The organism is Thauera sp. WB-2 (assembly GCF_027594845.1).
Lineage (GTDB): Bacteria > Pseudomonadota > Gammaproteobacteria > Burkholderiales > Rhodocyclaceae > Thauera > Thauera mechernichensis.
The window spans coordinates 1,423,543-1,480,269 of the sequence record NZ_CP088935.1 but is presented as its reverse complement, the minus strand read 5'-3'; the positions used below and the strand labels follow the sequence as shown (position 1 = coordinate 1,480,269).

Annotated in this window: 53 protein-coding genes (2 of these 53 cut by a window edge); 24 read left to right on the top strand and 29 right to left on the bottom strand. The window is 67.2% G+C overall.

The genetic code is table 11. The features are described from left to right. The 5 genes from mch to LQF09_RS06740 all read right to left on the bottom strand — a co-directional run. A protein-coding gene (mch, locus tag LQF09_RS06760; RefSeq protein WP_270069519.1) for a methenyltetrahydromethanopterin cyclohydrolase crosses the window boundary here: on the bottom strand, positions 1–311 show its start. The gene continues 694 nt to the left of window position 1, outside the view; the window shows 311 of its 1,005 coding nt (coding positions 1–311); the start codon lies at positions 309–311; its stop codon lies beyond the left edge, outside the window. A 13-nt stretch (positions 312–324) separates the two neighbouring features. Next, the gene (locus tag LQF09_RS06755) at positions 325–1,230 is read right to left on the bottom strand and encodes an NAD(P)-dependent methylenetetrahydromethanopterin dehydrogenase (RefSeq protein WP_270069518.1); all 906 of its coding nucleotides are present in this window, start codon (positions 1,228–1,230) and stop codon (positions 325–327) included. An 80-nt stretch (positions 1,231–1,310) separates the two neighbouring features. Beyond that, complete coding sequence (locus LQF09_RS06750; RefSeq protein ID WP_270069517.1) at positions 1,311–2,360, bottom strand: beta-ribofuranosylaminobenzene 5'-phosphate synthase family protein; 1,050 nt, start codon at positions 2,358–2,360, stop codon at positions 1,311–1,313. A gap of 73 nt (positions 2,361–2,433) precedes the next feature. Further along, a complete protein-coding gene (locus tag LQF09_RS06745) occupies positions 2,434–3,345 on the bottom strand; it encodes a triphosphoribosyl-dephospho-CoA synthase (RefSeq protein WP_270069516.1) in 912 nt (303 codons plus the stop codon). Next, positions 3,342–4,535 (bottom strand): ATP-grasp domain-containing protein, encoded by a 1,194-nt coding sequence (locus LQF09_RS06740; RefSeq protein WP_270069515.1) that lies wholly within the window; start codon positions 4,533–4,535, stop codon positions 3,342–3,344. Before LQF09_RS06740 ends, LQF09_RS06745 begins: the two co-directional genes overlap by 4 nt. Before the next feature lie 427 nt (positions 4,536–4,962). Here LQF09_RS06740 and LQF09_RS06735 point away from each other — a divergent pair, with 427 nt between their 5' ends. The 7 genes from LQF09_RS06735 (at position 4,963) to LQF09_RS06705 (ending at position 11,380) form a co-directional block, all read left to right on the top strand. Further along, complete coding sequence (locus LQF09_RS06735) at positions 4,963–6,801, top strand: methanol/ethanol family PQQ-dependent dehydrogenase (protein ID WP_002923413.1); 1,839 nt, start codon at positions 4,963–4,965, stop codon at positions 6,799–6,801. A 191-nt stretch (positions 6,802–6,992) separates the two neighbouring features. Beyond that, positions 6,993–7,415 (top strand): c-type cytochrome, encoded by a 423-nt coding sequence (locus tag LQF09_RS06730; protein WP_002923410.1) that lies wholly within the window; start codon positions 6,993–6,995, stop codon positions 7,413–7,415. 16 nt (positions 7,416–7,431) lie between these two features. After that, positions 7,432–8,328 (top strand): quinoprotein dehydrogenase-associated putative ABC transporter substrate-binding protein, encoded by an 897-nt coding sequence (locus LQF09_RS06725; RefSeq protein ID WP_270069514.1) that lies wholly within the window; start codon positions 7,432–7,434, stop codon positions 8,326–8,328. A 53-nt stretch (positions 8,329–8,381) separates the two neighbouring features. Further along, on the top strand, positions 8,382–9,119 hold the full coding sequence (locus tag LQF09_RS06720; protein WP_002944311.1) for a hypothetical protein: 738 nt from the start codon (positions 8,382–8,384) through the stop codon (positions 9,117–9,119). Between the two features lie 25 nt (positions 9,120–9,144). After that, positions 9,145–9,516, top strand: a complete 372-nt coding sequence (locus tag LQF09_RS06715) for a hypothetical protein (protein ID WP_002923406.1) — start codon at positions 9,145–9,147, stop codon at positions 9,514–9,516. 37 nt (positions 9,517–9,553) lie between these two features. After that, on the top strand, positions 9,554–10,522 hold the full coding sequence (locus tag LQF09_RS06710; protein ID WP_270069513.1) for a quinoprotein relay system zinc metallohydrolase 2: 969 nt from the start codon (positions 9,554–9,556) through the stop codon (positions 10,520–10,522). A gap of 21 nt (positions 10,523–10,543) precedes the next feature. Continuing rightward, positions 10,544–11,380 (top strand): quinoprotein dehydrogenase-associated SoxYZ-like carrier, encoded by an 837-nt coding sequence (locus tag LQF09_RS06705; RefSeq protein WP_270069512.1) that lies wholly within the window; start codon positions 10,544–10,546, stop codon positions 11,378–11,380. 21 nt (positions 11,381–11,401) lie between these two features. On the opposite strand, the gene LQF09_RS06700 is transcribed toward LQF09_RS06705, so the two are convergent. After that, positions 11,402–11,941 (bottom strand): DUF3280 domain-containing protein, encoded by a 540-nt coding sequence (locus LQF09_RS06700; protein WP_002923403.1) that lies wholly within the window; start codon positions 11,939–11,941, stop codon positions 11,402–11,404. 26 nt (positions 11,942–11,967) lie between these two features. Here LQF09_RS06700 and LQF09_RS06695 point away from each other — a divergent pair, with 26 nt between their 5' ends. Continuing rightward, positions 11,968–12,963, top strand: a complete 996-nt coding sequence (locus LQF09_RS06695) for an MBL fold metallo-hydrolase (RefSeq protein ID WP_270069511.1) — start codon at positions 11,968–11,970, stop codon at positions 12,961–12,963. 28 nt (positions 12,964–12,991) lie between these two features. On the opposite strand, the gene LQF09_RS06690 is transcribed toward LQF09_RS06695, so the two are convergent. The 8 genes from LQF09_RS06690 to LQF09_RS06655 form a co-directional block, all read right to left on the bottom strand. After that, the gene (locus LQF09_RS06690) at positions 12,992–13,534 is read right to left on the bottom strand and encodes an SRPBCC family protein (protein WP_037983184.1); all 543 of its coding nucleotides are present in this window, start codon (positions 13,532–13,534) and stop codon (positions 12,992–12,994) included. 44 nt (positions 13,535–13,578) lie between these two features. Beyond that, on the bottom strand, positions 13,579–14,388 hold the full coding sequence (locus LQF09_RS06685) for an ABC transporter permease (protein WP_002923400.1): 810 nt from the start codon (positions 14,386–14,388) through the stop codon (positions 13,579–13,581). A gap of 92 nt (positions 14,389–14,480) precedes the next feature. Then, complete coding sequence (locus tag LQF09_RS06680; protein ID WP_270069510.1) at positions 14,481–15,716, bottom strand: amino acid ABC transporter substrate-binding protein; 1,236 nt, start codon at positions 15,714–15,716, stop codon at positions 14,481–14,483. A 305-nt stretch (positions 15,717–16,021) separates the two neighbouring features. Next, positions 16,022–17,011, bottom strand: coding sequence for a PQQ-dependent catabolism-associated beta-propeller protein (locus tag LQF09_RS06675; RefSeq protein WP_002923388.1), 990 nt, complete (start codon positions 17,009–17,011; stop codon positions 16,022–16,024). Positions 17,012–17,100: 89 nt separating this feature from the next. Continuing rightward, positions 17,101–17,856, bottom strand: a complete 756-nt coding sequence (locus tag LQF09_RS06670; protein WP_270069509.1) for an ABC transporter ATP-binding protein — start codon at positions 17,854–17,856, stop codon at positions 17,101–17,103. Next, positions 17,849–18,643 carry an ABC transporter ATP-binding protein gene (locus LQF09_RS06665; RefSeq protein ID WP_002944301.1) on the bottom strand — a complete coding sequence of 265 codons (795 nt, stop codon included), beginning with the start codon at positions 18,641–18,643 and terminating at the stop codon, positions 17,849–17,851. Before LQF09_RS06665 ends, LQF09_RS06670 begins: the two co-directional genes overlap by 8 nt. Before the next feature lie 3 nt (positions 18,644–18,646). Then, on the bottom strand, positions 18,647–19,507 hold the full coding sequence (locus LQF09_RS06660) for an ABC transporter permease (RefSeq protein ID WP_002944299.1): 861 nt from the start codon (positions 19,505–19,507) through the stop codon (positions 18,647–18,649). Then, positions 19,504–20,505, bottom strand: coding sequence for an ABC transporter substrate-binding protein (locus LQF09_RS06655; RefSeq protein ID WP_002944298.1), 1,002 nt, complete (start codon positions 20,503–20,505; stop codon positions 19,504–19,506). Before LQF09_RS06655 ends, LQF09_RS06660 begins: the two co-directional genes overlap by 4 nt. 332 nt (positions 20,506–20,837) lie before the next feature. On the opposite strand from LQF09_RS06655, the gene LQF09_RS06650 reads away from it, so the two are divergent. The 4 genes from LQF09_RS06650 (at position 20,838) to LQF09_RS06635 (ending at position 24,666) form a co-directional block, all read left to right on the top strand. Further along, a complete protein-coding gene (locus LQF09_RS06650; RefSeq protein WP_002923376.1) occupies positions 20,838–21,530 on the top strand; it encodes a hypothetical protein in 693 nt (230 codons plus the stop codon). Next, positions 21,527–22,894: a sensor histidine kinase gene (locus LQF09_RS06645; protein WP_270069508.1), complete on the top strand. Its 1,368-nt coding sequence runs from the start codon at positions 21,527–21,529 to the stop codon at positions 22,892–22,894. The genes LQF09_RS06650 and LQF09_RS06645 overlap by 4 nt, the downstream gene beginning before the upstream one ends. Further along, entirely contained in the window at positions 22,891–23,541 is a 651-nt protein-coding gene (locus LQF09_RS06640; protein ID WP_002923373.1) for a response regulator, read from the top strand. The genes LQF09_RS06645 and LQF09_RS06640 overlap by 4 nt, the downstream gene beginning before the upstream one ends. Positions 23,542–24,246: 705 nt before the next feature. Continuing rightward, the gene (locus LQF09_RS06635) at positions 24,247–24,666 is read left to right on the top strand and encodes a DUF4395 family protein (RefSeq protein ID WP_002927484.1); all 420 of its coding nucleotides are present in this window, start codon (positions 24,247–24,249) and stop codon (positions 24,664–24,666) included. Between the two features lie 133 nt (positions 24,667–24,799). Here LQF09_RS06635 and pqqE read toward each other — a convergent pair whose 3' ends face one another. From pqqE to nhaR, 6 genes are all read right to left on the bottom strand, one after another. After that, positions 24,800–25,954, bottom strand: coding sequence for a pyrroloquinoline quinone biosynthesis protein PqqE (gene pqqE / locus LQF09_RS06630; RefSeq protein ID WP_270069507.1), 1,155 nt, complete (start codon positions 25,952–25,954; stop codon positions 24,800–24,802). 9 nt (positions 25,955–25,963) lie between these two features. Further along, a complete protein-coding gene (gene pqqD / locus LQF09_RS06625) occupies positions 25,964–26,245 on the bottom strand; it encodes a pyrroloquinoline quinone biosynthesis peptide chaperone PqqD (protein ID WP_002927490.1) in 282 nt (93 codons plus the stop codon). After that, positions 26,238–27,041 carry a pyrroloquinoline-quinone synthase PqqC gene (gene pqqC / locus LQF09_RS06620; protein WP_270069506.1) on the bottom strand — a complete coding sequence of 268 codons (804 nt, stop codon included), beginning with the start codon at positions 27,039–27,041 and terminating at the stop codon, positions 26,238–26,240. The genes pqqD and pqqC overlap by 8 nt, the downstream gene beginning before the upstream one ends. Then, entirely contained in the window at positions 27,038–27,952 is a 915-nt protein-coding gene (gene pqqB, locus LQF09_RS06615; RefSeq protein ID WP_270069505.1) for a pyrroloquinoline quinone biosynthesis protein PqqB, read from the bottom strand. Before pqqB ends, pqqC begins: the two co-directional genes overlap by 4 nt. Before the next feature lie 121 nt (positions 27,953–28,073). Next, on the bottom strand, positions 28,074–28,148 hold the full coding sequence (gene pqqA / locus LQF09_RS06610) for a pyrroloquinoline quinone precursor peptide PqqA (protein ID WP_002927495.1): 75 nt from the start codon (positions 28,146–28,148) through the stop codon (positions 28,074–28,076). 215 nt (positions 28,149–28,363) lie between these two features. After that, positions 28,364–29,263, bottom strand: coding sequence for a transcriptional activator NhaR (gene nhaR / locus LQF09_RS06605; RefSeq protein WP_002927498.1), 900 nt, complete (start codon positions 29,261–29,263; stop codon positions 28,364–28,366). A 151-nt stretch (positions 29,264–29,414) separates the two neighbouring features. On the opposite strand from nhaR, the gene LQF09_RS06600 reads away from it, so the two are divergent. From LQF09_RS06600 to LQF09_RS06575, 6 genes are all read left to right on the top strand, one after another. Further along, a complete protein-coding gene (locus LQF09_RS06600) occupies positions 29,415–29,972 on the top strand; it encodes a hypothetical protein (protein WP_270069504.1) in 558 nt (185 codons plus the stop codon). A 126-nt stretch (positions 29,973–30,098) separates the two neighbouring features. Beyond that, positions 30,099–30,401, top strand: coding sequence for a P-II family nitrogen regulator (locus LQF09_RS06595; RefSeq protein WP_002927502.1), 303 nt, complete (start codon positions 30,099–30,101; stop codon positions 30,399–30,401). A gap of 82 nt (positions 30,402–30,483) precedes the next feature. Beyond that, a complete protein-coding gene (pip, locus tag LQF09_RS06590) occupies positions 30,484–31,473 on the top strand; it encodes a prolyl aminopeptidase (RefSeq protein ID WP_270069503.1) in 990 nt (329 codons plus the stop codon). A 154-nt stretch (positions 31,474–31,627) separates the two neighbouring features. Beyond that, on the top strand, positions 31,628–33,814 hold the full coding sequence (locus LQF09_RS06585) for a TonB-dependent receptor family protein (RefSeq protein WP_270069502.1): 2,187 nt from the start codon (positions 31,628–31,630) through the stop codon (positions 33,812–33,814). Positions 33,815–34,136: 322 nt separating this feature from the next. Beyond that, complete coding sequence (locus LQF09_RS06580) at positions 34,137–34,745, top strand: LemA family protein (RefSeq protein ID WP_004248585.1); 609 nt, start codon at positions 34,137–34,139, stop codon at positions 34,743–34,745. Positions 34,746–34,758: 13 nt separating this feature from the next. Continuing rightward, the gene (locus LQF09_RS06575; RefSeq protein WP_270069501.1) at positions 34,759–37,497 is read left to right on the top strand and encodes a DUF6498-containing protein; all 2,739 of its coding nucleotides are present in this window, start codon (positions 34,759–34,761) and stop codon (positions 37,495–37,497) included. Between the two features lie 33 nt (positions 37,498–37,530). Here the strand turns inward: LQF09_RS06575 and LQF09_RS06570 are convergent, their stop codons facing one another. The 4 genes from LQF09_RS06570 to LQF09_RS06555 all read right to left on the bottom strand — a co-directional run bounded on the left by LQF09_RS06570 (position 37,531) and on the right by LQF09_RS06555 (position 43,106). Continuing rightward, complete coding sequence (locus LQF09_RS06570; RefSeq protein ID WP_270069500.1) at positions 37,531–39,531, bottom strand: sigma-54-dependent Fis family transcriptional regulator; 2,001 nt, start codon at positions 39,529–39,531, stop codon at positions 37,531–37,533. 174 nt (positions 39,532–39,705) lie between these two features. Continuing rightward, complete coding sequence (locus tag LQF09_RS06565; RefSeq protein WP_002927521.1) at positions 39,706–40,086, bottom strand: DUF779 domain-containing protein; 381 nt, start codon at positions 40,084–40,086, stop codon at positions 39,706–39,708. 95 nt (positions 40,087–40,181) lie between these two features. Beyond that, positions 40,182–41,702 carry an aldehyde dehydrogenase gene (gene adh, locus LQF09_RS06560; RefSeq protein ID WP_270069499.1) on the bottom strand — a complete coding sequence of 507 codons (1,521 nt, stop codon included), beginning with the start codon at positions 41,700–41,702 and terminating at the stop codon, positions 40,182–40,184. 210 nt (positions 41,703–41,912) lie between these two features. Continuing rightward, on the bottom strand, positions 41,913–43,106 hold the full coding sequence (locus LQF09_RS06555) for a porin (RefSeq protein ID WP_002927529.1): 1,194 nt from the start codon (positions 43,104–43,106) through the stop codon (positions 41,913–41,915). A 303-nt stretch (positions 43,107–43,409) separates the two neighbouring features. Here LQF09_RS06555 and LQF09_RS06550 point away from each other — a divergent pair, with 303 nt between their 5' ends. Further along, the gene (locus LQF09_RS06550) at positions 43,410–44,342 is read left to right on the top strand and encodes a ketopantoate reductase family protein (protein ID WP_270069498.1); all 933 of its coding nucleotides are present in this window, start codon (positions 43,410–43,412) and stop codon (positions 44,340–44,342) included. Positions 44,343–44,354: 12 nt separating this feature from the next. Here LQF09_RS06550 and gabD read toward each other — a convergent pair whose 3' ends face one another. The 5 genes from gabD to LQF09_RS06525 are packed head-to-tail and all read right to left on the bottom strand — an operon-like array spanning position 44,355 to position 52,616. Then, positions 44,355–45,812, bottom strand: a complete 1,458-nt coding sequence (gene gabD / locus LQF09_RS06545; RefSeq protein WP_002927539.1) for an NADP-dependent succinate-semialdehyde dehydrogenase — start codon at positions 45,810–45,812, stop codon at positions 44,355–44,357. A 35-nt stretch (positions 45,813–45,847) separates the two neighbouring features. After that, positions 45,848–46,798: a diguanylate cyclase gene (locus LQF09_RS06540; RefSeq protein WP_002945144.1), complete on the bottom strand. Its 951-nt coding sequence runs from the start codon at positions 46,796–46,798 to the stop codon at positions 45,848–45,850. Further along, on the bottom strand, positions 46,795–49,842 hold the full coding sequence (locus LQF09_RS06535) for a hybrid sensor histidine kinase/response regulator (RefSeq protein ID WP_270069497.1): 3,048 nt from the start codon (positions 49,840–49,842) through the stop codon (positions 46,795–46,797). The genes LQF09_RS06540 and LQF09_RS06535 overlap by 4 nt, the downstream gene beginning before the upstream one ends. Beyond that, positions 49,835–50,380: a YfiR family protein gene (locus LQF09_RS06530; RefSeq protein ID WP_270069496.1), complete on the bottom strand. Its 546-nt coding sequence runs from the start codon at positions 50,378–50,380 to the stop codon at positions 49,835–49,837. Before LQF09_RS06530 ends, LQF09_RS06535 begins: the two co-directional genes overlap by 8 nt. Before the next feature lie 13 nt (positions 50,381–50,393). After that, positions 50,394–52,616, bottom strand: a complete 2,223-nt coding sequence (locus LQF09_RS06525; protein WP_270069495.1) for a TonB-dependent receptor plug domain-containing protein — start codon at positions 52,614–52,616, stop codon at positions 50,394–50,396. A gap of 424 nt (positions 52,617–53,040) precedes the next feature. On the opposite strand from LQF09_RS06525, the gene LQF09_RS06520 reads away from it, so the two are divergent. The 5 genes from LQF09_RS06520 to LQF09_RS06500 form a co-directional block, all read left to right on the top strand. After that, complete coding sequence (locus LQF09_RS06520; RefSeq protein ID WP_270069494.1) at positions 53,041–54,171, top strand: tyrosine-type recombinase/integrase; 1,131 nt, start codon at positions 53,041–53,043, stop codon at positions 54,169–54,171. Between the two features lie 112 nt (positions 54,172–54,283). After that, the gene (locus LQF09_RS06515) at positions 54,284–54,913 is read left to right on the top strand and encodes a hypothetical protein (protein ID WP_270069493.1); all 630 of its coding nucleotides are present in this window, start codon (positions 54,284–54,286) and stop codon (positions 54,911–54,913) included. Between the two features lie 9 nt (positions 54,914–54,922). Further along, on the top strand, positions 54,923–55,246 hold the full coding sequence (locus LQF09_RS06510; RefSeq protein WP_270069492.1) for a hypothetical protein: 324 nt from the start codon (positions 54,923–54,925) through the stop codon (positions 55,244–55,246). Further along, positions 55,247–56,392 (top strand): DNA-primase RepB domain-containing protein, encoded by a 1,146-nt coding sequence (locus LQF09_RS06505; protein ID WP_270069491.1) that lies wholly within the window; start codon positions 55,247–55,249, stop codon positions 56,390–56,392. Positions 56,393–56,551: 159 nt separating this feature from the next. Continuing rightward, positions 56,552–56,727 carry the 5' portion of a phage major capsid protein gene (locus LQF09_RS06500; protein ID WP_270069490.1) on the top strand. The gene runs 1,060 nt beyond the window's last position, so the window shows 176 of its 1,236 coding nt (coding positions 1–176); its start codon is at positions 56,552–56,554; its stop codon lies beyond the right edge, outside the window.

The window sequence follows — 56,727 nt, the reverse complement described above, 5'->3', positions numbered from 1 at the left end:
TGGCTTGCCAGGCAGGCCAGCACCGGCTGCGCGCTCGACACCTCCAGCCAGCCCGACCACTGCGCCTCCGTGCGTGCACACAGCCGGACCTCGCCAAGGCCGCCCATGCAGATCTCGCCGATGAGCAGGCCGGCGGCCACGCTGCCGCGCGTCGCGATACCGCCATCGACCAGGGTGACGCCATTGTCCAGGCGCGCCACGCCGACACCGAGCGCGTCCGCATCCTCCAGCAGGCGGGCCAGCACGGGGGCGGCGAGCCGGTTGACGCTCAGGCTGGGGGCACCGCCCGCGTGTGCATGTCCTTCGCTCATCCTGCCTCCCGTATCAGCCCTTGGCGGCGAGGATCTCGCGCGCCTTGTCGAAGGCCTCGGCAAAGCCGAGGTAGAGCGGCTTGTCGGCGTTGCGCATGGCCACCAGCAGGCCGTTCTCGACCTGGTACTTGACGTTGCCCACGGCCAGCGCGCCGATGCCGACCGCGCGCATACCCGCGATCGGCTTGCCGTTGTCCATCACGCCCACGCCTGCGATGCCCTCGGGCGGTACGGCGTTGACGTCGGCCGCCACCAGCAGCCCGGCGGCACTGGCACGGTCGTCCGCGCTCATCACCTGCACCCCGGCAGCAGCCGTTGCCAGCACCACGTCGGCCTCGGCGAGCGCTGCGCGCCGGCTGGCCTCGTCCCCCGTACCCGCGCCGCGCAGGCTGCAGCCAAAGCGCTGCGCGGTCTCGGCCGCAGCACGCTCGGCATTGGCTTGGTCGCGATGGCTGGCGAGCGTGACCTGCGCACCGAGCCCGGCGGCGAGCACGCCGGCAATACGCCCGACCGTGCCCGTGCCGCCCAGGATCAGCACCCGCTTGCCGGTGAGGTCGGTGCCGTGCGCCACGCCCAACTGCCGCTCCACGCAGGCCACCAGCGCCGCCGCGGTGGTGTAGGCGCCGCTCGGATCGGCGATCACCGACACCTCGAAGGGCGGCACCATGGCCTTGCGCGCCCGCGCCAGCATGTCGGCGGCGAGCATGACGTCGCGCCCGCCGATGAAGATGCCCGTGGCCTTCACGCCCTTGGGGCCGCGCGAGAAGATCGCATCCTGGGTGAGGCCGGTGATCTCGTCGAGACTGACCCCGCAGTAGGGCACGACCACCTGGTAGCCGGCATCGACCGCCATGTTGATGTCGAACGGGCTCATCTGCTTGCCTGGGGTGAACATGTGAAGGATGTAGCTGCGCTCCATGAGAGCCCTCCTCGCCTGGGGTGGGGATGAATGATCGTCTGCGCCGGCACGCCGGCGACCCGGAAGCCCGCGCGGCACCCTCAGGCGCGTTGCAGCGCAGGCGCACCAAGTCCGACGCGCGCACCTCGATTGTTCGCCGTGGTAAGCACCACGCGCAGCGCGGGGTCGAGCGCACCGGCCGCGCGCGCCGCCGCCAGCACACGCTCGGCCACCGCCCGCGAGCGCAGGATTGCGAAGCCGGTGGGCCCCCACGAACTCTGGCCGATCGCGGCCGCCTCGATGCCGCGCAACCATTCCAGCATGTGCCCGACGGCCGCGCTGGTGTACATCGATCCGCCCTGGGCTGGGGCAAAGTAGTCGCCGATGAGGCGCTGGACGTGGCTGACGCCCGCGGCGAAGGGCTCGAAATCGCGCTCGATCACTGCCGGCAGCACCCGCATCAGCACCTGGTGACTGAGATCGGCGGCGAGCGCGCGCGGGAAAGGCGCCAGCGCATCCATTGCGACCCGTTCGGCAGCGCCGCACAAGCCGTCCATGCGCTCGTCCAGCACCAGCATGACCGTCCACTCGGCCGGGAACGTGGCATGCGCGAGCAAGGGTGCGGCGCTGCCGTCCGCCCCCGGGCCGCCATCGAGCAGCAGCCCGCCGCGATCGAAACCGGCAATGCCGACGCCCGAGCGCTTGCCGCGCCCGAGGATCGCGGCCAGCCGGCGGGTCGGCACCTCGAGGCCATGCCAGGTGCAGAAGGCCCGGCCCACCGCGAGCGCAAGCTGGGTGCCGGAGCCGAAGCCCGAGTGCGGCGGCGGTGCGGCATTCAGGCGCAGGCTCAAGGGCGTGTCCAGTCCGGTCTCGCGCTGCAGCAGGTCGAGGTAGCGGGCGATGCGTTCGCGGTTCTCGTCCTGCCCCGGCACCGTGCCCAGGCCCGCTCCGATCTCGACTGCGTTGCGCGCCGCCGCGCTGACCGCAAGCCGGGCTTCGAAGCCCTCGATGACCAGCCCCAGGCTGGCGAAGCGGCGCCCGAGACTGCCGTTGGGGTCGAGAAAACCCAGGTGGAGACGCGCCGGCGCATCGACAGTCACGCTGCGCGCGTGGTGGCGCGTGGACGCTGCTGCGGAACGAAGGAAGCTCATGGTCTTTGAAGGGCCCGGTGACGATGAACGATGACGGTGAACGACAGCGGCGGACGGTGCCGACCCGTGCTGTTTAGCAAGCATCGTTCCATACGTCATCGCCACGGCCATCGCCACAACCATCGGCCCGGCAGTCGACCCCGCAATCGACCCACGACGGTTGCAGCAGCGCAGCCACGAACAGGGTGCACACCGTCAGGTCGGCACTCGTGCCGGGGTTGAGGCCGCGCGCCTTTAGCGAAGCATCCCAGCGCGCAAAGTCCGCCGCCTCGGCCGCGGTGGGATCGCGCGCCAGGCGCGCCTGCCAGGGCACGGCCTCGCAACGCACCTGCTCGGCTACGGCGTCGCCGAACTTGCGCCGCAGGTGGGAGTCCGGGTGCGTGGCCAGCCAGGCCAGGTAGACCGCCTGCACGCGCTGCGCCAGGGTCGCGGCCACGGGCGCCTGAAAGGCATCCAGGCCGAACTCGAACACCAGCCGGTAGTCGTCGGCGTACTGTCGTGCGATGAGGTCGCGGTCGGCGGCCAGGGCCATGGCGGCGCGCAAGCCGACCGTCGGCGGCCGCGACACGTCCTCCTCGTCTGCCGCCCCCAGCCCGCCCGGATTGGCGAGCGCGATCGCACGGTACGCGGCTGCCGCGTCGGCGAGGTCGAGCGCCCGCAGGCAGCCCTGCAGCGCGCTGCGCAGACTGCGGCAGCTGCGCTCGCCGGCACGCTCGGCCGCACACACCAGCGGCATGGCCAGCAGGAGGATCCCGAGGTTGGTGTTGCAGCCCACTGCCGCGCGCGTGGCCGCCACCGCCGCCTCGAGCCTGGCGCCGGGCGCAGCCCCGGGCTCGCACAAGGCCGGCGCGGAAACCCTGGCGCTGGTGAGGAACTGCTGCGCCACCATGTCATGCCCGCCGGAGGCAAAGCTGACGTTGCCAGGCTTGCGCACCGCAACATCGAGCCCGCACGCCCACAGGAAGGCCCCCTGCATCGCGTTCATTGCGCGTCTCCCTCCAATGTGTCGGCACCGATGGTGCACAGCACGCCAGTGTCCAGGGCCTCGAGCAGCGCGCAGCGGCGGCTGTCCAGCGCGCGCAGGACGGCCTCGGCGGACGGCCCCTGTGCAAGCACGGTGCATACCGGATCACCGCGCGCATGCCTGCGACCGGCGGGCGGCACGTCGCACACCCAGGCTCGGTCGAGCAGGGCGCGCCCCAGCGCGGCCCCCACCCGCCCCGGCTGGCGTGCAAAAACGGTCTCGAAACCCCGTACGGGCGACCCGCACGCGCCGGGCCGGACCAAGCGGCCGGCGCTGGCCTCGACATGGGCGCGCAGGAGCCCGCCCTCGACGGCGTCGTGGAACAGACTGACCGCCGCGGTCGGGCGCGGGTTGAGCTCCAGCACCTGCATGCCGCCCTCGCCATCGACGATGAAATCGATACCGTTGAGCCCACGCAGCGCGAACGCCCCGGCCAGCAGTGACACCGCCCGCTGCACGGCCTGCTCGACGGACAGCGGCAGGGCGACCGGGCCGACACCGCCCCGGTACACGAAAGGCCGCCGCCCCAGCGCCCGGACGATCTGGCGGGCGATGCCGAGGACGCAAGCCTCGCGCCCATCGGCGAGAAAGAGCGCGGAGTACGCCTCGCCGCGCAGCTCGCGCTGGTAATGGAGGCCCGGCCCAGGGCGCACGGGTGCCCCCACCCGCTGCGCCAGGCGTTCGATGTGCCAGCCGCCGCAGGCGTGCGCATCCTTCAGCAGCCAGCCGCTGAGCCGTGCGGGCGGCGCGGTCTGCGAAGGCGGGTGGGCGATTCCCAGCTCGGCCAGCACCGCGAAGAACGTCGCCGGCGTGCGCACGCGCCGCACAAGCTCGGCGCCGTTGCCGATCAGCGGCAGCACTGCCGAGGCCGCCTGCAGGAGTTCGCCGTGCGCCTCGAAGCCGCTGCCCGCCACCCAGCCCAGCACACCGCGCGCGCGCAGCAGGTGCAGCGCAGCCAGCAGGCGGTCGGCATCGATCGCCAGCCCGTCGCCACCGATGGCGTACCAGGCGTCGGCGAGCGCAAGCGTGTCCTGGTCGCCGAACAGGTCGAGGGCGATCGCTCGGAAGCCGCTCGCACGCGCACAGGCGGCGAGGCTGCGGGCGGAATACGCCGCAAGGGCGATCGTGGGGGCATCGGTGCGCGGAATCATCGCGGCATTCTGTGCCAGTTCGCCACCGGCACGCCACAGCCCTGCCGTCGGGTCTGCGCAGCCCGCCACGCGCCCTGGCAACGGCTGCCGGATGTCCCAAAAAGTAGCACCTGCCCCATATTTAAGCAGGCGCCCTCAGCAGCGCCACGCCCTCTCCTGCGCGCACGCCGCCCACCCACTGCCCTGGTTGCCGGAGATCTGCCGACGGACCCCATGCTTGCCGGCGAATGGCGCGCTGCAGGGCCCTCCCGGCCCGTGCAGGCGGTGCTTCGGCGTGGATGGCACAGCCTTTGCATTGGCAGAACCAGTTTCACGGCCACGACCACCAGCGATGGAGGCAGGCCACGGTAGTCCTCGTGAGCCGCGGCGAGGTGCAGTGCGTTTCGTGTGGCAATACAACTCAGCGTTGAATAGTGAGGAGACAAAAATGAAACAGACCGGGAATCCCGCCCGTCGCAACATGCAGCTTCTGGCCGCCGTATTGCTCGCACTTCCGGGGCTCGCATCAGCGAATGCCGACCTCAAGGCCAAGATCGACAATCCGGGCAACTGGGCGGCCCAGGCCGGCGACTTCTACAACCAGCGCTACAGCAAGCTGGACCAGATCAACAAGGACAACGTGGGCGACATGCAGGTCGCGTGGACCTTCTCCACCGGCGTGCTGCGCGGTCACGAAGGCTCGCCGCTCGTCATCGACGGCATGATGTACATCCACACGCCCTTCCCCAACAAGGTGTTTGCGATCGATCTCGACACCCAGAAGATCGTCTGGCGCCACGAGCCGCGCCAGGATCCGTCGGTGATCGCGCAGATGTGCTGTGACACCGTGTATCGCGGCCTGGCCTACGCCGAAGGCAAGATCTTCCTGCAGCAGGCCGACAGCACCCTGGTCGCGCTCGACGCCAAGGACGGCAAGGTGCTGTGGAGCGTGGTCAACGGCGATCCGAAGCTCGGCGCAGTCAACACCAACGCCCCGCACGTATTCGGCGACAAGGTGATCACCGGCATCTCGGGTGGCGAATGGGGTGTGCGCGGCTTCCTCGCCGCCTACGACATCAACACCGGCAAGCAGGTGTGGAAGGGCTACAGCGTAGGCCCCGATGCCGAGATGCTGATCGACCCCGACAAGACCATGACCTGGACAGACGGCGAGCTCAAGCCGGTTGGCAAGGACTCCTCGCTCAAGACCTGGCAGGGCGACCAGTGGAAGATCGGCGGTGGCACCACCTGGGGCTGGTTCAGCTACGACCCCGCACTCAACCTGGTCTACTACGGTACCGGCAACCCCTCGACCTGGAACCCCTCGCAGCGCCCGGGTGACAACAAGTGGACGATGACCATCTTCGCCCGCGACCTCGACACCGGTGTCGCCAAGTGGGTCTACCAGATGACGCCGCATGACGAGTGGGACTACGACGGCGTCAATGAGATGATCCTCGCCGACATCAAGGTCAAGGGCAAGGACACCAAGGCGCTGGTGCACTTCGACCGCAACGGCTTCGCCTACACCATGGACCGTACCAATGGCGCACTGCTGGTGGCCGAGAAGTACGATCCGACGGTGAACTGGGCCTCGCATGTCGATATGAAGACCGGCCGGCCGCAAGTCGTCGCCCAGTACTCCACCTCGAAGTTCACCAACCCGAACCACGGCCCCGACGTGAACGTGAAGGGCATCTGCCCGGCCGCGCTCGGCACCAAGGACCAGCAACCGGCCTCCTTCGACCCCAATACCGGCCTGTTCTACGTGCCGACCAACCATGTGTGCATGGACTACGAGCCCTTCGAGGTCGAGTACGTCGCCGGCCAGCCCTATGTCGGCGCCACGCTGTCGATGTTCCCGACACCCAACAGCCATGGCGGCATGGGCAACTTCATCGCCTGGGATGCGGGCGAAGGCAAGATCGTGCAGTCCAAGCCCGAGAAGTTCTCGGTATGGAGCGGTTCGCTCAACACGGCTGGCGGCATCTCCTGCTTCGGCACGCTGGAAGGCCACCTGAAGTGTGTTGATGCCAAGGACATCAACAAGGAGCTGTACAGCTTCAAGACGCCCTCGGGCATCATCGGCAACGTGTTCACCTACCTGCACAAGGGCAAGCAATACCTGGGCGTGTTCTCGGGTATCGGCGGCTGGGCCGGCATCGGCATGGCGGCAGGGCTGGAGCAGGACACCGATGGCCTGGGCGCGGTGGGCGGCTACCGCGACCTGCAGAACTACACCCAGCTCGGCGGCTCGCTGACGATCTTCGCACTGCCCAATCGTTGATGGCGCGGGCACCGGTGGCCGCAGCACGGGCCACCGGCCAGCCCTCCCTGCAACAGGCCGTTTCGATCTCCGCCCCCGGCCCATGAACCCCGGGCGGCACAAGGGATCAGACAACACAAAGACAAGGCGGCGTGATCGAGCCCGCCGATCGAGACCGACGGGCCGCATCGAGCCCGGATGGAGGAGGAGTCATGAGACACAGGCAGTTCGCCATTGCATTCGCCCTGCTCTGCTTCGGTTCCGCGACCCAGGCGGAAGACGCCCGGGCCGCGGCCAAGAGCAGCGCGTCCGACAAGCCCCTGTACACCGTGGTAGACGGCTACAAGGTGGATGCCGACACCTTGCAGGGTTTCCGTACCTGGCGAGCTGCCGCCTGCGACCGCTGCCACGGCGCCAACCAGGAAGGCATGGTTGGCCCCTCGCTGATCGAAAGCCTGAAGACGCTGAGCAGGGACGAGTTCGTCACCGTCGTGCGCGACGGTCGCCTGGACAAGGGCATGCAGAGCTTTGGCAGCGACCAGCGCGTGATGGACAACATCGACCACCTCTATGCCTACCTCAAGGGGCGGTCGGACGGTGCCATAACCCGCGCGCGAGTGAGCGCGATCGAATGAGCCGACGGGACTTCCGATGACTGAGAGCCAAGCCCGACGCCCACGCGTCCCGCACCTCGCCGCCGGCACCGTCGGCGCACTGTCCGCAATCCTGCTGCTGCTCGCGCCCATCGAGGCACACGCCGAGCAAGGCAAGGCCAACGGCCGCGACGCGCTGCGCGTGTGCCAGGACCCGAACAACATGCCCTTCTCCAATGCCGGTGAGGAGGGTTTCGAGAACCGCATCGCCGAGCTGTTCGGCAAGCATCTCGGCGTCCCGGTCACCTACTTCAACTATCCGCAGCGCTTCGTGTTCATCCGCAACACCTTGCGCTACAAGTTACCGGGCGAGGACTACCCCTGCGACGTGATCATCGGGCTGCCGGTGGGCTTCGACCAGGTCGCCGTCACCAAGCCCTACTACCGCTCGACCTATGCCATGGTGATCCCGCCCGGCAAGGGCCTGGACGACGTCGCCACGGTGGACGACTTCCTCGCGCTTGGCCAGGAGCGCCTCGGCAAGCTCAAGATCGGCCTCTATGACAAGTCGCCGGTGTCGAAGTGGATGGATCGCCACAACCTCGTCGACCAGGGCGTGCCCTACCAGACGATCAACGTCGCCATGGATCATTACGTGGGCGACATCATCGACAAGGACCTCGTGTCGGGCAAGATTGACGTCGCCATCGTCTGGGGTCCGGTCGCCGGCTACTACGCACGCCAGGTCGACCCGCCGCTCAAGGTGGTGCCGCTGAAGTCGGAGCCCGGCATCCAGTTCGACTTCGCATTCGGCATGGGGATTCGCCGCGGCGAGCCTGAGTGGCAGAAACAGATCGAGGGCTTCCTGGACAGTCATCAGGGCGAGATCCAGGACATTCTCAAGGCCTATCACGTCCCGCTGGTCGAGCTCGATCAACGCACGGCGGCGAACTGATGCACCTTGCGCCATCCTCACCCCATCCGCAGCAGACACCGACAGAGGGCAGCATGCACCGTCACACTCCGATCCGCCTTGCGCAGTGGGCCACCGTGCTAGCCCTGGGCTGCCTCGCACTTGCGGGCAGGCCAGCCCTGGCGGCGGCGCAGGCGCAGGACTATTCGGCGGCCGAACGCATCATCTTCATGTCCGAGCACCTGTCTGCAGTCAAGCCGCCGCAATTGCTCGAGTACAGCTTCCGCAAGCACGGCACGCTCGAGGCCGGCTTCGAGGACCGCGTGGCGCTGCGGCTGTCGCCGACCGATGCCGGTGTCTGCTGCGACGCCGAAGCCGACTTCCTCAGCGCAGAGCGGCGCACCCGGCTCCCCGAGGTCGAGGACGCGCGCGCCAACCCCGTCATCCTGTACTTCCTCGAGCATGACGTGCGCGACATGAACCGCCTGACCAAGGGCCAGCCCAACCACTTCCGCAAGCGCATCCGCATGGCCATCTACGACGGCGCCCGGGTCGAGCATCGCGATGCCCACTACCAGGGCCGCAGCGTCGCGGTGCAGGAGGTGTCGATCTCCCCGTACGACGACGACCCCAACCGCGAGCGCTTCGCCCAGTACGCGGACAAGCAGTATGTGTTCTGGCTGTCGGAAGCCGTCCCTGGCGGCGTGCTCGGCATGGCGACACGCATGAACAACCCCGAGGCGGGCGCAGAACCGCTGGTGGTCGAGGAGCTGGTTCTCGATGGCGCCACCCTGCCCGCCCTCCCACCCAGACAGGCGGCACTCGGAAGATGAACCGCCTCTTTGTGGAGCACGCCCGATGAACAAGTCCTTCAAACCCCTCGCGACCGTCATCATCGCCCTTGCCGCGTCGGCGAGCCTGCCGGCAGTGGCCAACGACTTTCCCACCATCGAGCGCGTGAACTACGTGCTCGAGTGCATGCGCGACCACCCTGGCCCGCAGTTCGAGATGTCGAGCAAGTGCTCATGTGCGCTCGATGCGCTCGCACGCGAGGTCAGCTTCGAGGATTACCGCAGCATGCACACTGCCTCCCTGGCCAACACCATCGGCGGCGAGCGTGGCGGCTATTACCGCGGCAAGCACTGGCGCGGCGAAGTGCGCAAGTACCAGGAACTGCAGGCCAAGGCCAAGAAGGGCTGCTTCATCGACACCTCGGCCGCCAGCCGCTGAGCGCCCCGGTCGCCGACACACCGAGCCCCTGCGGCCCATGGCCGTGCGCACCCTCCGAGCCTCCCGCGCAGGCATCCTCGTAACAGTGCTTGCCGTGCTGGCAGGCGCCGCGGGCGAGTTGCTGGCAACCCAGCCCCTGCCGGTCGATGAGCTGGCCCCGGGCGTGTTCGTGCATCAGGGCCGGCACCAGCCCTGGGCCGCCACCGACGCGGACGATGTGGCGAACCTGGGCTTCGTGGTCGGCTCCGACTGTGTCGCCGTGATCGACACCGGGGGCAGCCCGGCAACCGGCGCAGCCCTGCTCGCCAGCATCCGCGCGGCAACGCCGCGACCGGTGTGCTATGTGATCAACACCCATGTGCACCCCGACCACATCCTCGGCAACCCGGCTTTCGCCGCGCTCGAGCCGCGGCCCCGCTTCGTTGCGCACGCACGCCTGCCCGCCTCACTCGCCGCGCGCGCGCCGTTTTATCTCCACGCGCTCGGGCGCGACACCGGCGCCACTGCGGGAGCGCCAGCGTTCCCGGCTTACGAGATCCTTGTGGACGACAGCCTCACGCTCGAACTCGGCGACGTCCGCCTGCACTTGCGCGCCTGGCAGACCGCCCACACCGACAACGACCTGAGCGTGCATGTCCCCGAGCGCGGCGTCGTCTTCCTGGGTGACCTGCTGTTCTCGACGCACCTGCCGGTGATCGACGGCCGCCTGCTTGGCTGGCTGGCCGTCATGGACGCACTCTCCGGCCCGAATGGCGGGCTGGCAGGACATCTCGTCGTACCCGGCCACGGCCACCCCACGAGCGAATGGGCGCACGCCTTCGCCCGCCAGCACGAATACCTCGCGCTGGTCCGCGATCGCACACGCCAGGCCATCGCCGAGGGGCGCGGCATTGCCGAGACGGTCGAGGCGCTGGCCGGCACCGGCATCAAAGGCTGGCTGCTGGCAGACGACTTTCATCGCCGCAACCTGACTGCGGCGTTTGCCGAGCTGGAATGGGAAGACTAGGACCACCCCACAGGAGAAGCCATGAACACGCTCAGATCACTGCTGCTGTGGTGCACGCTCCTGCTCGGCCTGCCGGGCACGGGCCTGGCGCAGCAGGCCGCGGCAGACGACGCGGAGGCCAACGCGACCTGGCAACAGGTGCGCAAGGCCATGTTCCAGGGCCGCGACATCACCAGCCCTGCCCCCGACGTCATCAGCATCGAGGCCCCGGACCGCGCCCAGGATGCAGCCATCGTCCCGCTGTCGATCCGCACCCACATCGACCAGCGCGCCGAGCGCTACATCGAGAAGCTCTACCTCGTCATCGACAACAACCCTTCGCCGGTCGGTGCGGTGTTCCACTTCACGCCCGCCAGCGGCCGCGCCGACATCGAGACGCGGGTCCGGATCGAGGCCTATACCCACGTGCGTGCGATCGCGCAGATGAATGACGGCGAGCTGTTCATGACGACCCGCTTCGTCAAGGCCTCGGGCGGCTGCTCCGCACCGCCGGGCAAGGACATGACGGCAGCGCTGGCCAATCTGGGCAAGATGCGCTTTCGCGTCGAGGCTGCCGCCGACGGCAAGGTCGAGGCCGGCAAGCCGGCACTCGCGCAGTTGATGATCAGCCATCCGAACAACTCCGGCCTGGCCATGGATCAGCTCACCCGGCTCTATACGCCGGCCTATTTCGTGCGCCACATCCAGGTCAGCTATGCGGGCGAGCCGGTGCTGCGCGCGGAGGTGGACTTCTCGATCAGCGAGAATCCCAATTTCCGCTTCTACTTCCTGCCGCACGCCGAGGGCGAACTGAAGGCCGAGGTCATCGACACCAACGATCTGCGCTTCGAGAGCGCGCTGAAGATCTCGCCGCGCTAGTGCCATGCGCCCGAGCAGCGCCTACAAGCCGTAGCCCGGGTTGAGCGCACGCTTCTCGGCCATGTCGCGCACCATGAAACGCACACCGCGCAGCCAGCTTTCGTCGTTGTTGCCGCGCAGATCGACCGACTTGACCAGGGCGACACGACCGCTGGCCGCCTCGATGATCTCGATATTGACGTTGAGGATCAGGTTGCTGACCTTCTGCACCCAACCCACAGCCACATAGTCGCTGCCAAGCCCTGCGGCGAGATCGGATTTGCAATGCACGCAGCGGAACACGAATTCTGCGCTGTTGCGCACCTTGTCCACCAACGCCTGCTGGGGAGCAAGATCCACCGGCCGGTAGAGCCCGCGCTCGGCGATGAGCGCGCGGAACTCGGCGTCGATCATCTTCAGCCGCGCCTGCTGTTCGGCATCCCGGCTGCCATCCGGATGGTCCTCGAGCAGTTCGAAACCGATCATCGCCAGCGATGGCGGTGCGGCAAGGGCAACACCGCCCGCAGCGCACAGCAGCGCCGCCACGAGCAAGCGGCGAAGACGGCGTATCGTTGCATTCATGGCGTTCGTCTCCAGCAGGAGGTGGGATGAGACATTCGGACAGGCGGTGGACGTGCGGCCCTGCGGCCCTGCGGCTTGCTGCGGCATTGCTGTGCCTGATCGCGTTCTCCCCCGCAGCCGTCCTCGCGCAGCTGGACGCCGCGGCGGCCGGGCGCATGCCGCAAGGCCTGGCCGAAGGCGTCCACGTGCTCGTCGGCGATGTCGACGCACCGACGCCGGCCAACCGCGGCGAGATCGGCAACATCGGCTTCGTGGTCGGTGAGCAGGGCACGGTGGTGATCAACTGCGGGGCTTCGTATCGCCACGGTCGCGCCGTGATCGAGACGGCCGAACGCATCGGTGGCAAGCCGGTGGTGCTGGCGATCATCACCCAGCCGCTGCAGGAGTTCGTGATGGGCGCAAGCGCGTTCGCCGAACGCGGCATCCCCGTACTGAGCCATCGCGCCAGTGCCGAGCTCATCGAGGCGCGCTGCGAAACCTGTCTGCGCACGCTGCGCACGCAGCTCGGCGAGGACGAAATGGCCGGCACGCGCGTCGTGGTGCCCACACAGCGGATCGACGGCGACACCGTCGTCACCGTCGGCGGACGCGAACTGCAGCTGATCCACCCGGGCTGGGGCAGTTCGCCGGGCGACCTGATCGTACGCGACACGCGCAGCGGGATCGTCTTTGCCGGTGCGCTGGCGGGCTTCGGGCGAGTCCCGGAACTGCGCGACGGCGACATGGCGGGCTGGCTGGCCGCACTGGACAGGCTGGAAGCCCTCGCTGGGCAGGACCGCGACCTCATCGTGCCGGGCTATGGCGCACCTGCCGGCACGCACGCACTGGCCGCCCTGCGCCACTACCTGCGCGACATCGACACCCGGGTGCACGCCCTGCTCGCCGCCGGAACGCCGCTGCTGGAGGCAATCAAGGCCGCGGACCTGCCGGCCTACAGCCACTGGGCGCGCTACCCCTTGCAGCATGAGCGCAACGTGCAGCGGCGCTACCTTGCGCTCGAAAACGAATTGTTCGAGGACTGACAGGGGCGGCGCCCGCCGGCCACGGCGCTCAGCGCCCTTCCAGTTCGCGCTTGAGCGCATCGAGCCCGGCCTGGTAGACGCCGGTCACGGCAGCGATCGCAGCCGCGTCGTTCAACTCGGGCGGCGGATCATTGTTGGGAAAGCCCCGGTAGAAGGCACCGCGCCACTCGACCTTCGAGCCCTTGTCGCCGTCGGCCGTCACCGTAAGGTGGGACACGTAGTTGCTTACCGGCAGCACCGCGACGTCGCCCTTGCTGATCTTGTACGAGTAGCTCATGCGCTCGGCACTGTAGCGGGTGAGCTGCTCGCCGATGCTCGGCTCGCCCTCGCCCTTGAGGACCAGCACACGCTCCGCACCCACTTCGTTCGCCGCGGCGCCGTCGGTGCGGGCCACCGCAGGATGCCAGGACATGTCGTGGAAATTGGCGATCCGCGCCCACACCTTGTCGGCCGGCGCCGCAATGTCGATGCTGAGCTCCACCTTCTGCCGGCTCGGCCCATGCGCCCAGGCGCTGCCGACCAGCAGGCCGCACAGGGCCAGGCTCAATACGCTTCTGCGAGTGGTTGTCATGTCGTCTCCAGGAGTGGGTCTTGATGACTTGCGGGGGATGGCGTTCAGCCCGGCTTGCCGGTGCGCTTGAGCATGCCGCGCTGCGGGTCGTAGCCCCAGGCTGCAAGCAGGAAGAAGACGACCAGGCAAGCACCGACGATGGCGAGCGACTGCACCGACACCTGGCCATGGAGTGCGAAACGGATCGCCTCGACGGCGTGGGTGAAGGGGTTCCAGGTGGCGAGGAAGTGGATCACCCGCGCGCCGGACTCCTCCAGCTTCCACAACGGATAAAGCGCAGGCGAGATGAAGAACATCGGGAAGATGACGAAGTTCATCGTGCCAGCGAAGTTCTCGAGCTGACGCACATGCACCGACAACAGGAGGCCCAGCGCGCCCAGCATCATGCCGGCCAGCACCAGCACCGGCAGCGCGTAGAGCCAGCCGCCAAACGGCACGTCGACATCGAACAGCGCCGCGATGGCGAGAAAGACGTAGGCCTGCAGCACCGACAGCAGGGTGCCGGCGAGCAGCTTGCAGAACAACAGGTACCAGCGCGGCAGCGGCGCCGTGAGCAGCAGGCGCATCACCCCCATCTCGCGGTCATAGACCATCGCCAGCGAGGACTGCATGCCGTTGAACAGCAGCACCATGCCCAGCAGCCCGGGCACGATGTAGGTCTGGTAGGGGATGTAAGTGTCGTAGGGCGGGATGATGGAGACGCCGAACACGTTCTGGAAACCGGCGGCGAACACCACCAGCCACAGCAGCGGGCGCACAAGGGCGGACGCCAGCCGCCCGCCCTGGCGGACGAACTTGGCGACCTCGCGACTGGTGACCGCCTGCAGCGCAAGCAGGGCGTGGGCGAGCCTCATGCACGGCCCTCCCGGCAGCGCCAGCGTTCAATCGATCCGGGCCTGGCCTTCATGCGTCCATTCATGCATCCACTCCGTTCGGCTCTGGCGGTTCAGGGCTTGCACTGGCTGTCGCGGCGGTCGAAACCGAGCGTATCCATGTTGTTGCTCTGGTGCAGGAAGCCCTGGATGGGCGCGCGCTCGATCACCGCGTTGTGGGTGGCGATCAGCATCGGCTGGCGCAACTGGCGATCCCAGTCGCGGAAGTTGAGGCGGTTGCCCTTGAAACCGTCGATGGTGATCTCCTCGCTGCCGAGGTAGGCAACGAGCTTGTCGAAGGGCGCGTTCTCGGTGCGTACCACGGCCTCGACCACCGCCTTGACCGCGATCCACGCCGCCCAGTCGGCGCTGCCCATGTGACGCTTGGCCTGCTTGTCGAAGCGGCCAGTGAGCTGGGGTGCGCCATGGCGCGGCCAGGCCCAGTGCCAGGCCTCGGCCACCAGGCCCTCGGCGCCGATCACCGGACGCGGGCGCACGGTGTCGTAGGGCACGCTGCGCGCAAACTCGCCGTCGCTATCCGCGACGAAGACGACATCGTGATCGGCGCCGGCGGTCAACAGGCCGACATTGCCCTGCTCGCGCTGGCGCGGGTCATTGCTGAGCACGAACTCCTTCCTGGCGACGATCTTCAGGCCGAGCCGGCGCGCGGAGTTTTCGAAAGCGGCGCCGATGAGCTTGTCCTCGTCGCGTGGCCCCTGCAGCAACAGCACGTTGCGCCACTTCTTGAACACCAGGAACTGGGCCAGCGCGTCGGTCTGCATGCCGTGGTTGGGCAGGGTGTGATAGAGGTGGGCCTGGCACTGCGCCTGGCGCAGCGCGTCGTCGGCCGCAGACACATTGAACAGCAGCAGTTCGCGGCCGCGCGTCTTCGCCGCCAGCTCGGCCACCACCGGACCCGGCGCGTCGATCAGGAAGAAGCGCACGCCCTCGCCGTTGAGCCTGTCGAGTTCGGCGAGCAAGGCTGCGGCATCGGCACCCTTTGCGCGCGCGAGCTCGAAGCCCACGCCCAGGGCCTGGCCAACGAAGCGCACCTCGCGGATCGCCACCTCGGCACCGGCAAGCGGCGACCCCAGCGGACGCGACAGGGTGCGAAAAAAGGCCTTCTTGTCGTCGTAGCGCGGATCCTTGTCCAGCTCCAGGTAACCGAAGCGGATCACCTCGGCTGCCGTGGCAGCCAGGGTGAAGAGCAGCAAGCCCATCGCCAGCGCCAGATGGATGAGGCCAGCCATCGGCGGCGGACGCAGAGCGCCCGCCGCGCAAGCGAGATGCGGGGGGAAACGCAGTTTCATCTTATCGTTCTCCATCCATATTCCAGGTCAGCACCGCGGGCCTCGCAAACCAAGGTCCGACATAGGCGCGACGGTTTCCCGTGGGAGCGGCGCAAGCCGCGAGCCTTGTGTCGCGTCCACCGCCCGCATCGCCTTCAAACCCTCGCGGCTGGCGCCGCTCCTACAGCGGGAACAGGCACCGCGGCGCTCTCCCGTAGGAGCGGCGCAAGCCGCGAGCTTTTCATCGCACCCGCCGACGCCCGTCGCCTTCAAACCCTCGCGGCTGGCGCCGCTCCTACAGGGCGATGCGCGCCGCGAGCCTTACATCAGTCGTCGATCACCGCTGTGTGCGGCACGCGGCCGACCGGCACGGAACGGAGCACCTTGTTGGTCTTGGTGTCGACGATGGAGATGTCGTCGGACAGGCCATTGACGATCACCAGCATCGACTCGTCTCGGCTCAGCGTAGCGCCCCAGGCGCGGCTGCCGACGAGCACGTAGTCCTTGATCTGGCGGCTGGCGACATCGACCACGGCGAAGTGGTTGGCGCGGCCGAGGGTGACGTAGGCGGTCTTGCCATCGCGTGTCATGGTGATGCCGACCGGGGTCACCTCCTCGCTGCGGAAGCCCTTGGGCGCGAAGCTGACCGTCTCCTTGATGGTGTTGGCCTTGGCGTCGAGAATCGTCACCGAGGCGCCAAGCTCGTTGGTCACCCACACCTCGCTGCCGTCCGGGGTGTCGGCGAAGCGGCGCGGGCGGTTACCGACCACCACGTTGGCAAGGATCTCGTTGGTCGCGGTGTCGATCACGTGCACCATGTTGGCGACCTCGGAGGTCACGTACAGGCGGCTGCCATCCTTGCTGACCAGGACGCCCTCGGGCTCCTCGCCAACCTCGATGGTGGCGAGGATTTCATTCTTGGCGACGTCAACCACCGAGACCTCGGCGTCATCCTCGTTGGAAACGTAGATCTTGCTGCCGTCCTTGCTGAAATCGAACATCTCCGGGTCCTCGCCCACGTCGATGCTGCGCACCACCTCGAGTTTGGCGATGTCGATCACATCCACCCGCTCGCTGTTGCTGGCGATGACGAAGATCTGCTCGCGGTCGGCGGTCAGCTTCATGTCGCGCGGGCGTTCGCCGGTGGGGATGGTCTTGACCACCTGGAAGGTCTTGCCGTCGAGCACCGTGACCGCGTTGTCGTTCTCACTGCTGACGAAAATGTAGCCGGTGTCCTTGGCCAGGGCGGCGCCGGCGGGCAAGGCAAGCATGAGCGAGGTGGCCACTGCGCAGCCCAGGGTCTTCAGTCGGTTCATTATTGTCGTCTCCTCATTGGTCGATGGTGACCGGACCGTTCCTGGCCCGGCTGCTGCAAAAAAACGGGGCTGATCCCCGCACGAAAACATCAAGCCGGCTCTGCGGCTCCCGCGCCGGTCATGTCCAGGAAGGCTTCGGCCAGGCTGGCTCTGCCAGAGGCCTGTACCAGCGCAGCCGGCGCGCCCTCGGCGAGCAGCTCGCCACGGTGCAGTACAAGCACGCGATCGGCGGCCTCGGCCTCATCCACCAGGTGCGAAGCCCACAGCACGCCCACGCCGGTGGCCCGCAAACCCAGCACCTCGTCGAGCAGGTGGCGGCGCGAGGCCGGATCCAGACCCACCGTGGCCTCGTCCATGAGCAGCACCGAGGGGCGGTGGACCAGCGCGCGCGCCAGTTCCACCTTGCGCCGGTTGCCGCCCGAGAGCTCGCGCACACGGTCGCCGCGGCGATCGCCCAGGCCCAGGCGGGCCAGCGCGTCGTCGATGCGCGCCGCCGCCAGCCGCGGGCCGAGCCCGTGCAGGCGGGCATGGAAGACGAGGTTGGCCTCGACACTCAGATCCATGTCCAGCGTCATCTGCTGGAACACCACGCCGATGCGCCCGAGCGCGCTCACCGGCGCGACCCGCATGTCGTGGCCGCACACCTGTACCTGGCCGGCGTCGGCATTGAACAGGCCGGTGAGCAGCTGGAACAGCGTGCTCTTGCCGGCGCCGTTGGGGCCGAGCAAGGCCACGAACTCACCGGCGCACACCTGCAGGTCGACGCCCTTCAGCGCCGGCCGCGCGCCGTAGGACTTGCGCACGCCACGTACGGACAGCAACACTTCACGCGCCGAATCAGGCATGTGCATCCCCCTCGCAGTTTGCCCGTGCATGCCCGGCCAGCGGCAAGCCGCCGAGCAGGTCGGGGTGACGGGCCAGCAGCGCTTCCTGCAGCCGCCCGACCTCTGCGCAGCCCGGCTGGCGCGGGCGCGGCAATTCGACCTCATGCTCGAGCACGACGCGGGCTGGCGCAGACGACAGGAAACACACGCGATCGGCCAACGCCAGCGCCTCGCGCAAGTCGTGGGTCACGAACAGCACGCTGGCACCGCAGCGTTGCCACTGCTCGACCAGCATCTCCCGCAGTCGATTGGCGGTCGGGGTGTCGAGCGACACAAAGGGCTCGTCCATCAGCAGCAGTTGCGGTTCATTGACGAACGCCCGCGCCAGCGCGACGCGCCGCATCATGCCGCCGGAGAGCCTGCCGGGATAGGCGTCGAGCACGTCACCCAGTTCCATCGCCCGCAGCAAGGCAACGGCACGCTCGCGTACCGCAGCAGCCGCACGCGGGTCTGCCGCGCGGGCGACGAGCAGCACGTTGTCGAGCACGCTCAGCCAGGGCATCAGCCGTGGCTCCTGGAACATGAAGCCGATGTCCTCGGGAAACGCGCCGTCGAGATCGACTCGCCCGCTCATGTCGCGATCGAGCCCGCCGACGATGTTGAGCAGGGTGCTCTTGCCGCAACCCGACGGCCCCACCACGCAGACGAACTCGCCCTGGCGCACGGACAGCCGCAACCCGGACAGGGCAAGGTGCGGACGCCCGCCACGGTCCGGGTAGCGCTTGTGGTCGATCTGGATCTCAAGCATCGCTCAGCCCCTCCAACGGGTCAGCCTGCGCTCGAGCGGGCGCAGCATCCAGGCTTCGACCGTCAGCACCACCGCGGCGAAGGCCAGGGTGTAGGCAAGGATGCCGGTGATGTCGAAGAACTGGAAGAAGACATTGAGCTGGAAGCCCACGCCGTCGCTGCGGCCGAGCAACTCCACCACGAGCACGATCTTCCAGATCAGCGACAGCCCGGAGCGCGCCGCCGCCATCAGGTAGGGCACGAGCTGGGGCAGGTACACACGCAGGAAGGTCGTCCGGCGCGACAGACGGTAGGCGCGCGCGACGTCGAGCAGCTTGGGGTCCACCGCCCGCGCGCCCTCGCGCACGGTGACGATGACGGTCGGGATCTTGTTGATCGCCACGGCCAGGATGGCGGCCCAGTCGTTGAGGCCAAACCACACGTAGCACAGGATGATGGTGACCAGCGCCGGGATGTTGAGGCCGAGCACCAGCCAGGCGTCGAAGAAGGCGTCACACTGCCGCCACCGCCCCATTGCCATGCCCACCAGGGCGCCGATGAGCATCGCCGCCGTGAAGGCGACCACCACCCGGCCAAGGGTGACGGCAAGATGACCAGGGAGCGCCATCGACGCGACTTCGTCCCAGATGCGCGCCAACACTGCAGCCGGCGTGGGCAGCGTGTGGTTGTCGGCGATCAGCGCGCCGAGCTGCCAGACCAGCACGAATACGAGCAGGGAGGCAAGGCGGAGCCAGCGGTCGCGGCGGCTGGCCGGCGACACGCTCGTGGTCTGGGCCTGGTTGCGTGCGTTGGACGGCATGAAGCGTGGCGGATCGATGCTTGCCTGAGTGCCAGCCTGAGCGCGTACCTGAGGCCGCCCCGTCACTGCGCCCCTCCCCGTCGCCAGAAGGTGCCCGGCGCAAGCGCGTCGGACCTGCCGACCAGTGCCGGACCGCCTTCTGCGGCGAGGATGGCGAATACGCGGGCTGCGACACGCTCGGCCTCGCGTTCGCCATCCTCGCCATCGGCACGCGGGATCCCGGCCCGGAAGCCTTCGCGCAGGGCGATGAAGGTGTCCTCGTTCTCGGCTCGCATCAGCGGCCGCAGCGCCTCCCAGGCCGCATCCGAGGCAAGCATCAGGTCCTTGGCCGCAGCCGAGGCACGCAGGAAGCCCTCGATGGCGCCCGGATTGGCACGTGCCCAGCGCTCGCTGAACACCCAGCCCACCAGCGGCAACGCGTCCTCGATGCCCAGCCCTGCAAGGATCTGCGGCATGGTGATGAGCTCGGCCATGCCGGCCGCAGACAGGCGAGCACTGAAGTGCCAGAAGTTCATCGCCGCGGGCAGTTCGCCGCGCATGACGAGTTCATTGAGCAGGGGTGGCGCGGCAAACTGCGGGCGCACGAAGGTGGCTGCGTCCTCGCCAACCGTCCTGCGCGCATAGGCGCGCAGCAGCAGCCAGCTCTTGTCGAGCGCCCCGCCGGCAATGCCCAGGCGCTTGCCCTTGAGGTCGGCAAAGCTCGCGATACCCGCATCCGGGCGTACGCTGACGCCACCCACGGCCTGCGAGTAGGGCGAGAACACATAGTCGCGCCCCTCGCTGCGCATGCGCGAAACCCAGATCCAGTCGTTGGCGATGACATCGACCTCACCGCCCTGGATCGCTACGTTGGCCGCATCCTTGAGCGCCAGCGGAACGATGCGGATCTCGACCCCCTCGCGCTCGGCAAAGCCTTCGCGCTGCATGACGTCGAGCTCCCAGCTCACGGTACCGAACTGCAGGATGCCGACGCGCACCACCTGGCGCTCGGCTGCCACGGCCCCCGCCACCATCGCACCGCCCAGCATCAGCGCACACGCCAGCTTGCTCCAGAACCCTCGCATGAACCCGTGTCTCCATGTCCGCGCCTTTGCCTTGGGGCACAGACGCATTGTTTTTCCGACACCTGCAGATTCCGTGCCACGAAGCCGAAACGCATCACATGCGGGACACCGTCCGGCGATCTGCCCGACGCTGCGCAGTGTCGCGCGGGCGAACCTGTTCCAAATGGGAACATCAATTGTTCAATCCCGCAGCAGCACCCCACGAACGCCAGGCACCCCGACTGCGGCTATTGCGCCGCACAAGGCGCCGCGACCGGACATGCATCCAGCCGGCATGGATCCTGCATGTCCGCCCGGACACCCGAATCGCAGGACTGCCGGCCACGCGCAACATGAAGCAACAGCACGACTCGCGCCCCTCACCCGACGCGCTCACGCCGTCCGCACATCCGCCCAGCACGCTGCAGCCGGAGCGCCATGCACGCCTGGTGACACTGTCGGCCCCCGCCATGGAAGACCTCCACCGCCAGCTCGACAGCCCCTCGGTCACCGTCATCCTGACCGACAGCGCAGGCACCGTGCTGCGCGCCATCGGCACACGCCCGCGCGCGGCGGACACCATCGCGCCCCAGGGCATCGGCATCGCCGCCCCCATCCTGCCGCCCGCCGGCGGTCTGCTCGGCTTCATCGATGTCGATATTTCGCAACTCGGTTGGCTCACGCATGCCAACGCCCTGGTGCAGACGGCGGCTCGCATCATCGAGCACCGCCTGATCGAGTCCGAACCAGAAGGCTTTCTGTTGCTGCGCTTTCATCGCTACCCCGCGGTGCTCGGCACGCCGCTCGAGGCGCTGACGCTGTTCGACGCCGAAGGCTGCGTGCTCGCCGCCAATCGGGTCGCTCTTGAACTGCTGGCCTCATGCACCGAAGACGGCGCCACCGATGCGCCCGCCTGCTTCACCACCCACTGGCGAGGCATCGTCGGCTACGCCGCACTCGGCCTGCGCCAGCCCTTCACGCTGCGCGACCGCCGCGGCATGCAGTATTCCGCCCGTGCAAGCCTGCGCCGGGGAGCCCACCCATGACCGACCGCCTCCACCACGCGCCCAGCCTCAAGGCGCATATCAGCCTCGTGCTCACCGCCCTCATCGCGGTAATGATGGCGGTCACCGCCGTGGTCTGGATGCGCGAGACGCGCAATGCCATCCACGAGGAGGTGGAGGCCGCCACCCGCGTCGCCGAGCAATGGCTCAACGTGCTGATTCCCGAAACCCTGGCCGACGGCCCGCAAGCCCGCGAGCGCCTGATGCACCACCTCGAAGCGGTCGGCCGTATCCGCGCCAACCGCCTCGAAGTCTTCGACAGCCTTGGCGGGCGCCTCTACCTGTCCCCCGACTCACCGTACAAGGCCGGTCGCTTCGCCCCCGACGGCTTCGCACGCTGGGTCGAACCCACCGTGGCGCCGCGCAACCTGCCTGCGGGCGAGCTCACCATCGTGCTCACGCCGGACACCTCGCGCGCCGTGCTCGACGCCTGGGACAAGCTCACGGCCGCGCTCGGCTGGGCCGTCGCCCTGCTGATGCTGATCTGGCTCGCCACCCGGTTCGCGATCAATCGCGCGCTCGCACCGGTCGCCGAGATCCACTCGGCACTCGAACGCAGCGCACAGGGCCGCTTCGACCTGCGCCTGCCCGAATACCCTACGCGTGAGCTCGCCCTGCTCGCGCGCAGCTACAACAGGCTCGCCGACAGCCTCGACCAGAGCCTGGCCGAGAACGCCCGCCTCGAGCACGACCAGGCCCTCGCCCATGCGGTGCAACTGCGACTTGAGCAGGAACGGCGCCTGATCGCGCGCGAACTGCATGACGAGCTCGGCCAGGGCATCACCGCAGTGCGCGCCATCGCCGGCGCCATCATCCAGCGCAGCACCGACCAGCCCGGGCTCAACGGCAGCGCACAGGCCATCCTCGCCATGACCGGACAGATGCAGGAAGGCGTGCGTACCATCCTGCAGCGCCTGCGCACCAGCACCGGCGACGATGGCCTGCACGTGGAGGAAGCGATCCGCAGCTACTGCGAACTGTGGGCCAGGCATCATGGCGACATCGAGATCCAATGCACCATCGAACCCCTGGCACAGGCGGTGTCCGACGCCGTCGGCCTCACCATCCTGCGCATGGTGCAGGAGAGCCTGACCAACGTGGTGCGCCACGCCCGCGCCAGCCGCGTCGAGGTGCGGCTGGGACTGCGCGACGGCGACATCGAGATCGAGGTCATCGACAACGGGTGCGGCCTCGGCGAGAATCCGGGCCCGGGCCGCTACGGGCTGATGGGCATGCGCGAACGCGTTGCCGAGCTGCACGGCAGGCTCGAGCTCTGCCGCCCGCCGCAAGGCGGCCTGTGCGTGCGGGCCCGCCTGCCGCACCCCCTCCACACCGAACAAGGATGACCGTGCACACCCTCCAGGGCCTCCGCATCCTGCTGGCCGACGACCACGCCGCCGTGCGCATGGGTTTTCGCCTGCTGCTCGAAGGCGCGGGCGCCGAGGTGGTCGGCGAAGCCGACAGCGGCGAGAAGGCGGTGACCGCCTTCTCCGAACTGAAGCCTTCAATGCTGATGATGGACGTCTCGATGCCCGGCATCGGCGGTCTGGGCGCGCTCGAGCGCCTGCTCGCCCACCACCCCGATGCACGCGTGCTGATCCTGTCCGCACACGACGACGCCCAGATTCCCGCGCGCGCCCTGCGTGCAGGTGCCACCGGCTACCTGTCCAAGCGTGCCCAGCCCCAGGAATTGCTGCGCGCAGTCGCCACCGTGGCCCGCGGCCAACGCTACATCGACCCCGACATCGCCCCTGCGCTCGCGCTCGCGCAGTTCTCCGGTGGTCAGGATCCGGTCACCGCGCTCACCGAAAAGGAGTTCGCCGTCTTCCTGCAGCTCGCCCAAGGCCGCACGGTGGCCGAGATCGCAGACAGCCACAATCTCAGCCCCAGCACGGTGGGGACGCACCTGTATCACATCAAGCAGAAGCTCAACGTCTCCAACGCCGCCGAGCTTGCCCTGGTGGCAATCCGCAGCGGCCTTATCGAAGTCTGACCGGTCTCGAACCAGGCAAAGCTCGCGGCTGGCGCCGCTCCTACAGGAGAGCGCCGCAGCGTTTGTTCCCGCCGTAGGAGCGGCGCCAGCCGCGAGGGGTTGAAGGCGATGGGCGTGGGGCGGGTGCGATGAAAAGCTCGCGGCTGGCGCCGCTCCTACAGGAGGGCGCCGCAGCGTTTGCTCCCGCCGTAGGAGCGGCGCGAGCCGCGAGGGGTTGAAGGCGACGGGCGTGGGGCGGGTGCGATGAAAAGCTCGCGGCTGGCGCCGCTCCTACGGGAGAGTGCCGCGGTGTCCGTTCCCGCCGTAGGAGCGGCGCGAGCCGCGAGGGGTTGAAGGCGACGGGCGTGGGGCGGGTGCGATGAAAAGCTCGCGGCTGGCGCCGCTCCTACGGGAGAGCGCCGCGGTGTCTGTTCCCGCCGTAGGAGCGACGCCAGCCGCGAGGGGTTGAAGGCGATGGGCGTGGGGCGGGTGCGATGAAAAGCTCGCGGCTCGCGCCGCTCCTACGGGAGGGCGCCGCGGTGTCCCTTCCCGCCGTAGGAGCGGCGCGAGCCGCGAGGGGTTGAAGGCGACGGGCGTCGGGCGGGTGCGACGAAGGGCTCGCGGCTGGCGTCGCTCCTACGGCAGAGCCCACCGCGGCGATGCCTTGATAAATCAGAATTCGCTGATATACTTCATGACAACCCAACTTCCACTCGAGGACCTGTCATGCTGCGCTTCGACATCGCCCCCGTCTGCTCCAACGCCTATCGCTTCCAGGCCGCTGTCACCCTGGCGGTGAGCGCCATCTACTTCTTTACGCCCTACCAGTGGGTAGCGATCATCCTCGCGCTGGGCGGTGCACTGCGCGGCTTCGTGTCACCCCACAAGTGCCCGTCCTATCTCGCTTTCTCCGCCCTCACCCGCAAGCTGGGCATGGCCAAGCCGATCAACGCCGGGGCCAAGATGTTCGCCGACAAGCTGGTGGCGATCGCCGGCACGATCATGTTCGTCACCTGGCTGATGGGCTCTGAGATCGGCCTGATCCCGGCCGCCGTACTGATGGTGTTCGCCTTCATCGACCTCGTCAGCGGCTTCTGCGCGGCGTGCTGGGCCTACGCCATGTGGTACAAGGTGCGCGGCACCTGATCCGCTCCGGCGGCATCTCACACTGCATGAAGCAAAGCCCGGCCAACGTGCCGGGCTTTCTGCTTCTGCCGGCCAACACCGCAAGACAGGGCGCTAGGCCGGCATCCGCGCCCGGAGCCGGGCTGGACGGCGCTCACTTCATCCCGGCCAGCCCGGCAAGGCGCCGCCGCGACTCCTCTGGCCCGCGGAACACCAGCGGCTTCGCCACCACTGCAACCTCGCCGCGCTCGGCGCGCACCACGGCCTCCACCACCTTGTGGTGCGCGGGCGACTTGTCGCACACCGGGTCGGCTGCGGCGGGGTCGCCGGTGAGCATGAAGGCCTGGCAGCGGCAGCCGCCGAGATCCTTTTCCTGCTCCGGGCAGCTGCGACAGGGCGCCTTCATCCAGCCCTTGCCCCGATAGCGGTTGAAGCCCTCGGAGTCGAACCAGATGCTGCGCACGTCCAGGTCGCGCACATTGGGGAAGGCGAGACCGGGCAGCATGCGCGCCGTGTGGCAAGGCAAGGCGGTGCCGTCGGGGGTGACGGTGAGGAAGACGTTGCCCCAGCCGTTCATGCACTTCTTGGGCCGCGTCTCGTGATAGTCGGGCACGACGAAGAAGATGCGGATGCGCTCGCCGTAGTGCTGGCGGCGCTCGTTGGTGACGCGCTCGGCGCGCTCGATCTGTTCGCGCGAGGGCAGCAGCTGGTCGCGGTTGAGCATCGCCCACGAGTAGTACTGGCTGTTGGCGAGCTCCAGGTACTCGGCGCCGAGCTCGACCGCCATGTCGATGATGCGGTCGATGTAGTCGATGTTGAGGCGGTGGATCACGCAGTTCATCACCATCGGCCAGCCGTGGTCATTGATGGTGGCGGCCACCTTCTGCTTGAGCTCGAAGGTGCGGGTGTGCGACAGGAAGTCGTTGAGCTCCCTTGTCGAGTCCTGGAACGAGAGCTGGATGTGGTCGAGGCCGGCGTCCTTGAGCGCCCGCGCGCGCGCATCCGTGAGGCCGACGCCCGAAGTGAGCAGGTTGGTATAGAAGCCGAGCTTGTGCGCCTCCGCGACCAGCACCTCGAGGTCGTCGCGCAGCAGCGGCTCGCCGCCGGAGAAGCCGCACTGCACACTGCCCGCTGCGCGTGCCTCGCGCAGTACGCGCAGCCAGTCGTCGGTGCACAGTTCGTCCGGCGCATGGGCGAAATCGACCGGGTTGTAGCAGAACACGCAGTGCAGCGGACAGCGGTAGGTCAGCTCGGCCAGCAGCCACAGCGGCGGGCCGGGCTGGTGTTTAACGACTTCGGGCGCATTCATGGCCTCACCTCACATATCGATCCACTGCTGCTTGCGCGCCAGCTCGAGAAAGGCAACGACGTCGGCTTCGAGCCCGGCGGTGGCGAAAGCCTGCTCCAGGTCGGCGACCACCTCGGCGACGCTGCTCACACCGTCGCAACGGCGCAGGATCTCGCCCGCGCTCTGGTTGAGTTTGACCATGCCTTCCGGGTAGAGCAGCACCCAGGCCTGCTGCGCCTCTTCCCACTGCAGGCGGAAGCGCTTGGAGACGCGCGGCGTGGCGGTCGCGCCGATCGCCGAGGTGTCACTCATCGTGCGCCCCCTTGCGCGGGCCCACGATCGCCACCTTGCATTGACTCAGCATGATGGCGTCGGCCATCGCCCACAGCACGTCGAGCTTGAACTGCAGGATGTCGAGCGCGCGCTGCTGCATCGCCCGGCTCTGGCTGAAGTAGTCGAGCGTGAAGCGCAGGCCGTGCTCGACGTCGCGCCGCGCCTGGGTGAGGCGGTTGCGGAAGTACTGCAGGCCGGCGGTGTCCACCCAGGGGTAGTGCGTGGGCCAGGTGTCCAGGCGCTGCTGGTGGATGTGCGGCGCGAAGAGCTCGGTGAGGCTGGAGGCCACCGCTTCCTGCCATGGGCGCTGGCGGGCGAAGTTGATGTAGGCGTCGACCGCGAAGCGGGTTGCCGGCGCGACGAAGCGCAGCGAGGTGACGTCGTCGCGGCTGAGGCCGGTGGCTTCGCCGAGCCGGATCCAGGCCTCGATGCCACCGGGGTCCTTGACGTCGCCGATCTCGAAGCCGTCGTGATCGAGGATGCGCTGGATCCATTCACGGCGGATCGCGCGGTCGGGGCAGTTGGACAGGATGGCAGCGTCCTTCACCGGGATCGAGATCTGGTAGTAGAAGCGATTCGCCACCCAGCCCTGGAGCTGTTCGCGGGTGAGCTTGCCCTCGGCCATCATGACGTGGAAGGGATGGTAGATGTGGTAGCTCGTGCCCTTCTCGCGCAGCAGGGCCTCGAACTCTTCGGGAGACCATGGCGGCTGATCGCCGGCACTGGTGATCAGCGCCGCGGTATGTTCGATGCTCGATTGTTCGATGTAGCTCACAGCGCGATCTCCATGCCGTCGAAGGCGACCTCGATGCCGTGCGCAGCCAGTTCGGCGCGCTCGCGGCTGTCCTCGTCGAGGATCGGGTTGGTGTTGTTGATGTGGATCAGCACCTTGCGCGTAGTCGCCGGCAGCCTGTCCAGCCACTCGAGCATGCCGCCGGGGCCGGATTGCGGCAGGTGGCCCATGGCGCGCGAGGTCTTCTGCGAGGCGCCAAGGCGGATCATCTCGTCGTCGGTCCACAGCGTGCCGTCGACCAGCACGCAATCCGCAGCCTGCATGGCGGCCCACACGTGGGGCTCCATCTCGCCCAGGCCGGGGGCGTAGAACAGCCGCTTGCCGCTCGCCGCATCGACCAGGGTTACGCCGATGTTGTCGCCCGCCTGCGGGCAGTCGCGGTGCGGCGAGTACGGTGGCGCGTTGCTGGTCAGCGCCAGGGCCTCGAAGCCGAGCCCGGGCGCGCCGTCGATGGCGAAGCGCGTCTGCAGCGGCAACTCGCGCCAGGCGATGCCGCTGTAATGGCCGAGCACGCCGAACACCGGGTTGCCCACCGACAGGTCCTCGCGTACGCAGGCGGTGCACCACACCGGCCATGGCTGGCGGTGCTCGCGCAGCATGTAGAGGCCGGTGGTGTGGTCGATCTGGGCGTCGATCAACACGATCGCGGCGATGCCGGTGTCGCGCAGCGCACGCGCGGGTTGCAGCGCGGGAAAGCTGCGGATCTGCTGCAGCACGTCGGGGGATGCGTTGAACAGCACCCAGTTCTCGTCGTCGCCGCTGACGGCAATCGACGACTGGGTGCGGGCCTGGGCGCGGATGCGGCCCTTGCGCAGGCCGTCGCAATTGGGACAGTTGCAATTCCACTGCGGGAAGCCGCCACCGGCGGCGGAACCGAGCACGCGGATCTTCATCGGTTCTCCTCGGGCCACGCGCTGGCCGGGTCGACCCTTGCGGGCCATGCACGCACAGGGCGCGCACGCAAAAAGGGCGACACGGCGCGGGGACACGCACCGTGTCGCCCCGGATCACGCCTTAGCGGTTGGCGATGTACATGGTGATTTCAAAGCCGAAGCGCATGTCGCTGGCTGCGGGGGTTTCCCATTTCATGGTCGTCTCCTGTCTCGTCTCTGGGTGGGATCGGCACCGCTTGTCGGCACCGCCGACCGGTGAGCCGGCCGTGTGAGTAAGATTGGCTGGACGAGGAATAATTCGCATCACGAAAGTGCGGAAGCTGGCCTCATGAAAATCTTGAGCCCCCCTCGCCTCGAGTCCCTCGCGCTGCGGGCGGTTCAGGCCCGGGGGCATTCCGTTGCTCCGTTTGCCTACGCAGCGTATGGCACGAACAGTGCCGTGCGTGCAGCCTCGAGGACGGCACGTACTGCGGGTTGCTTGACGTGGCGTTCGGTGCTGATCAGCCAGAACGCTTCGCGCACCTGCTCCACCCGCCCCACCTCCCTGACGCCATAGCGGGCACCGATCTCTTCCGAGAGGATCGCAGGTGCCGGGAAGAAGCCTTCTCCCGCCTGGGCAAAGGCCTTCATCAGCGCACTGTCGTCAAACTCCCCGACCACCTGCGGCGACAGGCGTGCTTCGCCCAGCCAGCGCTCGATCTCGCTGCGCACCGCCGCATTCGGCCCCGGGAGCAGGAGCGGAGCCCCATGCAGGCAACCCGGGAAGGCTCCGCAGCGATCCGCCAGGGCCGGAGCGGCCAGGAAGGACACGGCGCTCTCGCCCAGTTTGTGGCTATGGCAGCGGACCGAAAGCCCCGCCGGCATGGGACGGTCAGCCAGCACCATATCAAGGCGATGCAGCGCCAGCTCGCCAAGCAGCCAGTCGATCTGCCCTTCGCGACAGATCAGCCGGACCGGCTCGGAGAGCGCCTTCAGCGAGGCCAGCAGCTGACGGGTGAGCGACTTGGGCACGACCACAGAGACGCCGACCCTGAAGGCGGGCAGCGCGCGGCAAGAGTGCGCGCGCAGCGACGAGAGCATTTCGTCGCCCAGGGCGAACATTTCGTCGGCAAACGAGAGGGCGATCCGCCCCGCTTCGGTCAGTTCGAGCCCGCGGCCCGCCGGGCGCAGCAGAGGCACCCCCACCTCCTCTTCGAACAGGTTGATCTGGGCGCTGACCGTCTGCGGCGTCAGATGCAGGCGCTTCGCTGCGCTAGCGACGCTGCCGGTATGGGCGACGGTCCAGAAATAGCGGAGGTGTTTGAGGTTCATGAGCGTAAATAATTCGTAAAAATCTGCGCGTTCATAAATATTAATCGACTTTATCTGATTGATTGAGCTTGTCAGAATTCTCCGGCAGGAAGGCGACGACCCATCCCAGGGTCATCCAGGGCCGAGAGCAACGACAGGAGGGCGTACGTCAATGGACTGTGCTGTACACGAAAGCGCCGTAGCAGCTTCGACTCATCGAAGAAGTGACGCCGCGCTGCTGAGCGCACCGGAGGAGCTGGAATGCCTGCGCCACGAGCTGACCGGCTTGCTGTCGGTCCTCGGCAGCCGCAAGCCCTCGGTCCGCATGCACGATGCCCTGCTCGGCCTGTGGATCGACTCGCAGGGGCACACAGGCATGCCTGACATGCGGATGTGCAAGGTGCAGCCCGCTGGCGGTCACGACCTGCGCATGGTCGAGGCGATCAGCGTCGATGGCGTCTGGATGCTTTTCCATCTGGACCAGAAGACAGACGGGCCATCGCGCGCTGATCTGCTTGCATGCGTGCTGGAAGCATTCGGGCACGATGAGCATCGCGGCACGAGCGGGCGCTTCGTCCCGATATTCGGCGCCGATGCTCAGCCCACCGAGGTGCAGCAGGAAATGGAGCACCTGAGGCGCCTGCATGGCGATCTGACGCTGGCACCTCGACGCCCCGACCTCTCACCCTGGCACGGACGAACCGACATCCGGGCACGCCACGCGGCCTGACGCGCTGGCGTCCGCACCGATCCCACCCTGTTCCCGCCGCTGGCCTCGCGGTAGTATCCCACCCAGGGTTGCGGGCCTTGCCCCTGCCCTGACCGCGGAGCCCTTTCCAGACTCGAGACCGAACCGATGAACCGCCATGTGCGCAAGCTGCTGACCATCGTCACCGAGGCCGCCCTCGAAAACCTGCTCGTCAAGGACCTGGAGCGTCTCGGCGCCCATGGCTATACGGTCAGCGATGCCCGCGGCAAGGGCGCCAGAGGGGCACGCACCTCGGCCTGGGACACGAGCAGCAACATCCGCATCGAAGTGGTGTGCGACGAAGCGACCGCCGATGCCATTGCTGCTCACCTGCAGGCCCACTACTACGACAACTACGCCATGATCCTCTTCATGGCAGACGTGACGGTAATGCGGCCGGAGAAGTTCTGACCGGCTCCGGCAAGGCGATCGCAGCGGCCGCTGTGATGTCCTGCGCCCGCGCGCCCAGCCATACCGATCACACCGAGCAGCCTTGCCGCCAGACGCCCCGCTCTTCCCGCCCTTGCCACCCCTCGCCCACGGCGTGCTAGACGTCGGCGACGGTCATCGCCTGTACTTCGAACGCTGCGGCCATGCCGAAGGCCTCCCCGTACTGTTCCTGCACGGCGGACCGGGGAGCGGCTGCAGCCCTCGCCAGCGCCAGCTCTTCGACCCTGCGCGCTTCCATGTCGTGCTCTTCGACCAGCGCGGCTGCGGGCGCAGCACACCGCGCGGCGACTGCCATGCCAACACGACCCGCGAGCTGGTCGAGGACATCGAGCGCCTGCGCTTGCACCTTGGGATCGAGCGCTGGCTGGTCTTTGGCGGCTCGTGGGGAGCCGCACTCGCCCTGGCCTACTGCAGCGCGCATCCGCAAGCCTGCCTGGGCGCCATCCTGCGCGGCAGCTTTCTCTGCGGGCAGGCCGACCTCGACTGGTTCTTCGGCGCGGAAGGCGTGGGTGCAATCTGCGCCGAGGCCTGGTCAGCGCTGTGCGCAGCCCTGCCCGAGGCGGCCGAAGGGCGCGCCCTCGCCGCTCTGTGTGCCGCGCTGGGCGGCCCCGACGCGCAGGCCGCTGCCCGTGCGGCGCTGGCCTGGGCGGCATGGGAGAACGCCGTGATCGCGCCGGGACAAGCGGCCCCCGCGCCACCCGCGCGCGACGATGCCGCCATCAGGGCACTGATCGACAAATACCGCGTGCAGGCACACTACCTCGCCCACCGCTGCTTCCTCGACGAGGACGGCGTGCTCGAGGCCGCTCGCCGCATCACCGCCATGCCCACTGCGCTGATCCATGGCCGGCTCGATCTGGTGTGCCGCGCGCGCAATGCGCTGCGCCTGCACCGTGCCCTGCCGGGCAGCCGCCTGCGCCTGGTCGACGGCGCTGGCCACAGCCCGTTCGAGCCGGCAATGGCGGCGGCACTGATCGGGGCCCTCGAGCACTTCGCCGTCCATGGCGACTTCAGCCACTGGCGCGCGGACTGAGGCGATGCCGCCACTTTTACGCTGCACACCGGGCACGTGTGGAGCGGGCGGCTAATGATTTTCTGTAGGTGGCGCTCGGGCTTGCCATGAGGCGGGCACTGCCGGCCATCGGCGAGAATCGGGGTCAAGCCAAGACCCGCAAAGGATTCCGACCGTGACCGCCACACCCCGCGCCGTGAGCACCCCTGCCCCCCGACCCATCGCCCGCCTGCTTCGACTCGGCATTCCTGGCGCCTTGGCGGGCTTCGCCTGTGTAGCCGGCGCGCAAGACGCAGCAACGGCCGATCAGAGCGCCGTCACGCTCAATCCGGTCGTGGTCACCGGTAGCCGGGTCGAGACCAACAGTTTCGATCTACCCTTCTCGGTCGATGCGGTCGACATGCGCGCCAACCAGGCGGGCAACCTCGGCGTGAATGCCTCGGAGGCACTGGCCGGCGTCCCCGGCCTGGTCATCCAGAATCGCCAGAACTACGCCCAGGACCTGCAGATATCGGTGCGCGGCTTCGGTGCCCGCGCCGCTTTCGGCGTGCGCGGCGTCAAGCTGATCGCCGACGGCATCCCCGCCAGCAACCCGGACGGCCAGGGCCAGGCCGCCACCTTCAACCTCGACACCGCCGAACGCATCGAAGTGATGCGCGGCCCCTTCTCCACCGTGTACGGTAACCACGCGGGCGGTGTCATCCAGCTCTTCTCGCGCACCGGCGAAGGCGCACCGCGCATGCGCGCCAGCGTGCTCGGCGGCAGCTGGGGCACGACCAAGATCGGCGTCGGCCTGGAGGGCGAGCAGTCCGGCGTCGGCTTCATCGTCGATGCCTCGCGCTTCGACACCGATGGCTACCGCGACCACAGCAAGACCCGGCGCGACCAGGGCTTTGCCAAGCTCAGCTTCCGCCCGGACGAGGACAGCACGCTGACGCTGGTGGCGAACGGCCTGCGCCAGCCCGACACCCAGGACCCGCTGGGGGTGACGTGGGCAAGCTACCAGAACGACCCCCGGTCCTTGACGATCGACCCTGCTGACACGGAAACGCCGAAACGCCCCTTTGCCGTGCGCTATAACACGCGCAAGAGCATCCACCACCTGCAGGGTGGCGCAACCTACGAACGCCGCTTCGGCGAGGACAGGCTGCAGCTTTCGGCCTACACAGGGCGGCGCAGCGTCACGCAGTACCAGTCGATTCCCACCGGGCCGCAGGGCAACGCCCGCCACGCCGGCGGCGTGGTCGATTTCGACCGCGACTTCTACGGTCTCGGCGCACGCTGGATCGCCCAGCGCAGCCTCGGCGACGGCGAACTGACCCTCACCGTCGGCCTCGACTACGACCGCTCGGAGGACGACCGCCGCGGTTACGAGAACTTCATCGGCACCACGCTCGGCGTCAAGGGCAATCTGCGCCGCAAGGAAATCGACACCATCACCAGCACGGACCCCTATATCCAGGCCCTGTGGAAGCAAGGCCCCTGGCAGTGGTCGGCGGGCGTCCGCCACTCGCGGGTGGCGTTCAAGGTCGACGACCGCTACATCGTGGGCATCAACGGCGACGACAGCGGCAGCGCGCGCTACAGCGAGACCACGCCCGCGCTCGGCGTCGTCTACGCCTTCAGTCCGGTGCTCAATGCCTATGCGAGCTACGGCGAAGGTTTCGAGACGCCGACGCTGAACGAACTCTCCTACGCCACGCCATCGACCGGCTTCAACTTCGGCCTGCAGCCCTCCACCAGCAAACAGGCCGAACTGGGCCTGAAGGCCTTCGTCGGCGACACGACCCGCGTCAATGCGGCCGTATTCCGCATCGAAACGAAGGACGAGATCGTCGTCGCCGAATCGAGCGGTGGGCGTACCAGCTACCAGAACGCGGGCCGCACGCTGCGCGAAGGCATCGAACTAGCTGCGGAGTCCGAATTCACGGACAAACTAACCGGTCGCCTGTCACTAACCTGGCTAAATGCCCAGTACGACGAGGCCTTCAGCAGCCGCGGCGCAACCGTGCCTGCCGGCAATCGCATCCCGGGGGTGCCGAGGTTCGCAGCGTATGCAGAGCTCGCCTGGAAGCCGATCGCCGAACTCACGGTGGCGGGCGAGGCGCTGTATCGCAGCAAAGTGTACGTCAACGATCTCAACGACGACCCCCCGGCACCCGGCTACACGCTCTTCAACCTGCGCCTGTCCGCCGAGCAGGAACATGGCCCATGGACGCTGGCGCAACTACTGCGCATCGACAACGTATTCGACCGTAAGCACGTCGGCTCGGTCATCGTCGGCGAGAGCTTCCGCCGCTACTACGAGCCCGGCCCCGAGCGCAGCTGGTACGCGGGGGCGAGCGCAAGCTACCGCTTCTGATTGCGGCGGCGTGGCGGGGTCCCTGCGCCACCACCTTCAAGAGCTCGCGGCTGGTGCCGCTCCTACAGCGGGCGACGTGCGTGACGGTTTCCCGTAGGAGCGGCGCCAGCCGCGAGCTTTTCGTCGGCCGCCCACCTACCCACGTCGCCTTCAACCCCTCGCGGCTCGCGCCGCTCCTACAGCGGGGAGATGCGCGTTGGGTTTGCCTTAGGAGCGGCGCCAGCCGCGAGCGGTTGAAGGCGATGTGCCTTGGGAACGTGAGCACCCGCACGCAGTCACGGCCGGAATTCTGGCAGGATACCGGCTCAAGGAGGGCAAGCTCATGGAATGGATCATCCTCGCGCTGGTGGCCGGTGTCATCGGCTACGGCATCGTCATCTACAACGGCCTGGTGGCGCTGCGCAACCGGGTCAGGAACGCCTTCTCGCAGATCGACGTGCAGCTGCAGCGGCGCTACGACCTGATCCCCAACCTGGTCGAGACCGCCAAGGGCTATATGGCGCACGAGCGCGAGACGCTGGAGGCGGTGATCGCGGCGCGCAACCGCGCCCACTCCGCCGCCCAGCGCGCAGCGGGCACCTCGGGCGCTGACGCTGGCGCACTGGGTGCCGGCGCGGTCGGCGAGCTGGCGAGCGCCGAAGCCGCACTGGGCGGGATGCTCACCCGCTTCTTTGCCCTCGCCGAGGCTTATCCCGACCTCAAGGCCAACCAGAACATGGCGCAGCTGCAGGAAGAGCTGGCCAGCACCGAGAACCGCATCGCCTTCGCCCGCCAGGCCTACAACGATGCGGTCATGACCTACAACACGCGACGCGAGCAGTTCCCCGACAGCATCGTTGCCAACAGCTTCAACTTCACGGCCGCCGAACTCTGGCAGCTGGAGAACGCCGAGGCGCGCCAGGCGCCGCGGGTAAGCTTCGGCAACCGCTGAGCCCGGCGGGGCAATGGACTTCTTCGCCGAACAGGACCGCGCACGCCGCGCCGGGCGCTGGCTGCTGCTCGGCTTTGGCTGCGCGCTGGCCGCGTGCATCGTGCTGGTCTATCTCGCGCTGCTGCCGATGACCGCAGGCGAGTACGGCGAGGAGATCGCCCTGTGGCAGCCCGGCCTGTTCCTGATCGTCGCGCTGGCGGTAGGGGGCGTCATCGGCGGGGGCTCGGCCTGGAAGGTCGCCGCGCTGGCCGCTGGCGGCGGCGAGGCGGTGGCACGCACGCTGGGTGGGCGGCTGGTGGCACGCAATACCACGGATGCGGCCGAGCGCCGGCTGATCAACCTCGCCGACGAGATGGCGATTGCTGCCGGTATTCCGGCGCCACCGGTGTATGTGCTGGAGGACGAGACCGCGATCAACGCCTTTGCCGCCGGCGACCATCCGCGCGCGGCAGTGGTGGCGGTCACACGCGGCGCACTCGACCGCCTCACCCGCGACGAGCTTCAGGGCGTGATCGCCCACGAGTTCAGCCACATCCTCAATGGCGACATGCGACTCAACATGCGCCTCGTGGGGGTACTGCACGGGCTCTTCATGCTCGCCGGTGCCGGGCGCGTGCTACTGCGCAGCGGCGGCGGACGTAGCTCGGGCAAGGACAAGAACGGCCTCGTCGTGCTCGGCCTGGTGCTGGTGGTGGCCGGCTATCTCACCGGGCTTGCCGGCCGCCTGGTGCGTGCCGCAGTGTCTCGCCAGCGTGAATTCCTGGCCGATGCCTCGGCGGTGCAATTCACACGCAACCCGCAAGGCCTGCTGGGCGCCCTGCACAAGGTGGCGCAGCAGGCCAGCGGCCTGGCGCATGGCCAGGGCGAGGCGGTGAGCCACATGCTGTTCGACGGCCGCAGCAGCGCCAGCGCCCTGCGCAGCGCGGGCGGCCTGCTCGCCACCCACCCGCCGCTGGCCGAGCGCATCCGGCGTCTTAGCGGCGGCCGCGTGGCGGCCCCGGACCTTGCCGACACAGTCGCTGCGACGACACCCGCGACGGCCGCCAGGGAGATGGATACCCTCGCACCTGCCGGCCTGGTCGAGCCCGCGGCGCCGGCCAGCGCGTCGATCGCCTTGCCGTCCGCCCCCCCTGCCCCGGCGATGAGCGCGAGCCCAAGGGCAACACTCGAGCTCGTCCCGCTCGCCTTCGCGTCACCACCGGCAGCAGCCCTGGAGGCTGCACAGCACACGCTCGACGCCCTGCCCGGCGCGTTGCGCCACAGCGTTGCCAGCCCCGACGGCGCAGCTGCAGTCGCACTCGCCTTGCTGTTCTCCCGCGACCCGAAGCGCCGCACCCTGCAGATCGCCGCGTTGGCGAGCCACAGCGAGCCGACACGCGCCACCGCGGCCGCCGACGCCACCGGATCGCTGCCGCCAGCAGGCCAGCGTCTGGCGCTGATGGAGCTCGCCCTCGGCAGCCTGCGCGAACTCCCGCGCAGCGCGCGCGAACGCCTGCTCGGCCAGGCCAATGCCGTGGTGGGCGCCGGCGGCCGCGGCAGCCTGTCCGCGTTCCTGATGCTGCGCCTGCTGCGTGACGCCCTGCTGCCACGCACGCCGCAACCGCTGCGGGTGTCACCGCAGGCGCTCGGGGCACACTGCACCCTGCTGCTGTCGGTGCTCGCTCATGCCGGACAGCGCGAACCCGAGGCCGCACGCGCAGCCTTCGCCCGCGGCGCGGCCCTCGCTCCCGCGGACGGCCTGACCGGGCCGCTGCCGATCGCGCAGATCCGCATGGATGCGCTCGACCAGGCGCTCGATGCCCTGGCCGATACGGCGCCGGGCTATCGCCGCCGGCTGGTGGAGGCGCTCGACGCCAGCGCACGCCACGACGCCCGCATCACCCCGGGCGAAGCAGAACTGCTCGCCGTTGTCTGCGGTGCGCTCGACTGCCCCCGGCCGATCACCAGCGCAGGGGCATGCGCTGCGGATGCTGCCGCCCAGCCAACTTCCTCCGCACTGCCTGCTCTCGCGCTGGATGCCAAGGCCGCACCGGCTGACGTGCTGTCCCGGGCCGATCGCGCGCCCATCCAGGCCCTGGTGGCGGCCAACCTGGTGCCAGTGTTCGGCGTGCTCTTCCTCGGCTGGGAGGCGCAGACCCTATTGCTCGTTTACTGGCTGGAGAACCTGGTGCTCGGCGTCTACACGCTGGTACGCATGGTGCGGGCGGGTGGCGTGCGCGCCTTCTTCGAGCCAGGCCTGTTCTTCATCTTCCACTACGGCTTTTTCTGCGCCGGGCACGGCATGGTGCTGATGGGCATCGCCACCATGGCCGGAATGCCGGGCGACGTGATCGAGCCCTACGTCGGCCCGGTGGAGTGGCCCGGCCCCTTCGTGGTCTTCCAGCACCTGTTCGGGATCCTGAAGTGGATCGCGCATGAGCAGATGGGCATGGTGGTGGCGACGATCGGCTTCTTCATCAGCCACGGCTTCTCGCTCGTCACCCACCACTTCGTGCGCAATGAGGACGCAGGCCGCAAGCTCGCGGAGATCATGTGGGATCCCTACAAGCGCATCGTGGTACTGCATGTAGCGATGATCGCCGGCATGTTCGTGGTGATCCTGTCGGGTGGCGGCTCGATCGCACCGGTCCTGCTGATACTCGTCGCCGGCAAGATCGCGCTCGACATCCGCCTGCACCGTGCAGCCCACCGGGCAAGGCTGACAGCTGCGCTCGGGCGGCCGGACACGGCCGACAACACGTCATCCGATTGAGCCTCGCGAAGCAGGGAGCCCAATCGGAGCGCGTCAATAATCGCAGCCCATGCGCCGGTACAAGGTATTGCGCGCAACCCCGAGGTGACGCGCCGCAGCCGACAGGTTGCCCTCGAAACGCTCAAGCGCTTCGCGGATCATGGCGTCATCGATGTCCTTGGGGCGGCGGCCGCGCAGCGGCAAAGTGGCCGGGGACATCGCCGACGCGCTTGCGGGGGCTGCGGCTGCAACACGCGTGACCGGCGATGCCCCCTGCACTTCCTCGGGCAGGTGCTCGGGCAGAATGCGCTCCTCATGGGCATCGAGCAACGCGAGCGCGACCTCGAGTACGTTCTGCAGCTGACGGATGTTGCCTGGCCAGGCATACGCTTCGAGCAGACGCATGGCTGAAGCGTCGACCGTAATGGCGCGCGGTTCGGGGTGATTGCTGCTGCCATCGATCAGGCGGCGCACGATCTGGTGCAGGTCGGTGCGCTCACGCAGCGGCGGCAGCATTGCTGTCAGGCCATTGACGCGGTAGTACAGATCCTCGCGGAACTGCCCCGCTCTGGCCAGATCACCCAGGTTGCGGTGCGTTGCGCACAGTAGCGCGATGTCGACCGCCACCGGTTCGCTGCCGCCCACCGGCTGCACGCAGCGCTCCTGCAGCACACGCAGCAACCGTGCCTGCATGGCCAGCGGCATGTCGCCGATCTCGTCGAGGAAGAGCGTGCCGCCATCGGCCTGCTGGATACGGCCGATGGCGCCCTCCTTGCGCGCGCCGGTAAAGGCGCCGCCGACATAGCCGAAGAGTTCGGATTCGATCAGGTGCTCGGGAATCGCCGCGCAGTTCACCGCGACGAAGGGGCCGTCCGCACGCGGTCCGCTGTTGTGACAGGCACGGGCAAGCAACTCCTTGCCCGAACCCGACTCGCCCTGGATCAACACCGGGATCTTGCGCCCGATCACCTTGGCGCAACGGTCGAGGGTGAACTGAAGCCCCGCATCGCCCGTGGCCAGGGTCTCGAGCGTGATGCGCTGACGTGCCGAACGCGATGGATCCTGGCCCTGCGCGACGCGGGCGCGAGCGCTCGACGCGGCATGGGCGTTCGCGCTCCAGGCGGGACTGACCCGAACCCGCGCGAACATGCGCGCTCCATCACGCAACTCGAGCTCCATCAGCGCAGCCGGGTCGCGACCCGCACGGCTGATGACCGTGCCGAAGCCGCTGCGGAAGAGGTTGCCGAACGCCCCCAGACGTCCGATACGGCGATCCTCTATCCCGAGCAGCATGCGCGCCTGCCGATCTGCCGCCACGATCTCGCCATCCGCATCCACTGCGAGCAAGCCCTCCTGTAGTCCACCCACGCCCTCGGGACGGTTGTGGAAGGCAAAAAGGGCATGACGTGCATGTTCGCTCTCGAACATGCGGCGTTCGACCAGCCTCACCCCCATGCGAGCCAGACCCAAGGTATGTGGCTGAGGCTTGCGGTGGTCGCCGGAGATGTCGAGCGCCCCCAGCAAGACGCCCTTGGAGTCGAAGATGGGCGCCGCACTGCAGGTCAGTACGCCGTTGCACTCGAGGTAGTGCTCGGCACCGAAGACCTCCACCGGTGCGCGCTCGATCAGGGTGGCGCCGATGGCGTTGGTGCCGCGCTGGCATTCACTCCAGCTCGCGCCCGGCTGCAGGGCCACACGGCTGGCGCGGTCGACGAAGGACGGGTCGCCGATACCGTGCAGGATCAGCCCGCTGGCGTCGGCAAGCAGCACCATGCTGCCCGAGGCGCGGATCTGCTCGTAGAGGTGCTCCATGACGCCGCCGGCATGGTTGAGCAGCGTCAGATTGCGCTCGCGGGCAAGCATCAGGTCGGCGCGCGTGGTATTGGCTGGCCGGCCGCGCTCGCCGATCTCCAGCCCGAGGCGCTGGCAGCGCTCCCAGGAACGCAATACCGAGGCCGAAAGCCCGCCCTCGGGCAGATCGCCACGCTCCAGGTAACGCCGCCGCAAGGACTCGAGCTCGCCCCCTTGTGCCGCACGCACATGCATCTGACCCATCTTTTCGTCTCCCCTGTCGCCGGGTGTCTACGGCGCCTGTAGCAGACGCGCTTGCGGACCCCGACGATGATCATTCGAGCCGGATTGTGCCACCTTGGCGCACCCCGCTTCAGAGAAGGACTAAAGCAAGAAAAATACCTGCAGGCGGCTCACTGCCCGTACGGCGGGCTGCTCCTAGCGCCCGAGCCTGCGGTCCTCCGCCTGGACTTCGGCAAACTCCTCGTCGGTAAACAGTCTCGATCGGGTATGGAAAGCCTTGCCAGTGTTGCCCTCGAGTGAGAACGTGCCGCCATGGCCGTCGACCACGTCGATGATCAACTGCGTGTGCTTCCAGTATTCGTATTGCGAGGCGCTGATGTAGAAGGGCACACCGCCGATGTCCCCCAGATGGACATCGTAGGGCCCGATGGTGAGGTCCGTGGGCAGATAGCAGTTGGCAGCGCTGTTGTCGCAGCAACCGCCGGACTGGTGGAACATCAGTTCCGGGCCATACTCGGCCTTGAGCCGCTCGATCAACTCGAGCGTCGCAGGGGTGGCAATGACGCGTTCGACCATGTCGTGTGCCTCCGGCATGAAAAAAAACGGGGGCGGTCACCCGCCCCCGGCAAGTCACCCGCAAAGAACGGGCAGAGGGAGAAACACGGAGCAGATCAGAAGAAGCCGAGCTTGTTCTCGCTGTAGCTCACCAGCAGGTTCTTGGTCTGCTGGTAGTGGTCGAGCATGACCTTGTGCGTCTCGCGGCCGATGCCCGACTCCTTGTAGCCGCCGAAGGCCGCGTGCGCCGGGTAGGCGTGGTAGCAGTTGGTCCACACGCGACCGGCCTGGATGGCCCGCCCCATGCGATAGGCCACGTTGCCGTTACGGCTCCACACGCCAGCGCCCAGGCCATACAGGGTATCGTTGGCGATCTCGAGCGCCTCGGCCTCGTCCTTGAAGGTGGTCACCGCGAGCACCGGCCCGAAGATCTCTTCCTGGAAGATGCGCATCTTGTTGTGGCCCTTGAACAGCGTGGGCTGGATGTAGTAGCCGTCGGCCAGGTCGCCACCGAGTTGAGCGCGCTCGCCGCCGATCAGCACCTGGGCGCCTTCTTCCTTGCCAAGCTGCAGGTACGACTGGATCTTGCTCATCTGCTCGGCAGAAGCCTGCGCGCCCATCATGGTGTCGGTATCGAGCGGGCTGCCCTGCTTGATGGCGGCGACACGCTTGAGCGCACGCTCCATGAAGCGGTCGTAGATCGACTCCTGGATCAGCGCGCGGCTCGGGCAGGTGCACACCTCGCCCTGGTTGAAGGCGAACAGCACCAGGCCCTCGATCGCCTTGTCGAGGAAGGCGTCGTCCTTGTCCATGACGTCGGCGAAGAAGACATTGGGCGACTTGCCGCCCAACTCGAGCGTGGCCGGGATCAGGTTGTTGGCGGCGGCCTGGGCGATCACGCGGCCGGTGGAGGTCGAGCCGGTGAAGGCGATCTTGGCGATGCGCTTGCTGGTGGCGAGCGGCATGCCGGCCTCGCGGCCGTAGCCATTGACGATGTTGAGCACGCCCGGCGGCAGCAGGTCGGCGATCAGCTCCATCAGCACCAGGATCGAGATCGGGGTCGATTCGGCCGGCTTGAGCACCACGCAGTTGCCCGCACCCAGCGCCGGCGCCAGCTTCCACGCCGCCATCAGGATGGGGAAGTTCCACGGGATGATCTGGCCGACCACGCCCAGCGGCTCGTGGATGTGGTAGGCCATGGTGTTCTCGTCGATCTCCGAGATACCGCCTTCCTGCGAACGCAGGCAGCCTGCGAAGTAGCGGAAGTGGTCAACCGCGAGCGGGATGTCGGCGTTGAGCGTCTCGCGGATCGGCTTGCCGTTATCGACGGTCTCGGCGTAGGCGAGCAGTTCGAGGTTGGCCTCGAGGCGGTCGGCGATCTTGAGCAGGATGTTGGAGCGGGTGGTGGCGTCGGTCTTGCCCCACTTCGGGAAGGCGGCGTGCGCGGCGTCGAGGGCGAGCTCGATGTCCTCGGCGGTGGAGCGGGCCGCCTGGGTGTACTTCTGACCGGTGACCGGGGTAACCACGTCGAAATACTGTCCCTTGACCGGGGCCACCCACTTGCCGCCGATGAAATTGTCGTAACGGGACTTGAATTGAACCTTGGCGTCGGCTTGGCCGGGCAGTGCATACAGCATGGTACGGTCTCCTCAATCTTGAACGTGTGCGGGCGGGTTGCCTCGAGGGGTCCTAAGCAGGCCTCGTGCCAGCTATTTAACACCCATAAAATCAGCAGCTTGAGCGGTCTTTTAGGTTTTTATGTGTTCATGATGTACAACTAAAACTGCCCGGACTGCTCCAAATGCTCCATAAATGCGGGCAATTTATGGAGCAGTCCGATACAGCGCTCAGAAGAACAGGATGCCACCCAGCGAGATCGTCCGCGTCTTCAGGTCGCCCGGGAAGATGTCGCTGCCCTCGCCTTTCTCCTGGTTGTATTCGCCCACGAGCGTGATGTACTTGTTCAGGCTGTGGTAGACACCCACGGTGGCCGAGCGGAACTTGTTGGTGTCGGCAAGCAGTCCGCCACGGTCGCGGTTCTCGCCGAAGTTGAGGCCGAACTTGGTCTTGCCGACGGTGTAGGTGCCCTGCAGGAAGTAGCCCTTGCCATCGGTCTTGGCAAACGGCGAGAAGTACATTGCGCCGACCGTCGACAAGCCCAGGCCGCTGGCATCGAAGCCGTAGGCCACGGCCTCGAAGGCGCCAATGCCGACCTTCGCCCCCAGTTCGAAGCCGCTGGCGTTGAAGCTGCCGGTGCCGCTGGTGCGCTGGTGGACTGCACCCAGCCAGACCGAGCCCTTCGCCGTGCCCGCCTCCCAGTCATAGTTCGCCATGGCCTGGAAGCCAGGGTCCTTGGTCTCGCTGCCGGCGAACTTGTTGGGATCGAAGATCCCGAACGAGGCCGACAACCCGCCCTTGGTCGGCGTGGTGTAGGTGATCTGCGGCTGGAAGCCGGTGTACATGTAGCCGTGGCCGATCATGCCGAAGGTGGTGTTGAACGGCGTCGAGGCGTAGCTGTTGCCGCCGAGGCCGAGCAAGGTCATGTCGGAGAGGATGATCTTCTGCCCGAACAGTCCGATGTCGCGGCCGAACTTGATCGTGCCCCACTCGGCATTGCCGAACTGGAAGTACAGGTTGCGGGTGTCGATCTGGGTGAAGGGGCTGTCGCAGCCCGTAGCCCCGCCACACCCCGGATCGCTCGGCAGGCCGACGACGTCGGACTTGTCGTTGATGCCCGGCGCGAAGCCGACATGGGCCTTGATGTCGAGCCCGTCGACCTTGGTGGTGAACACGAAGTTGATCCAGCCCGGCAGCAGGCCGTTGGTGAGCGCCGAGTTGGTGGTCTTGACCCCGCCCGACTCTGCGCTGCGGTGCGAGTAGAAGCCGTTGATGGTGCCGTTGATGTCGAGCGTGGCATCGCCCTGCGAAAAACTCACCGCATGGGCCGGCCCCATGCCAAGCGCCAGCAAGGCCCCGGTCAGCAGGCTCAGGCGCTTGCCTCCGGTGGCACGCAGGCCCTTGCGCGTCGTCGTGTTATCCATTGTTTCCTCCTCGAGAGTGGTGATCTTGTCGTTTGCACTGCAGGGCCGGGGCAAGGCACCGGCCTGGTGCGGGCAAGTGCAATCGCTGTGCCATGCCGCGACAAGTCGCGCCAGACAAGGGGTTTCAGGTCATAGGTGTTCGCCCCCTCTGTTCCAGATGCTCCACAGAAACGATGTACCCCCTTGATCCGAAACGAAACTTCGGAACAGAAATGCGCGGCTGCGGATAAAATCGCATTCGCATGCATACGGTCTCTTACGACTGCACACACCCCCCACTCCACGCCCTGATGCCAGTCCTCGATGACGACGTTCCAGCCCTTGATCGCCGCTGCCGCCTCTCCCAGCTCGCAAACCACCTCTTACCCTGCCCGCTATCCCGTTGCCATCATCGGAGCCGGCGCGCTCGGGCTCAGCTTTGCGGCACGCATTGCGCGCACGCTGCGCGTGGCAGTGGTCGCACGCGACCGCGCTGCAGCCGCCAGACTGCGCCAGGGGGTGCGCGTAGGCGATACGCTCTTCCAGCCCGAGGCGTGGGCGCCTGAAGAGGCGCCGCAGGCTGACTGGGTGATCGTGCTGGTCAAGACCGGGGACACGGCCGCAGCTGCACGCAGCGCTGCGCGCATGCAGCCCCTGGGGGTGCTGTCCTTGCAGAACGGACTGGTCGAGCCGGTGCTGCAGGCTCACTGCCCGCTGCCGCGGGTCGCGCAGGGCATCACCACAACGGGGGCGTTTCGCGACGCGAGCGGGGTGACGCCATCAGGCGACGGCGAGGTGCTGGTGCCGCCCGGCTTCGAGGAGCTGGCGTCCATGCTGGCGCGGGCGGGGCTGGACGCTCGCGTCGAGGACGACATCGTCCCCGCACGGCTGGCCAAGCTGCTCGTCAACCTCGCCATCAACCCGCTTGCCGCCTTGTTCCGGGTACGCAACGGCGAGCTGCTCGAAGCCCCTTACCGGCTCTGGCTCGATGCGTTGGTTGCCGAGGCCTGGCCGGTGTTGTGCGCCGAAGGCCTGGCGCTGGACGAAGCTGCAGCTCACGCACGAGTGCGGGCAGTCGCACAGGCCACCGCCACCAACCGCGCGAGCATGCTGCAGGATGTGCTCGCCGGCAGGCCGACCGAACTCGACGCGATCACCGGCGTGCTGATCGAACTGGCCGCACGCCAGGGCGCGGCCGTACCGACGCACCGCGCGGTGCATCGGCTGCTCAGCCTGGTGGAGGCCCCCGCAGGCTGAGCCCGGCGGCGTTCAGCGAATGCCGCCCATGCACAGGTACTTGATCTCGACGAAGTCGTCGATGCCGTAGCGCGAGCCTTCGCGGCCGATGCCGGATTCCTTGACGCCGCCGAAGGGCGCAACCTCGGTCGAGATGATGCCTTCGTTGATGCCGACGATGCCGTACTCGAGCGCCTCGGCCACCCGCCACACGCGCGCGATGTCGCGGGCGTAGAAATAGGCGGCAAGGCCGAACTCGGTGTCGTTGGCCATGCGCACGGCCTCCTCCTCACTATGGAAGCGGAACAGCGGCGCCACCGGGCCGAAGATCTCCTCGCGCGCGACGCGCATCTGTGCGGTCACGCCAGTGACGATGGTGGGCTCGTAGAAGTTGCCACCCAGGGCGTGGCGCTTGCCACCGCACAGCACCTGCGCGCCCTTGTCTACGGCGTCCGCGAGCAGTTCCTCCACCTTGGCGACGGCATCGGCATTGATCAGCGGCCCTTGCTGCACCTCGCCAGACAGGCCCGGGCCGACCTTGAGCCTGGCTACCGCCTCGGCGAGCTTGGCGGCAAAGGCGTCGTAGATGCCGTCCTGCACCAGCAGGCGGTTGGCGCACACGCAGGTCTGGCCCGCGTTGCGGTACTTGGACGCCATGGCCCCCGCTACGGCGGCGTCGAGGTCGGCATCGTCGAAGACGATGAAGGGCGCGTTGCCCCCCAGTTCCAGCGCCACCTTCTTAACCGTGCCCGCGCACTGGCGCATCAGCAGCTTGCCGACCGCGGTCGAGCCCGTGAAGGATAGCTTGCGCACCACCGGGTTGGCTGTGAGTTCGCCGCCGACCTCGGGCGCACGGTTGGTGGTAACGATGTTGAGCACCCCCGCTGGCAGACCGGCACGCTCGGCCAGCACGGCGAGCGCGAGCGCGCACAGCGGGGTATCTTCGGCCGGCTTGATCACCATCGTGCAGCCGGCGGCAAGGGCAGGGCCGGCCTTGCGCGTGATCATCGCGATCGGGAAGTTCCACGGCGTGATCGCCGCCACCACGCCGATCGCCTGCTTGACGACGACAATGCGCTTGTCGGCACCATGGGATGGAATCACGTCGCCATAGATGCGCTTGCCTTCCTCGGCAAACCACTCGATGAACGAGGCACCGTAGACGACTTCGCCGCGCGCCTCGGCCAGCGGCTTGCCCTGCTCGGTGCTCATGAGCACGGCAAGGTCTTCCTGATTGGCGAGTATGAGCTCGTACCAGCGCCGCAGGATGGCAGCGCGTTCCTTCGCCGTACGCGCGCGCCAGGCCGGGAGCGCCGCATCGGCAGCAGCAATGGCGCGACGGGTTTCGGCCGCACCCATGTCAGGCACGCTGCCGACGCGACTGCCATCAGCGGGATTGGTGACGTCGAAGCTGCCGCCGTCGTCGGCGGCCAGCCATTGGCCATCGATATATGCCTGCGCACGCAGCAGGCCAGTGTCGTTCAATTGCATGTCCGTCCTCGATATAGGGTTTGGTTGAAGCCTCGTCAGGCCGTATCGGCATCCGTCGGCCTATCTGCTGCCCCGCCCGCGACCACGGGCGCCGACCACACGACCCGGTTGCGGCCGGCACGCTTGGCTTCGTAGAGCGCGGCGTCGGCTGCAGCGAACAAGCCATGGTCCGGTTCGATCCGCCCGGGCAGCGTGGTGGCGCCGCCCATGCTGACCGTAAGCGGGAGTTGCAGCCCGCCCGGTGCCGGCACATGCTGCGCCTCGACGTCGCAGCGCGCCGACTCGGCAAGTGCCTGCGCGCCTTCCATGGCAATCCCCGGCAGCAGGATGACGAACTCCTCGCCACCATAGCGACAGACGAAATCCGCCGGCCGGCGCAGGGCACGCTGCAGCGTCAGCGCAATACGGCGCAGCACCTCGTCGCCCTCGGTGTGACCGAAGTCGTCATTGAAGCGCTTGAAGTGGTCGATGTCGATGACGACCAGCGAGATCGGCTCTTGCGCACGCAGGCAGCGCCGCCACTCGAGCTCGAACACCTCGTTGAAGCGACGGCGGTTCGGAATGCCGGTGAGGCTGTCGAGCATGGCCAGTTGCTCGAGCAGACGGCGCTGATGCACTGATTGCAGGTGGTTGCGCACGCGAACGCGCACGATCGGTGGATGGAAGGGCTTGGCGATGTAGTCCACGGCGCCCAGCTCCAGTCCTTTCTCCTCATCGATGGTCGAGTCCAGTGCGGTTATGAAGATGACCGGAATGTCACGCGTGGCATCGTCGTGCTTGAGCTGGCGCAGGACCGCATAACCGTCCATGCCCGGCATCAGGACGTCGAGCAGGATCAGATCGGGCAGGTGGGCACGCGCGCGCTCCAGGGCTTGCTCGCCGTTCTTGGCGAGGATCAGCCGATAGTCCTCGCCCAGGAGCTCGGTCAGCAGGTTGCGGTTGTGCTTCTCGTCATCGACGATGAGGACGGTGAATTCGGTGGTCATGATGGTATCCGTTCGAATTCGGGACGAAGCGCATCGAGCAGCGCACGTGCACGCTCGTACTCGACATCCTCGACGAGTTCGCGCAGGTCTGCCAGGCGTGCTTCGTACGCGCTACCGCGCAATGCGTCGGCCAGCTCGCCGACCAGGGTCTCGGCTGCAGCATCGTGCCGCGCCAGACGTTCATCGAGCCGGGCGGCAGTCGCAAGCAGGTGCTGCAGCGTCGGCGGTGCAGCCGGCGGCTGGACATGCGCCCCGGCGTCTGCCTGCAGGCGGGCCAGCCCACGCAGTACGGTATCCAGCGCCGCCTGCAGCGCGGCCCGTGCCGCCTCGCCCGGCCACTGTCCGCGCTGTAGCTGTTGCTCGAGCTCGCGCGCGTGCATGGACACCTGCGAGGCGCCGATCGTCGCCGCTGCCGACTTGAGCGAATGCGCAAACCGGCGGGCCTGCTCGAGATCCTGGCGCTCGACCGCGTCGGCCAGACTCGATGCGGCATCGCCGAACTGGAGCCTGAAGCCCTCGAGGATCCTGCGGTACAGCCCCATCCGTCCCATATGGTTGGCCAGTCCGCGCACGGTGTCGACACCATCGAGCGCGGGCAGCGGCGTCTCGCTCGTCGGCTGCTGGAGCGCAGGGACAAGGCCCGGAGCCGGGCTGCGCGGGGTCACCCACTTGAGCAATACGGCATAGAGGGCATCAGGGTCGATCGGCTTGGTGAGATGGTCATTCATGCCCGCACCGAGACTCTGCTCGCGACTGCCGCTCATGGCATGCGCGGTCATGGCGATGACCGGCAGCGCGCGCAAGCGTGCATCGCTGCGGATCAGCCGGGTCGTCTCCAGGCCATCGAGCACGGGCATCTGGATGTCCATCAGGACCAGATCGATGCCTTCGCGCGCCAACCGGTCAAGCGCTTCGCGGCCGTTTGCGGCCTCTTCGACCTCGAGTCCGGCGATGGAAAGGAACTCGCGTGCCACCTCGCGGTTGAGCGGTAGGTCATCGACCACCAGGATACGCGCACCGCGCACCGCCTCGAGGGCTGCCACCTCGTGCAGCACGCCGGCCTCGCGCCGGGCACTGCCCACCGCACGCGGTTGCGCGGCCTCGGCAAGTGCATCCAGCAGGCCCTCCGCGGTCGCGGGCTTGACCAGGACGGCATCAACGCCACACTTGATCAGCCGCGGAGCGACCGCCTCGTAGGTGCCCAGGGTGATCGCAAGCACGAAGGCCGGGCGCGCCCCGGGAAGCGCGAGCGCCTGCATACGCTCGGCCAGCTGCAACCCGTCCATGCCCGGCATCTGCCAGTCGGCGACGATGAGATCGAACGCGCGCGGCCCCGTGGCCGCGCTCTGCAACAGCGCCAGGCCGGCCTCGCCTTCCACACAAGCCTCGGCCTCGATACCGTTGCGCTGCAGCAGTTCGACGAGTACAGCGGCGGCGGTGGCATTGTCATCGATCACGAGGGCACGCCCGAAAGGCTGGTTGGCACGCCCGTGCCCGCTCGCACCCGCCACCGCGGCAAGGGGCAGCTCGACACTGAACGCAGCCCCCTGGCCGGGTTCGCTGTCGAGCGCTATCGTGCCCTCCATCATCCGTACCAGCTGGACACAGATCGACAGGCCCAGACCGGTGCCACCAAAACGGCGTGTCATCGAGTCGTCGACCTGCGAGAAGGGGTCGAACAGGCGCTCGCGTTGCTCGGGATCGATGCCGATGCCGGTGTCGCGAACCACGAAGCGGATCAAGGGAGGCCCGCCTTCCTGTGCCACGAGCCCGACCTCGAGCACGACCTCACCTTCGGCAGTGAACTTGATGGCGTTGCCGAGCAGATTGATCAGGACCTGCCCAAGGCGCAAGGGGTCGCCGATGACCCGGCGTGGAACGTCGGCGCCAACGCGGTGGATGAGTTCGACGCCCTTCTCCTCCGCCCGCAGGGCAACGACCCCAAGGGCGCGCTGGCACACCTCGCCGAGGTCGAAGGGGATCCGCTCCAGGGTGAGCTTGCCGGCCTCGATGCGCGAATAGTCGAGCACATCGTCGATGACACCGAGCAAGCTTTGCGAGGACGCGAGCAATTTGTCGATCTGATCGCGCTGCGGGCGCGACAAGGGACTGCGCTGCAGCAAGCGCCCGAGGCCGACGATGGCGTTCATCGGCGTACGGATCTCATGGCTCATGCGCGCAAGGAAGGCCGACTTGCTGCGATTGGCCTCGCGCGCATCTGCGATTGCGCGCTCGAGCGCTCGCGTCCGTGCGTCGACCAGGCGCTCGAGATTGCCACGGTACTGCTCGAGTTCGGCATCGCGCGCCTGGATGGTATCGATCAACGTATTGAAGCCACGCCCAAGGTCGGCAATCTCGGTACCGCCGTCCGGGCGTACGCGCTCGCTCAGCCGGGTGTCGGCTGCCAGCCGCCGCATCAGCGCCCCGAGCTCCGCCACCGGCACGAGCAGGCGATGCAGGACCCGCCAGGTCAGTGTCACCGAGACGGCGAGGACCAGCAGCAACACCGCCAGCGAATCGCGCAGGGCGCGCGCGGACAAGGCCTCGATCTGCTTCAACGAGCCCAGCAGCTCGACCCGTGCCACGACACGCTGGCCTTCGAGAATCGGCGCCCAGGCGGCAATCACCCGGTCGTGAAAGACATGCCCCGCTGGGGTGGGACGCAAGGCCGGCACGAAGTCGTCGGCGGGATACTCGTGCGTGTCATCGGCATAGCGCGCGAAGTTACGGCCATCCGCAAGCACGACACGCGCCTCGAACACGAAGCGGCTGTTGGCCAGCGCGGACAACAGGCGCTCGGCCTCGACGGCGTCGCCGAAGGAGACGGCCGCCACGGTGTTGGTGGCGATCAGTTCGGCCTGCGCCGACAGCGAAGCGGCCCACTCGCTGCGCAGCAAGCGCTGCTGCTGCAGGCTCATCAGCACGAGCACGAGGCTGGCAGCGAGGATCAACGACAGCGAGCCCAGCACCAGCAGGCGCCCGCGCAGCGTCTGCGGCAGCCAGGCCAGCGCCAGGCGCTGCCAGCCAGGCAGGTGCTCACTCATCGATGACCTCCGCCAGGCGCAGCAGCTGTGCCATGAACTCCACCCCAGCCTTGCGTGAGGCAACCCGGTTGATGATGATGGACAGTCCCTCGCGCCGCTCGCGCACGCCCAACTCCACCATACCGCCCGAGCGCGCGAAGCCCGGGATGTCGGACACCGTGACCAGTCCAGGGCGGTTCAGTTCGGCGAGCACTGCTGCCACGCGATCGGCTTCGGAGCGGGCGATGAAGACGAAGTTGCAGTCCCTCGCCTCATGCGTCGAGCGCAGCAGTCTTAGCTGACTCGCCAGCCCCTCGACCGGCGCCTCGGCCAGGCTGACCAGCGTTTGCTCGAGCGGACTGCGGCCGAGATGGCACAGCAGCACCGTATCGTGCCTCACCCCCGGCGCACGGTAGGTGAACAGCGGCAGCTTGTAGAACAGCACGGCCTTGAGCGCTTGTTCGGGCGCAGCCGCAGGCGTCTGCGCGCGCGCAGGCAATGCAGCCGTCACGCACGACAGCAGCGCTGCAAGCAGCACGGCACGAACCCGGAAAGGCATCTGCTTACGCACCCTAGAAGCGGTACTCGAGCGTGGCCATCCAGGACCGGGGCGGCTGCGGCATGCTCACGAAGGTCGTACTGGCCGAACCATGGGCTGCGCCATAGCGGCGATCGAACACGTTGTCCACGTCGAGCCAGAGACTGGCCCGACCGTCGAGCAGTTGATGCCATCCGACATGCAGGCTGGCGACCACATAGCCGTCGGTCCTGATGCGATCGCCCTCGCGCAGCGGGTTGTTGCGACCGGTGCTGGTGTCATCGACCCAGCGCAGGCGCGGCGTGATCGTCAACCGGTCGCGATGGCGGAAAGTCGCTCCGAGCTTGACCTTGCGCGGGGCAACATAGCTCAGCTCGCGTCGCGGCCCGCCATCGGTCTCGCGGATGTGGCCATCCACCCAGCTGAAGCTGCCCCAGAGCTCGCCGTCCCAGTCAGCGCCGAGGCCGAAGCGCCAGTGTGCGATCCAGTCGATGCCGTGAAGCACCTCCTCTCCAGCATTGCCTTTGACGGTCGTGTCGCTCAGCACTGCACCATCGATGAACTGCGTCGGCACGGCCTGCTTCTGCGTCACCACGAGGTTGCGGATGCGGCTGTGATAGACGTTGGTGACCAGGTTGAGATCGGGACGCACGCGCCAGTCCCAGGTCACGCTGTACGTGCGCGCAACTTCGGGCTCGATGCTGTCATTGGGTACGCGGAAACCAACACCAATATAGCGCCCCTCTGCATCCCGGGCGCCCGTAAATGAGCCGAAGGTACCGAGCGACTCCTCGGGCGACGGCGCCCGGAATGCCTCGCCAGCCAGCGCCTTGAAGATGTGACGCTCATTGGCCCGCCACACCACGCCCAGGCGAGGATTCACGCTGCTGCCGTAAGCGGAATGATCGTCGTAGCGCACACCGACCATCGTCGTCCAGGCGTCGTTCCAGTCAGACTGGATCTGGGCGTAACCGTGAGCGTTGTGGTAGCGCGCTTCACCGATGCGGATGCGCAGATCGGTATTCGGGTAGACCAGCCCCTGCTCCTCAGCTCCCCGGCCGCGGTCGTAGGGACGCGGCAGGTCTGGCGTCATAAGCGCACGATAATCGTTGTAGCCGACTCCGGCCTGGACACCATGGCGCTCGGAAACCTGCCAATCGATTGTCTGCTCGATGCCGGTACGGCGCGAACGCGCATACACGTAGCCCTTGTCCATGAAGCCGGTGTAGATATTGACGTACTTCGAGCGCGGATCGATCTCCTGCTCCGAATGGTCGATCAACATTTCGGCCCGGATGTCGGGCGCAGGCTGAAAGCGCAAGCGGGCATGCGTCGTCTCGCTCAGGGTATCCCAGCGCGCATCGCGGAGGAAGAGCGCAGTATCGGGCCGGTCCCCCGTACTGGTGAGTTGACGGAAGAAATTGCGGTAATGGCCCACCGAGAGCGTGTCGCCGACATCGACCCGTGCGAACACACTGTGACTCGAAATATCGCCCGCGTAGCCCTCGCGCTCTGCAGCCGGGGTGACCAGCGCCCCACCGAACGCCCTGGCATCCTTGCGCGCGAACTCCGCGGGGTAGTACTTGTCGAGCGGCGCCCTGTCGCTGGACTGGCGATGCCCCCCTACCGTCAGCGCAAGCTGGTCGCCGGCCCGTGCCGAGGCAAGGAAACTCGCCTCCTTGCTGTCGAAGCGCCCTGCGCCCACCGACACCCAGCTTGCCGAGGCGTCTGCCGGACGGTCCGTGATGATGTTGATCACACCTGCCACTGCGTCCGCACCGTAGAGCGCCGCCGCAGGCCCGTACAGGACCTCCACCTGACGTGCCTGGTAGAGGGCGAAATTCTCCGCCACGGGGATCTTGCCGCCGGCAGGATGATCGATGCGCACACCATCGAGCATGATCAGCAGCTTGTTATTGCTGTTGTAGCCCTGCACGCTGAAGTTGTTGAAGGTCGACGACTTGGTGCCGCGCATGAAGTCCACGCCAGGCAAGTCTTCGAGCAGGTCGGCAAGGTTGCGGTAGCGGCGCTCGCGAATCTGCGCGCGCGTGATCACCATGATGTGCGCCGGCGTGTGATCGCGCGCCTCGCTTCGCCGCGAGGCGGTGACCACCGGCGTATTGATCAGCTCTTCGAGCGAAAGCGGGAGCAGGCGGACGACCGCCGCTTCGACTGCGAGCGCCGACGCGCCCGGTACGAGCGCACAGGCAAGTGCCACAGCGAGCCTGGCAAAGGCGGGATTGGGGCGTGAAGACATGAACGCATCTATGAAGGCTTTATGGAATGATAAAGCCCGAGCGTGAAGCGGTGTGTGCATGAGCGCCCGACCGGCCGAAAACGGAGTACGAACGGTCGGCGCCGCCCGACGTCTGCGCGCGCGGGCCAGGCCAAGCTGTCTGTCCGACGCCTGGCGCGAGTCGATAACTGGGGCAGCCGAAACCACAAGAATGACCGCAAGAAAAAAAGCGCCCAAGTGACTGAATCACTTGGGCGCTTTTCGGGAATACTTGGTCGGGGAAAGAGGATTCGAACCTCCGGCCCCTGCGTCCCGAACGCGGGGAAAACGGTAAATAGCGGTAAGCCGAAGTCTGCAAAGCCTTGATTTAACAGATAGTAGGTACGTTGCAGTAAGCCGAAGTCTGTTATAGTTTTCCGTACGGATTCCGTACGAGGGCAAACGCATGACAACGCAAATCGAGAAAGTGAGCGACCGCAAGGGGCTACCGCACCGCCGCGAACCCTACTGGACGCGACTGCGCCAGGGCGTGTATCTGGGCTACCGCACCGCCGCCGATGGGGCGGGAACGTGGATCGCACGCCGCCGCGAAGATGACGGCAAGCAGAAATATCAAGCCCTGGGCCACTTCGACCGCTACGACGACGCGCGCCGCGCTGCCGAGCAATGGGCCTCGCAGTCCGAGCAGGGAGTGGACAACTTCGAAGCCACCGTCGGCGACGCCTGCCGCCAGTACGTTGCACACCTGCGACTGCACAAGAGCGCCACCAGCGCCAAGGACGCCGAAGGCCGGTTCACGCGGCTGGTGTATGGCAAGGCAATCGAGCGCGTCCGCCTGTCCAAGCTGACGACCAAGGACACGCGCGAATGGCTGAACGATCAGATTGACGAGGACGAGGACGACGACGAGCTGTTGCGCCGCGCGAAGGCGTCCGCGAATCGCAGTCTCGACAGCCTCAAGGCCGCGCTGAACATGGCGCTGCGTGATCGACTGGTGGCAATGGATGCCGGATGGAAGACGGTATTGCGCTTCAAGGACGTGAGCCGCCGCCGTGAACGCTTCCTGACGCTGCAACAGCGCACCGATCTGATGAAAGCCTGTCCGCCCGATCTGGCGGCACTGTGCAAGGGGCTATTGCTGACTGCGGCACGGCCTGGGGAACTGTCGGGCGCGTCCGTGTGCGACTTCGATCAACAGCAGGGAACGCTTACCCTCGACGGCAAGACCGGCCGGCGAACAGTCACGCTTTCGAGCGCGGCCGTTGCGTTCTTCTCCGAGCAGTCGCGCGGGCGGATCGGAAAGGCCCCGCTGCTGTGCCGTGAGTCCGGCGAGCGATGGGGAAAAGACGGCTGGAAGAAGGTTTTCAAGAAAGCAGTGTCCGCCGCGCACCTGCCCGACGACGTGGTTCTGTATTCCCTGCGCCATGCCGCCATATCGGAATTCGTGGCAGGCGGCATGGATGCCTTCATTGTCGCCAAATTGGCAGGCACGTCCACCGAGATGATTGACAAGCACTACGGGCACCTGCGGCACGACAGGACGCGGCACATGATGGATGCCGTTCAAGTTGTATGACCGACAGCCCGGATTCGTCCGGGCCACTTGCCAATGATCGGCGGAGACTTTATAAGTACGCCAGCGTCAATTAAAGGAAGACGCGATTCAATTCGATAGGAGAAACGCAAAAATGAAACCGTTCCATTACCAATATGCGCGGCACATGAGCAGACAGGCGACTCGTGAAGTCGGAAAGCTGATTCACTTGTGCCAGTCAATGGTCAATGAGTCCAATTTGCTGAACAGCGAAAACATCGGCGCAGCCCGCGCGCTGACTTCCAGCCTGAAACCCGTTTTCGAGCAAAACAAGCACGAATCGCGCAAGATCGAGAACGCGAAGAAGGCGCACGCAATGAGCCGTGAAGCCCTGAAGGCAAAGACGACCGACACCGCCGACAGCGGCGAATCCTGCGAATCCTCGACCGATTCACCGGCTCAGGCGGATTCCGACGACGGCGACGGCGATGGCGACGGCGACCCCGACTCAGAACCACCACACCGAACCCGCAAACCCCGTAGCACCCCGCCCGCTGCCGCGTCCTGCGGTTCAGCCGCTGTAGGCGATCCCCTCGCCCTCTCTGTCGTCCAATTCTGCGAACGACACAACATCACCAAACCGACCTTCTACGAGCTGGTTAAGCGTGGCACCGCGCCGCGCATCATGAAGGTGGGCCGTCGTACCCTCATCAGCATCGAAGCCGCCGCCGACTGGCGACGCCAGATGGAACAAGGCGCGCAACTTTCGCGCCGTTCAGCGTGAGGTGCTGCCATGAAGACCAATTACATCGCCAATCCCGGCGAGGATGCCGGCCGCACAAAAGAAATGGGCCACGCCGAAGCGCAGCCCAGAAGCGAAACCACTAGTCGCCATTGTACCAAAAAGGACGCCATCAGATTTGCGCTTCGCAATCCGCACGGCCTCAATCGGTTCGAGGCTGAACGCCACGGCGATCATTGTCTGAACTCGACGATTGCCGAGCTGCGCGCCGATGGATGCGTCATTCACTCCGAATGGGAGCGCGTGCCTACACGGCACAATCCCAAAGGCGTGCGCGTCCTGCGGTACTGGCTGACTGGCCGCGTGGGGGGCTGAATGGCACCGAATCTGAATCATGCTCAGTCGTTTCTGACTGCGCTTGACGAGGATTCGGACGCCTGGACGTTCCAGACCTTCGATGACGGACCCGAGAAAAGCAAGAGGCTGATCCGGGTTTTGCATGGGAGTCTGGAACGCCACGCGGACGAACTCGCCACGCTGAATGAGCGCGGCGCGGGAATCTTCGTCACCGTCAATCAGACCGACCTTAAAGGCCGCAGCAAGGCCCATATCACGCGCATACGGGCCTTGTTTGTGGATCTGGATGGCAGCCCATTGGAGCCGGTACAGAAAGCCGCTACAGCCCCGCATATCACGGTTGAAAGCAGCCCCGGCCGATTCCATGCTTATTGGCGCGTAACTGACTGCGCGCTCGACCAGTGCGAGCCGGCACTAAAGCAGTTGATCGGCAGGTTCGACGCCGACCCCGCTTGCTCTGATCGAAGCCGCGTTATGCGCCTGCCAGGGTTCTACCACCGAAAGGCCACGCCGCAATTGGTTCATGTCCTCGACACCGCGCCGGGTGAATGCTCTTTGTCTGATCTGGGCATCTACCTACAGAAGACACAGATGACTCAGCAGTCATCCTCTGGTTCTTCTGGCTCTTCTGTAGGTGAAGCGATCACCCGGCACCTGCCCGACAACATCGGCGAGCGAAATCGGCGGCTGTTCGATCTAGCGCGGCACCTGAAAGGACTGATGCCGGACGCCACCAAAGCGGACTTGCGCGGCATTGTGGCCGAATGGCATCGGCTCGCACTGCCGAACATCGGCACGGCTGAATTTACGGAATCGTGGGGCGACTTTCAACGCGGATGGGATGCCGTACATACGCCCTACGGATCGGTACTGAATCGGATTCTCGGAGAAATCGACATGACGGAAAAAGCGCCCGAAAGCCTCGTGAGCCTGGGCTATGGCGACAAGGCACTATTGCTGTGCCGAATCTGCAAGCAATTGCAGGCGAACGCCGGAGAAGGCCCGTTTTTCATATCGGCTAGACAGGCGGGCGAATTGATCGGGCTTCATTTCACGGACGCGAGCAAGGTGCTGTATGCGCTCGTGGCTGACGACGTGCTCGAACTGGTCAAGAAAGGGGCCGGCAAGGCGGCGAGCCGATACCGCTACATTTGGCCGGAGTGATTCGCAGGCATCGGCAAGCATGAAGGACAGCCCCGCACGACGGGGCTTTTTTTCGCCCTAACATATTCGCTTGCGCTATTGCAACTCTGTTGCATGTGATGTGCTACCATGCGGATGCCTGTATGGCCATACACCTATCCTCATGAGGAACCACGCCAAATGCGTACCCACGAAATCAAAGAACGCCGCGCCGGCCTCGTTGCCGATATGCGCGGCATCCTCGCCAAAGCTGAAGGCGAGAAGCGCAACCTGTCCGGCGACGAACAAGCCAAGTTCGACGGCCTGAAGACGCAGATTCAAGACCTCGAAGCGCAAGAAGCCCGCGCCGCCTTTTT

Bases quoted from the DNA above. Each gene is read 5' to 3' on its own strand.
- LQF09_RS06755 (WP_270069518.1), bottom strand. From the start codon at position 1,230: ATGGAGCGCAGCTACATCCTTCACATGTTCACCCCAGGCAAGCAGATG.
- LQF09_RS06705 (WP_270069512.1), top strand. From the start codon at position 10,544: ATGAACACGCTCAGATCACTGCTGCTGTGGTGCACGCTCCTGCTCGGC.
- LQF09_RS06690 (WP_037983184.1), bottom strand. From the start codon at position 13,534: ATGACAACCACTCGCAGAAGCGTATTGAGCCTGGCCCTGTGCGGCCTG.
- pqqE (WP_270069507.1), bottom strand. From the start codon at position 25,954: ATGAATGCGCCCGAAGTCGTTAAACACCAGCCCGGCCCGCCGCTGTGG.
- LQF09_RS06670 (WP_270069509.1), bottom strand. From the start codon at position 17,856: ATGCCTGATTCGGCGCGTGAAGTGTTGCTGTCCGTACGTGGCGTGCGC.
- LQF09_RS06750 (WP_270069517.1), bottom strand. From the start codon at position 2,360: ATGAGCTTCCTTCGTTCCGCAGCAGCGTCCACGCGCCACCACGCGCGC.
- LQF09_RS06650 (WP_002923376.1), top strand. From the start codon at position 20,838: ATGAAGCAACAGCACGACTCGCGCCCCTCACCCGACGCGCTCACGCCG.
- LQF09_RS06580 (WP_004248585.1), top strand. From the start codon at position 34,137: ATGGAATGGATCATCCTCGCGCTGGTGGCCGGTGTCATCGGCTACGGC.
- LQF09_RS06515 (WP_270069493.1), top strand. From the start codon at position 54,284: ATGAAACCGTTCCATTACCAATATGCGCGGCACATGAGCAGACAGGCG.
- LQF09_RS06665 (WP_002944301.1), bottom strand. From the start codon at position 18,643: ATGCTTGAGATCCAGATCGACCACAAGCGCTACCCGGACCGTGGCGGG.
- LQF09_RS06595 (WP_002927502.1), top strand. From the start codon at position 30,099: ATGAACCGCCATGTGCGCAAGCTGCTGACCATCGTCACCGAGGCCGCC.
- LQF09_RS06555 (WP_002927529.1), bottom strand. From the start codon at position 43,106: ATGGATAACACGACGACGCGCAAGGGCCTGCGTGCCACCGGAGGCAAG.
- LQF09_RS06505 (WP_270069491.1), top strand. From the start codon at position 55,247: ATGGCACCGAATCTGAATCATGCTCAGTCGTTTCTGACTGCGCTTGAC.
- nhaR (WP_002927498.1), bottom strand. From the start codon at position 29,263: ATGAACCTCAAACACCTCCGCTATTTCTGGACCGTCGCCCATACCGGC.
- LQF09_RS06740 (WP_270069515.1), bottom strand. From the start codon at position 4,535: ATGATTCCGCGCACCGATGCCCCCACGATCGCCCTTGCGGCGTATTCC.
- LQF09_RS06720 (WP_002944311.1), top strand. From the start codon at position 8,382: ATGCACCGTCACACTCCGATCCGCCTTGCGCAGTGGGCCACCGTGCTA.
- LQF09_RS06680 (WP_270069510.1), bottom strand. From the start codon at position 15,716: ATGAAACTGCGTTTCCCCCCGCATCTCGCTTGCGCGGCGGGCGCTCTG.
- LQF09_RS06575 (WP_270069501.1), top strand. From the start codon at position 34,759: ATGGACTTCTTCGCCGAACAGGACCGCGCACGCCGCGCCGGGCGCTGG.
- LQF09_RS06725 (WP_270069514.1), top strand. From the start codon at position 7,432: ATGACTGAGAGCCAAGCCCGACGCCCACGCGTCCCGCACCTCGCCGCC.
- LQF09_RS06525 (WP_270069495.1), bottom strand. From the start codon at position 52,616: ATGTCTTCACGCCCCAATCCCGCCTTTGCCAGGCTCGCTGTGGCACTT.
- LQF09_RS06510 (WP_270069492.1), top strand. From the start codon at position 54,923: ATGAAGACCAATTACATCGCCAATCCCGGCGAGGATGCCGGCCGCACA.
- LQF09_RS06540 (WP_002945144.1), bottom strand. From the start codon at position 46,798: ATGACCACCGAATTCACCGTCCTCATCGTCGATGACGAGAAGCACAAC.
- LQF09_RS06735 (WP_002923413.1), top strand. From the start codon at position 4,963: ATGAAACAGACCGGGAATCCCGCCCGTCGCAACATGCAGCTTCTGGCC.
- LQF09_RS06570 (WP_270069500.1), bottom strand. From the start codon at position 39,531: ATGGGTCAGATGCATGTGCGTGCGGCACAAGGGGGCGAGCTCGAGTCC.
- LQF09_RS06550 (WP_270069498.1), top strand. From the start codon at position 43,410: ATGACGACGTTCCAGCCCTTGATCGCCGCTGCCGCCTCTCCCAGCTCG.
- LQF09_RS06745 (WP_270069516.1), bottom strand. From the start codon at position 3,345: ATGAACGCGATGCAGGGGGCCTTCCTGTGGGCGTGCGGGCTCGATGTT.
- pqqD (WP_002927490.1), bottom strand. From the start codon at position 26,245: ATGAGTGACACCTCGGCGATCGGCGCGACCGCCACGCCGCGCGTCTCC.
- LQF09_RS06655 (WP_002944298.1), bottom strand. From the start codon at position 20,505: ATGCGAGGGTTCTGGAGCAAGCTGGCGTGTGCGCTGATGCTGGGCGGT.
- LQF09_RS06535 (WP_270069497.1), bottom strand. From the start codon at position 49,842: ATGAGTGAGCACCTGCCTGGCTGGCAGCGCCTGGCGCTGGCCTGGCTG.
- gabD (WP_002927539.1), bottom strand. From the start codon at position 45,812: ATGCAATTGAACGACACTGGCCTGCTGCGTGCGCAGGCATATATCGAT.
- LQF09_RS06635 (WP_002927484.1), top strand. From the start codon at position 24,247: ATGCTGCGCTTCGACATCGCCCCCGTCTGCTCCAACGCCTATCGCTTC.
- LQF09_RS06730 (WP_002923410.1), top strand. From the start codon at position 6,993: ATGAGACACAGGCAGTTCGCCATTGCATTCGCCCTGCTCTGCTTCGGT.
- LQF09_RS06565 (WP_002927521.1), bottom strand. From the start codon at position 40,086: ATGGTCGAACGCGTCATTGCCACCCCTGCGACGCTCGAGTTGATCGAG.
- LQF09_RS06600 (WP_270069504.1), top strand. From the start codon at position 29,415: ATGGACTGTGCTGTACACGAAAGCGCCGTAGCAGCTTCGACTCATCGA.
- LQF09_RS06520 (WP_270069494.1), top strand. From the start codon at position 53,041: ATGACAACGCAAATCGAGAAAGTGAGCGACCGCAAGGGGCTACCGCAC.
- LQF09_RS06710 (WP_270069513.1), top strand. From the start codon at position 9,554: ATGGCCGTGCGCACCCTCCGAGCCTCCCGCGCAGGCATCCTCGTAACA.
- LQF09_RS06695 (WP_270069511.1), top strand. From the start codon at position 11,968: ATGAGACATTCGGACAGGCGGTGGACGTGCGGCCCTGCGGCCCTGCGG.
- LQF09_RS06715 (WP_002923406.1), top strand. From the start codon at position 9,145: ATGAACAAGTCCTTCAAACCCCTCGCGACCGTCATCATCGCCCTTGCC.
- LQF09_RS06530 (WP_270069496.1), bottom strand. From the start codon at position 50,380: ATGCCTTTCCGGGTTCGTGCCGTGCTGCTTGCAGCGCTGCTGTCGTGC.
- LQF09_RS06675 (WP_002923388.1), bottom strand. From the start codon at position 17,011: ATGAACCGACTGAAGACCCTGGGCTGCGCAGTGGCCACCTCGCTCATG.
- adh (WP_270069499.1), bottom strand. From the start codon at position 41,702: ATGCTGTATGCACTGCCCGGCCAAGCCGACGCCAAGGTTCAATTCAAG.
- pqqB (WP_270069505.1), bottom strand. From the start codon at position 27,952: ATGAAGATCCGCGTGCTCGGTTCCGCCGCCGGTGGCGGCTTCCCGCAG.
- LQF09_RS06645 (WP_270069508.1), top strand. From the start codon at position 21,527: ATGACCGACCGCCTCCACCACGCGCCCAGCCTCAAGGCGCATATCAGC.
- LQF09_RS06700 (WP_002923403.1), bottom strand. From the start codon at position 11,941: ATGAATGCAACGATACGCCGTCTTCGCCGCTTGCTCGTGGCGGCGCTG.
- LQF09_RS06640 (WP_002923373.1), top strand. From the start codon at position 22,891: ATGACCGTGCACACCCTCCAGGGCCTCCGCATCCTGCTGGCCGACGAC.
- LQF09_RS06685 (WP_002923400.1), bottom strand. From the start codon at position 14,388: ATGAGGCTCGCCCACGCCCTGCTTGCGCTGCAGGCGGTCACCAGTCGC.